General features: G+C 64.8%; 44 protein-coding genes and 1 pseudogene (1 of these 45 running past the window's edge). 23 read left to right on the top strand and 22 right to left on the bottom strand.

Going from position 1 to position 57,671, the window contains the following annotated elements; all coding sequences use genetic code 11:
• On the top strand, positions 1-654 hold the 3' portion of the coding sequence (locus AB0I34_RS32625) for an alpha/beta hydrolase (RefSeq protein ID WP_360452549.1). Its footprint begins 168 nt before the window's first position; the window shows 654 of its 822 coding nt (coding positions 169-822); the start codon falls outside the window, past its left edge; it ends in the stop codon at positions 652-654.
• A gap of 5 nt (positions 655-659) precedes the next feature.
• On the opposite strand, the gene AB0I34_RS32620 is transcribed toward AB0I34_RS32625, so the two are convergent.
• Positions 660-1,076, bottom strand: coding sequence for a hypothetical protein (locus AB0I34_RS32620; RefSeq protein WP_360452547.1), 417 nt, complete (start codon positions 1,074-1,076; stop codon positions 660-662).
• A gap of 108 nt (positions 1,077-1,184) precedes the next feature.
• On the opposite strand from AB0I34_RS32620, the gene AB0I34_RS32615 reads away from it, so the two are divergent.
• On the top strand, positions 1,185-2,072 hold the full coding sequence (locus AB0I34_RS32615) for a LysR family transcriptional regulator (RefSeq protein ID WP_360452545.1): 888 nt from the start codon (positions 1,185-1,187) through the stop codon (positions 2,070-2,072).
• 346 nt (positions 2,073-2,418) lie between these two features.
• Here the strand turns inward: AB0I34_RS32615 and AB0I34_RS32610 are convergent, their stop codons facing one another.
• The 7 genes from AB0I34_RS32610 to AB0I34_RS32580 form a co-directional block, all read right to left on the bottom strand.
• The gene (locus tag AB0I34_RS32610) at positions 2,419-3,393 is read right to left on the bottom strand and encodes an aldo/keto reductase (protein ID WP_360452543.1); all 975 of its coding nucleotides are present in this window, start codon (positions 3,391-3,393) and stop codon (positions 2,419-2,421) included.
• A gap of 75 nt (positions 3,394-3,468) precedes the next feature.
• A complete protein-coding gene (locus tag AB0I34_RS32605) occupies positions 3,469-4,437 on the bottom strand; it encodes a hypothetical protein (RefSeq protein ID WP_360452541.1) in 969 nt (322 codons plus the stop codon).
• Positions 4,434-5,735, bottom strand: coding sequence for a glycoside hydrolase (locus tag AB0I34_RS32600; RefSeq protein ID WP_360452539.1), 1,302 nt, complete (start codon positions 5,733-5,735; stop codon positions 4,434-4,436). Before AB0I34_RS32600 ends, AB0I34_RS32605 begins: the two co-directional genes overlap by 4 nt.
• A gap of 3 nt (positions 5,736-5,738) precedes the next feature.
• A complete protein-coding gene (locus AB0I34_RS32595; protein ID WP_360452537.1) occupies positions 5,739-6,518 on the bottom strand; it encodes a 6-phosphogluconolactonase in 780 nt (259 codons plus the stop codon).
• Position 6,519: 1 nt separating this feature from the next.
• A complete protein-coding gene (locus AB0I34_RS32590; protein ID WP_360452536.1) occupies positions 6,520-7,332 on the bottom strand; it encodes a carbohydrate ABC transporter permease in 813 nt (270 codons plus the stop codon).
• Positions 7,329-8,264, bottom strand: coding sequence for a sugar ABC transporter permease (locus tag AB0I34_RS32585; RefSeq protein ID WP_360452534.1), 936 nt, complete (start codon positions 8,262-8,264; stop codon positions 7,329-7,331). The genes AB0I34_RS32590 and AB0I34_RS32585 overlap by 4 nt, the downstream gene beginning before the upstream one ends.
• Positions 8,261-9,601, bottom strand: coding sequence for an extracellular solute-binding protein (locus AB0I34_RS32580; protein ID WP_360452532.1), 1,341 nt, complete (start codon positions 9,599-9,601; stop codon positions 8,261-8,263). Before AB0I34_RS32580 ends, AB0I34_RS32585 begins: the two co-directional genes overlap by 4 nt.
• 123 nt (positions 9,602-9,724) lie before the next feature.
• Here AB0I34_RS32580 and AB0I34_RS32575 point away from each other — a divergent pair, with 123 nt between their 5' ends.
• Positions 9,725-10,441: a GntR family transcriptional regulator gene (locus tag AB0I34_RS32575; RefSeq protein WP_360452530.1), complete on the top strand. Its 717-nt coding sequence runs from the start codon at positions 9,725-9,727 to the stop codon at positions 10,439-10,441.
• A 1,317-nt stretch (positions 10,442-11,758) separates the two neighbouring features.
• Here AB0I34_RS32575 and AB0I34_RS32570 read toward each other — a convergent pair.
• Positions 11,759-12,217, bottom strand: a complete 459-nt coding sequence (locus tag AB0I34_RS32570; protein ID WP_360452528.1) for a very short patch repair endonuclease — start codon at positions 12,215-12,217, stop codon at positions 11,759-11,761.
• A gap of 89 nt (positions 12,218-12,306) precedes the next feature.
• On the opposite strand from AB0I34_RS32570, the gene AB0I34_RS32565 reads away from it, so the two are divergent.
• Positions 12,307-13,593 carry an ATP-binding protein gene (locus tag AB0I34_RS32565; protein ID WP_360452526.1) on the top strand — a complete coding sequence of 429 codons (1,287 nt, stop codon included), beginning with the start codon at positions 12,307-12,309 and terminating at the stop codon, positions 13,591-13,593.
• On the opposite strand, the gene dcm is transcribed toward AB0I34_RS32565, so the two are convergent.
• Complete coding sequence (gene dcm / locus AB0I34_RS32560; RefSeq protein WP_360452623.1) at positions 13,582-15,321, bottom strand: DNA (cytosine-5-)-methyltransferase; 1,740 nt, start codon at positions 15,319-15,321, stop codon at positions 13,582-13,584. The genes AB0I34_RS32565 and dcm overlap by 12 nt on opposite strands.
• Here dcm and AB0I34_RS32555 point away from each other — a divergent pair.
• From AB0I34_RS32555 to AB0I34_RS32525, 7 genes are all read left to right on the top strand, one after another.
• On the top strand, positions 15,271-15,426 hold the full coding sequence (locus AB0I34_RS32555; RefSeq protein WP_360452628.1) for a hypothetical protein: 156 nt from the start codon (positions 15,271-15,273) through the stop codon (positions 15,424-15,426). The genes dcm and AB0I34_RS32555 overlap by 51 nt on opposite strands.
• A 480-nt stretch (positions 15,427-15,906) precedes the next feature.
• Positions 15,907-18,576 (top strand): Z1 domain-containing protein, encoded by a 2,670-nt coding sequence (locus AB0I34_RS32550; protein WP_360452524.1) that lies wholly within the window; start codon positions 15,907-15,909, stop codon positions 18,574-18,576.
• Positions 18,573-19,568, top strand: coding sequence for a PD-(D/E)XK motif protein (locus tag AB0I34_RS32545; RefSeq protein WP_360452522.1), 996 nt, complete (start codon positions 18,573-18,575; stop codon positions 19,566-19,568). Before AB0I34_RS32550 ends, AB0I34_RS32545 begins: the two co-directional genes overlap by 4 nt.
• Positions 19,561-21,558, top strand: a complete 1,998-nt coding sequence (locus tag AB0I34_RS32540; RefSeq protein WP_360452520.1) for a hypothetical protein — start codon at positions 19,561-19,563, stop codon at positions 21,556-21,558. Before AB0I34_RS32545 ends, AB0I34_RS32540 begins: the two co-directional genes overlap by 8 nt.
• Entirely contained in the window at positions 21,555-22,445 is an 891-nt protein-coding gene (locus AB0I34_RS32535) for a hypothetical protein (RefSeq protein ID WP_360452518.1), read from the top strand. Before AB0I34_RS32540 ends, AB0I34_RS32535 begins: the two co-directional genes overlap by 4 nt.
• The gene (locus tag AB0I34_RS32530; RefSeq protein WP_360452516.1) at positions 22,442-23,650 is read left to right on the top strand and encodes a DUF6339 family protein; all 1,209 of its coding nucleotides are present in this window, start codon (positions 22,442-22,444) and stop codon (positions 23,648-23,650) included. The genes AB0I34_RS32535 and AB0I34_RS32530 overlap by 4 nt, the downstream gene beginning before the upstream one ends.
• Positions 23,647-24,147, top strand: coding sequence for a hypothetical protein (locus AB0I34_RS32525; protein WP_360452626.1), 501 nt, complete (start codon positions 23,647-23,649; stop codon positions 24,145-24,147). The genes AB0I34_RS32530 and AB0I34_RS32525 overlap by 4 nt, the downstream gene beginning before the upstream one ends.
• 240 nt (positions 24,148-24,387) lie before the next feature.
• Here the strand turns inward: AB0I34_RS32525 and AB0I34_RS32520 are convergent.
• Positions 24,388-24,525 (bottom strand): annotated as a pseudogene (locus tag AB0I34_RS32520) (hypothetical protein); the annotation flags it as partial.
• Positions 24,526-24,750: 225 nt separating this feature from the next.
• Positions 24,751-24,969 (bottom strand): hypothetical protein, encoded by a 219-nt coding sequence (locus AB0I34_RS32515; RefSeq protein WP_360452515.1) that lies wholly within the window; start codon positions 24,967-24,969, stop codon positions 24,751-24,753.
• Between the two features lie 145 nt (positions 24,970-25,114).
• Here AB0I34_RS32515 and AB0I34_RS32510 point away from each other — a divergent pair, with 145 nt between their 5' ends.
• From AB0I34_RS32510 to AB0I34_RS32495, 4 genes are all read left to right on the top strand, one after another.
• Complete coding sequence (locus AB0I34_RS32510; protein WP_360452513.1) at positions 25,115-25,462, top strand: nucleotide pyrophosphohydrolase; 348 nt, start codon at positions 25,115-25,117, stop codon at positions 25,460-25,462.
• Between the two features lie 40 nt (positions 25,463-25,502).
• A complete protein-coding gene (locus tag AB0I34_RS32505; protein ID WP_360452511.1) occupies positions 25,503-26,039 on the top strand; it encodes a CYTH domain-containing protein in 537 nt (178 codons plus the stop codon).
• Between the two features lie 244 nt (positions 26,040-26,283).
• A complete protein-coding gene (locus AB0I34_RS32500) occupies positions 26,284-28,455 on the top strand; it encodes an ATP-binding domain-containing protein (RefSeq protein WP_360452509.1) in 2,172 nt (723 codons plus the stop codon).
• Positions 28,452-33,962 carry a DUF3320 domain-containing protein gene (locus AB0I34_RS32495; RefSeq protein ID WP_360452507.1) on the top strand — a complete coding sequence of 1,837 codons (5,511 nt, stop codon included), beginning with the start codon at positions 28,452-28,454 and terminating at the stop codon, positions 33,960-33,962. The genes AB0I34_RS32500 and AB0I34_RS32495 overlap by 4 nt, the downstream gene beginning before the upstream one ends.
• Before the next feature lie 347 nt (positions 33,963-34,309).
• On the opposite strand, the gene AB0I34_RS32490 is transcribed toward AB0I34_RS32495, so the two are convergent.
• The 4 genes from AB0I34_RS32490 to AB0I34_RS32475 form a co-directional block, all read right to left on the bottom strand.
• Positions 34,310-36,781: an AAA family ATPase gene (locus tag AB0I34_RS32490; protein ID WP_360452505.1), complete on the bottom strand. Its 2,472-nt coding sequence runs from the start codon at positions 36,779-36,781 to the stop codon at positions 34,310-34,312.
• A complete protein-coding gene (locus AB0I34_RS32485; RefSeq protein WP_360452503.1) occupies positions 36,778-39,891 on the bottom strand; it encodes a helicase-related protein in 3,114 nt (1,037 codons plus the stop codon). The genes AB0I34_RS32490 and AB0I34_RS32485 overlap by 4 nt, the downstream gene beginning before the upstream one ends.
• A gap of 35 nt (positions 39,892-39,926) precedes the next feature.
• Complete coding sequence (locus AB0I34_RS32480; protein WP_360452502.1) at positions 39,927-41,714, bottom strand: phospholipase D family protein; 1,788 nt, start codon at positions 41,712-41,714, stop codon at positions 39,927-39,929.
• A gap of 62 nt (positions 41,715-41,776) precedes the next feature.
• Entirely contained in the window at positions 41,777-42,967 is a 1,191-nt protein-coding gene (locus AB0I34_RS32475) for a DUF6361 family protein (protein WP_360452500.1), read from the bottom strand.
• 268 nt (positions 42,968-43,235) lie between these two features.
• Here AB0I34_RS32475 and AB0I34_RS32470 point away from each other — a divergent pair, with 268 nt between their 5' ends.
• Positions 43,236-44,567, top strand: a complete 1,332-nt coding sequence (locus tag AB0I34_RS32470) for a DUF6884 domain-containing protein (RefSeq protein ID WP_360452498.1) — start codon at positions 43,236-43,238, stop codon at positions 44,565-44,567.
• Positions 44,568-44,634: 67 nt separating this feature from the next.
• Entirely contained in the window at positions 44,635-45,645 is a 1,011-nt protein-coding gene (locus AB0I34_RS32465; protein ID WP_360452496.1) for a YafY family protein, read from the top strand.
• 4 nt (positions 45,646-45,649) lie between these two features.
• Here the strand turns inward: AB0I34_RS32465 and AB0I34_RS32460 are convergent, their stop codons facing one another.
• The gene (locus tag AB0I34_RS32460) at positions 45,650-45,916 is read right to left on the bottom strand and encodes a hypothetical protein (protein WP_360452494.1); all 267 of its coding nucleotides are present in this window, start codon (positions 45,914-45,916) and stop codon (positions 45,650-45,652) included.
• A gap of 116 nt (positions 45,917-46,032) precedes the next feature.
• Here AB0I34_RS32460 and AB0I34_RS32455 point away from each other — a divergent pair, with 116 nt between their 5' ends.
• Entirely contained in the window at positions 46,033-46,374 is a 342-nt protein-coding gene (locus tag AB0I34_RS32455; RefSeq protein ID WP_360452492.1) for a hypothetical protein, read from the top strand.
• 243 nt (positions 46,375-46,617) lie between these two features.
• On the opposite strand, the gene AB0I34_RS32450 is transcribed toward AB0I34_RS32455, so the two are convergent.
• Positions 46,618-47,748 (bottom strand): epoxide hydrolase family protein, encoded by a 1,131-nt coding sequence (locus tag AB0I34_RS32450; protein ID WP_360452490.1) that lies wholly within the window; start codon positions 47,746-47,748, stop codon positions 46,618-46,620.
• A 60-nt stretch (positions 47,749-47,808) separates the two neighbouring features.
• Between AB0I34_RS32450 and AB0I34_RS32445 the strand changes: the two genes are divergently transcribed.
• A complete protein-coding gene (locus AB0I34_RS32445) occupies positions 47,809-48,804 on the top strand; it encodes a WYL domain-containing protein (protein WP_360452488.1) in 996 nt (331 codons plus the stop codon).
• Between the two features lie 4 nt (positions 48,805-48,808).
• On the opposite strand, the gene AB0I34_RS32440 is transcribed toward AB0I34_RS32445, so the two are convergent.
• Positions 48,809-49,492 carry a response regulator transcription factor gene (locus AB0I34_RS32440; protein ID WP_360452486.1) on the bottom strand — a complete coding sequence of 228 codons (684 nt, stop codon included), beginning with the start codon at positions 49,490-49,492 and terminating at the stop codon, positions 48,809-48,811.
• Positions 49,489-51,585, bottom strand: coding sequence for a histidine kinase (locus AB0I34_RS32435; protein WP_360452484.1), 2,097 nt, complete (start codon positions 51,583-51,585; stop codon positions 49,489-49,491). The genes AB0I34_RS32440 and AB0I34_RS32435 overlap by 4 nt, the downstream gene beginning before the upstream one ends.
• 156 nt (positions 51,586-51,741) lie before the next feature.
• Here AB0I34_RS32435 and AB0I34_RS32430 point away from each other — a divergent pair, with 156 nt between their 5' ends.
• From AB0I34_RS32430 to AB0I34_RS32420, 3 genes are all read left to right on the top strand, one after another.
• Positions 51,742-52,095 (top strand): hypothetical protein, encoded by a 354-nt coding sequence (locus tag AB0I34_RS32430; RefSeq protein WP_360452482.1) that lies wholly within the window; start codon positions 51,742-51,744, stop codon positions 52,093-52,095.
• Positions 52,096-52,103: 8 nt separating this feature from the next.
• On the top strand, positions 52,104-52,778 hold the full coding sequence (locus tag AB0I34_RS32425) for a hypothetical protein (protein ID WP_360452480.1): 675 nt from the start codon (positions 52,104-52,106) through the stop codon (positions 52,776-52,778).
• A gap of 89 nt (positions 52,779-52,867) precedes the next feature.
• Positions 52,868-53,731, top strand: a complete 864-nt coding sequence (locus AB0I34_RS32420; protein WP_360452478.1) for a methyltransferase domain-containing protein — start codon at positions 52,868-52,870, stop codon at positions 53,729-53,731.
• Here the strand turns inward: AB0I34_RS32420 and AB0I34_RS32415 are convergent.
• Positions 53,712-54,764, bottom strand: a complete 1,053-nt coding sequence (locus tag AB0I34_RS32415; RefSeq protein WP_360452476.1) for an alpha/beta fold hydrolase — start codon at positions 54,762-54,764, stop codon at positions 53,712-53,714. The genes AB0I34_RS32420 and AB0I34_RS32415 overlap by 20 nt on opposite strands.
• 813 nt (positions 54,765-55,577) lie before the next feature.
• A complete protein-coding gene (locus tag AB0I34_RS32410; RefSeq protein ID WP_360452474.1) occupies positions 55,578-56,594 on the bottom strand; it encodes a DMT family transporter in 1,017 nt (338 codons plus the stop codon).
• Positions 56,595-56,672: 78 nt separating this feature from the next.
• Here AB0I34_RS32410 and AB0I34_RS32405 point away from each other — a divergent pair, with 78 nt between their 5' ends.
• Positions 56,673-57,581, top strand: coding sequence for a LysR family transcriptional regulator (locus AB0I34_RS32405; RefSeq protein ID WP_360452472.1), 909 nt, complete (start codon positions 56,673-56,675; stop codon positions 57,579-57,581).
• Positions 57,582-57,671: the final 90 nt, after the last annotated feature.

Here is a 57,671-nt window from a genome sequence, read left to right as displayed (position 1 = left end):
GACCGGCCGGGGTACGGGCGGTCGACACGGGTGCCGGGCCGACGGGCCGCGCACGTGGCGGACGACATCCGTGCGATCGCCGACGCCTACGAGCTCGATCGCTTCGGGGTCGCTGGGGTTTCCGGTGGCGGTCCGGGTGCGTTGGCTGCGGCGGCGCTGCTGCCGGGGCGGGTGGTTCGGTGTGCCGTCGTTTGCGGGCTTGCGCCGTTCGCGGCGGACGGGCTCGACTTCTCGGCCGGGATGGCGGAAGGCGAGCGGCAGGAGTGGCGGTTGGCTGTGCAGGGTGCGGCGGCGCTTCAGCCGTGCTGGCGCGAGTTCGTCGAATGGGTGGACGTGGGCATGCCTGGTATCGCGGCCGGCGATCGCGCGATGTGGATCGAAGCGGCGTACGAGGCCGGCCGGCAAGGATCGTCGGGCTACATCGACGACTTGCTGAGCCTGGTCGGCGAATGGGGGTTCGCGCTCTCGGCCGTTGAGGTCCCGACGCGGATCATGGTGGCGCGCGACGACACGTCAGTGCCCGCCGCACACGGTCAGTGGCTGGTACGGCGGTTGCCCGCCGCCGAACTGATCACGGTCGACGGCGGCCACCTCGGTCCTCGTGACGAGCCGGAAATGCGACTACTCGCCTGGCTCGGGCACGGCACCGCGTAGCGCGTCTACAGGCCGAGGTCGCGGAGGAACTCCGGCTTGTAGGCCTGCATCACGACGTACCGGGGATCCGGCACCTCCATGCCCTTGTTCTTCGCGGCGTCAGTGGTCGCGTCGTGCTCGCCGACCGGGACGCTCGGGTCGGTCCAGTCCTGCTCGGCCGGATTCCACCGGGTCACCGTGTACTCGGCGATGAGGTTGTCGTGGGCAACGACATCCTTGGCGGTCCGCTCCGCCTCCTGGGCGTCCTCGAGCGTGTGCGTGTACAGCAGCATCCGGTTCCCGTCGCGAGTCACCGTCACCTGACTCCCGAGCCGCTTCCGCGCGTCGTCGTCCAGATCGTGCGCCCGGAACCGCTCCCACATCGTCAACCCGTGCTCCTCGCTACCGAGCACGACCTCAACCCGAAACTCCTCATCCGCCATAGCCACACCCTATCGACCCCGGTCTGTGCGCTTCGATCCCACCCGCTCGCTGTCCTGAGAGTTGGGACAGGTGAATCGCGTTGGTTCGATCGACTAGACTTCTGAGTCATGGAGCTGAGGCACTTGGAACACTTCGTGGCGGTGGCCGAGCAGAAGCACTTCACCCGCGCGGCCGAGGCGATGTCGATCTCGCAGTCCGGCCTGTCCGCCTCCATCCGTGCGCTCGAGCGGGAGCTTCGCGCTCCGCTCTTCCTCCGCAACACCCGCAGCGTCGAGCTCACCGAGGCCGGGCGTGCCCTCCTGTGCGAAGGCCGCCGGACGCTCGCTGCCGCCGAGGCCGCCAAGGACGCGGTCGCCGCGGTCCAGGGGCTGCTCCGCGGTCACCTGACTGTTGGGCTCGAGCAGTGCCTCGGGGTGGTCGACGTACCGGCCCTGCTGGCCAAGTTCCGCTCCGCGTACCCGGGCGTCGAGATCGAGGTCCGCCAGGCCGGCTCCACCCCGATGCTCGACGAACTCGCCTCCGGCCGGCTCGACATCGCGTTCGTCGCCACCGCCGGCGACCCGGTCGACGGCCTCGACCTCCGCCCGCTGTCGACCGAGTCGATGGTCCTCGTCTGCGCCCCCGACCACCGCCTGGCTCCGGCGACCGCGGTGTCCCTGGACGATCTGGTGGGGGAGTCGTTCGTCGACTTCGACCCGACCTGGGGAGCCCGCGCCATCTCCGATCGCGCCTTCGCCGGCGCCGGCGTCGCGCACCCCGTGACCATCGAGGTGAACGACGTACACACCCTCCTCGCCCTGGTCGCCCACAACCTCGGGGTAGCCCTGGTCCCCGAACGCATCGCCGCCAAACGAGGCGACCACATCACCGTCCCCCTCACCCCCGGCAGCGCCTCCGATTGGCAAGTCTCAGTAGCCATGCCCACCAGCCCCGCCGCCTCCCTGGCCGCCGACGCCCTCATAGGCATGCTCCCCACCACAGCCGTCCACCACTAACCACCCACCGCCGTACCGCCCGCCCCGTCTCCGCGCCACCCCGGCTCCCCGCTGGTGGGCTGACCCACGAGACGGCTCCCCGGCTGGTGGGCTGACCCACGAGACGGCTCCCGGCTGGTGGGCTGACCCGCGAGACGGCTCCCCACTGGTGGGCTGACCTACGAGGCTGTGGGTTGGCCAGTCGCCTGCCGTGGGTGAACCCACAATCTGCTGGGTCAACCCATCAGACGCCGTCCGCGGACGGCCGCCGCACCCTGGGGTACGGCGGCCGACTGGTTCGTGGGTCTGCCCACGAGATCACCTCGCCGCAGCGCCGCCGCACCCGTGGCAGGCCGGGTGCGAGGTGTTACCAGGCGTAGTCTTCGGGGGCGGTTTTGTAGCCCGGGAAGATTTCGTCGAGGCGGGCCAGCGCCTTCTCGTCGAGTTTGACGTCGACGGCGCGTACGGCGGACTCGAGCTGCTCCATCGTGCGCGGTCCGACGATCGGGCCGGTCACGGCGGGCTGGTGCAGCAGCCAGGCGAGTGCGACCTCGCCCGGCGCGTGGCCGAGCTCGTCAGCGAAGGCCTCGTACTGCTCGATCTGCGGCCGCAGCCTCTCCAGGGTCTCCTTGGCGCGACCCTCGAGACGACGTACGCCCTCGTTCTCCTTGCGGATGACGCCGCCGAGCAGACCGCCCTGCAGCGGCGACCACGGGATCACGCCGAGGCCGTACTCCTGCGCCGCCGGCAGCACCTCGCGCTCGACGTCACGCACGAGCAGGTTGTAGATCGACTGCTCGCTGACCAGGCCGATGTAGTTGCGCCGCGCCGCCGCTTCCTGAGCCTGCGCGATGTGCCATCCCGCGAAGTTGGAGGATCCGGCGTACAGGATCTTGCCCTGCTGGATAGCGACCTCGATCGCCTGCCAGATCTCGTCCCACGGCGTGTTCCGGTCCACGTGGTGGAACTGGTACAGATCCACGTAGTCGGTCTGCAGCCGCTTCAGCGACGCGTCCAGCGCACGCCGGATGTTCAGCGCCGACAGCTTCCCCTCGTTGGGCCACCCGTCGCCCATGTCTCCGTAGACCTTGGTCGCCAGCACCGTCTTGTGCCGGTTCCCCGGGTCCTTGGCGAACCACTCACCGATGATCTCTTCGGTCCGCCCCGGGTAGATCGCCCGCCCGTACCCGTTGGCGGTGTCGAAGAAGTTGATCCCCTTCTCATGCGCCGCGTCCATGATCGCGTGCGCATCCGCCACCTCGGTGTGAGGCCCGAAGTTCATGGTCCCCAACACGATTCGACTGACGTTCAGTCCCGTACGTCCAAGCTGAGTAAAGTCCATACCTCCACCCTCCCGCGCGCCCGCTAAGACTTCCAACAAGAGAATCAGCTCAGTCCCATCACCAGGGCTTCTGAGTCACTCGTGGGCGCGCGCCGCCTCCGACAACCTGCTCCTCACCGCGTCGGTCGGCTGCGCCCCGCCTTCAGCCAACGCGTCCAGAAGTGCGCCCACGAGCGCGGGGTCCTGGGTGTGCTGAAGGTCGAGGTTGAGCTCGCGATCTTCGCAGGTACGACGGAGCGCCGCGAAGACGGGCGCACCCGGCTCCCGGAGGAGGCCGCCGCCGGCAACGACAGTCACGGGCTCAGTGAGTCCACAGTTGCGGGCCAGACTGTCGATGTAGTCGGCGAGGCGCGACGCCTGCGTATCCACCAGCCCAGCCACCACAGGGTCGTCGTCGATCAGCGCCAAGACCGACGGAGCATGCGCCGCCAACGTCGCGAAGTTGAAGGTGTTCTCCCGCTTGGTGGTCAGCTCGAGCATCTCCTCCGGCGTCGACACACCGAACAACGCAGGCAGTACGGCGGTGAGCTTCGTCGACTCGCCCAGCCCGAGCTCCGACAGATACACAGCGCGCAACGCCTCGCCGACCAGGCCTGCCCCGCCGAGCGGATGCTGCAGCCACCACGACAGGGCCCACTCCTTCACCGGACCTCTGCCCGCCAGCGCGGCCCCAGTACCCAGTACGACGGAGATCCCCTGCCCATCGAGCCGCCCACACCGGATGAGGGCGAACCCGTCGTTCTTGATGCTCAGGTCGCTAAAGCGTGGCTCTAGAGTCGCACTCCAGAATCGTGCGTCACCCGGCCAATCGACACCTGCCAAGCGAAACGCCGCGTGCTTGATGTCGGATGCCCGGAGTCCCGCCGACTCGAGGACGTCGCCGACCAGGCCGAGGACGACAGCCTTCGCCGCCTCAGCCCCGGCCGGCGCGTAGATGTCGCCGACGCCGCCACGGGCCAGGCCGACGAGGTCACCATCGGCCGTCGTCAACCCCGCCCAGGTCTTGGTGTTCCCGGCGTCGACCGCGAGAAAGACGTCCTTCACTGAAGAAGTCTTTCCGGCAGGTACGCCGCATGCGCCGCGGCCATCTCGTCGTACAGGTTCTCGGCGATGGCCAGGTCGGGAACCAGCGGGTTCGCGACCAGCGCACGGATCGCATCGGCCCGGGTGCCTTCCCAGGCAGCCTTGGCCGCCAGCATCTGGTAGTCGGCGAGTTGACGCGTGATGCCGCGGACGGCGAGTGGCAGCGGCTGCTGCGGCTCGATGTGGCAACCCTTCCGATCCACAGTGCAGTAGACCTCGACCACGGTCTCCGCGTCGAAGCCCGGCAGTGCATTGTCGACATTCGGAAGGTTGACGGGCAGACGCGCGCCCGTGTCGTTGTAGTAGGCACTCATCACGTCGATGGCCAGTTCGAGTTCGTGGATCCCGCCTCGCGACCGGGCCGGGTCGAGGTGGGGATGGCTGGCCTCAGCCTGTTCGCGGTAGTGATCCCAGTACCCGGGAACCGCATCCATGATCACCTCCGACCGAGTCCGCGGCGCGGCCTGCTGATCCCTGAACACCTCGTTCCGGAAGTAGTAGTAGTTGAAGTAGTCCGACGGAATGGACCGCATGACCACGGCCAGGTGCAGTGCCCGCTTGGAGTTCGCATCGAGGGCCGGGTCGTCCTTGCGCCGTTCCCACGCCGCGTCGAGCAGTGGCATGACGTCTTCCCCGTCGTACAGGTGTTCGTAGCTCCAGCAGTTGTGGTTCACGCCGGCCATGGTGACCTTGGCTCGCTCGGGGTCGAGTCCGGCGGCCCTGAGGACGACGGGCGGGAACACGATCGGCCCCTCGCACATCGAGTAGATAGGTACGGGCGTGTGGTCGGCGACTGCCTGGGAAACGATGTTGACCGGGTTGGTGTAGTTGAAGATCACCGCGTCCGGGGCAACTGCCTGCAGGTCATCGGTGATGGTGCGCATGTCGTTGATGGAGCGCAGCGCCATGAAGAATCCACCAGGGCCCTGCGTCTCCTGACCGATGACGCCGTGCTTGATCGGGATGCGTTCGTCGAGCGCGCGGGCGGCGAAGTTCCCGGGCCGGTAGCTGGTCAGCACCGCGTCGACATCGGCCAGTCCAGCGCGCTGGTCAGTGGTCGCCGTGACGGTGATCCCGTCACCGCCTTCCGCCGCGAGTTTCTCGGCAATCCTGAGGACGGTCTCCAGGCGCTCCGGGTCCTTGTCGATCAGCACGACCTCGGATCCCGCGAACTCCGGCCCGTGCCACAAGAACGAGGCCATAGTGCCGGCCGCTCTGGAGGATCCTCCGCCGATGTAGGCCATCTTGATTCGAGCCATGTCCTATGAGACCCCTTCTCGTTCTGACTGTGCGGCTTGTTCATCTGCGTAGATGCGGGCGTTGTGGCAGTCGTGCACGATGGTCGCCGGCCACTCCGGGTCGTAGCTGTCGGCCCGGCGGATCCGGTCGAAGGCGTACGCCTTGTTCGGTCCCCACAGGAGCATCACCACCGACCGCGAGAGCGCCGCGAGTTCCGCCGTACCGATCGTGACGCCGTACGCCGGTACGTCGTCGAGCGACCGCAGACTCGGGAAGGTGGACACGTTGTCCCTGCGGGTCGACTCCGGCAACTCGACAACGCGGGTGGGTGCGTTCCGCGGCGTACCCGGCCCGTTCAGAGCGACGTGACCGTCACCCTGGCCGCTGGCCAGCAGGAACAGGTCGATGCCGCCTCCATCGATGAGTTCCTTCTCGAAGGCAGCGGGCTCGTTGGGGTCGGGGGCGATGAGGCTGGTCGATCGTAGGCCAAGGTCGCCGAGAGGATCCAGGAGATTCCGCCGGGCCCATCCGATGCAACTGTGCGGTGTGAGCGGAGAGAGGAGCTTCCACTCTCCGGATTGTCCCGTGACGTACTCGTCCATCATCACGATCCGCAGATTGTCGACACGGACTCCGCTCTGATGTGCGAGCCGATCCAAGGCAGCAGCCACCGGAGTCGCACTACGACCGGCAGGAAAGCCGACGACGTACCGATCCGTCGCAGCGAGGCCGTCGAGAATCTGCTGCGCGACGACCTCGCCGATCTCGGCGGCCGAGGGCATCACGGTGATAGGTGTCGCCACGTCACTCCTTGACCGCGCCGGCCATGACGCCGCTGATGAACTCACGCTGGAAGAACAGGTACAGAGCCACGACCGGCAACGAGACGATCAGCGAGCCGGCCGCCATCAGGTTCACCTGCAGGACATGCCGTCCCTGAAAGGCGCCCAGGGCAACGGTCGCGGTCTGCTTCTCGGGGTCGCCGAGGAAGATCAGCGACAGGAAGAAGTCGTTCCACGTCCACATGAACGACAAGATCACCAGGGTCAGGACCGCGGGCCGAGCCATCGGGACGAGGATCCGCCACAAGGTGCTCCACACGCCCGCGCCGTCGACGGCCGCCGAGTCCATCACCGAGCGAGGCAGCGCCCTGAAGGTGGCCCGCATCCAGTAGGTCCCGAACGGAACACCCATCCCGAGCTGGATGATGACCAGTCCCAGCCAGGAGTTGGTCAGACCGACGCGCTGGAACTCGTAGTACAGCGGGATCACGATCACTTCGGTCGAGACCATCATCCCCAGCAGAATGACCGGGAACAGGAACCGCTCGCCGACCACCCCGAGGACGCCGAACGCATAGCCGGAAAGGATTGCGAGCAGGGCCTGTCCGATGACAGCCGACACCGTGATGACGAGAGACGCGTACATCGAGTGCGCGAGGTTCCCGTCCCGCCAGGCCGCGCTGAAGTTGCTCAACGAGATCCTGGACAGGTCAAGTGCACCGGAGGTGTTGGGGCTGACGGAGGTCAGCACGAACCAGGCGACCGGGAAGAGCACCGCGACTGTCAGCACGATGACAATCACGTAGTTCGAGAGACGTTCGTACCTGGAGATCATCGGTCCTTGTTCTCCATCATCCGCGTGATGCCGACCGCGATCCCGAGGCACAGAAGGGCGAGTACGACGCCAGTGGCCGACGCCTTGCCCACATCAGGATTGACGAACGCCAACTGGTACAGGAGCAGCGCCGGAGTGGTCGTCGCGTCCCCGGGGCCGCCCTGTGTCGTGATGTAGACCATGTCGAAGGTCCGCAGCGCACCCGTGATGGTCAGGGTCAGTGCGATGGCCATTTGTCCGCGGAGGCTGGGGAGCGTGATGAGCCAGAACTCCTGCCACCGTGTCGATCCGTCCAACCGTGCGGCCTCGTAGAGCTCGTCCGGAATGGCGAGAATGCCGGCCAGGAACAGCACCATGGTGAATCCGAAGCCGCCCCAGACCCCGATCATGCCGAGCGACGGAAGGGCCCAGGTGAAATCGCCCAGCCAGTTGCGGGTGAGCTGCCCCAGGCCGACCCAGCGCAACACCGTGTTCAGCGGGCCATCCGGCGCGTAGATGCGCTTCCAGATGATCGCCACGACGACACTCGTCAACACCTGCGGGAGAAAGAGGAACCAGCGGTAGATGCCCTCGCCGCGGATCTTCGCCCGGCTGAGCAGGGCGGCACTGATCAGCCCGAGGCCGAGCGGGATCAGACCGAACATGACGATGAGCACCAGCACGTGCCCGAAGGCGGCGTACATCCGCGGGTCGCGTCCGAACTCCAGGTAGTTCTGCAGTCCCATCCAGGTCGGCTCGCTGACTCCGTCCCATTTGTAGAAGGAGTAGTTCACCGTCTGGATCAACGGCACGAGGACGATCGCGCCGTACAGCAGGAGGGCGGGAGACAGGAAGAGCAGCCCGATCCAGCGCCGCTTGCGGGTCTGTCTCGAGACGGTGGTTCGCGTCCTTGGCCTGGCCCGGACGCTCAGACGCGAAGTCTGAACAGTCATCGGGCGTTCTGGAACTTGTCGTAGTCGGCCTGAACCGCCTTCACCAGTGCGTCGGGTGTACTCCGGCCGGCCAGCAACTGCTGGACCTGTCCACCGAGGGTGTCGAGCATCGAGGGTGTGGACCAGTCGAAGTACGGGACGTACCCGTTGTCCTTGTCCAGCGACCGCTGACCGGTGATCTCCGTACCGAACTCGGGGTTGTCCGCCGGTGCCTTGACGTCGTTCAGGAGCGGCAGGAAACCGTTCTCGACGACGTACTGCGCGGCCTGCGGGCCGGCGAGGAAGTCGAGGAACGAGGCGGCGACATCCGGGTTCTTGCACTTCGAGCCGAGCGCGACAGCGGTGGACGCGCCCGTACCGACGACCTTCCCGCCCGTGACCTGCGGGAGTTGCACGTAGCCGTACTCCTGCTTCTGGGCGCCCTGGAAGGCCAAGGTCCCGGTGTACTCGAAGCGGAACGCGGACTTCCCCTTGAGGAAGGCGTCGCCGGCGTCGGCGAACTGGATGCCGGCATGGTTCGGCGTGAGCCAGCCCTTGTCCTGGTACGACTTCAGCCGCTCAGCCGCGTCCTTCAGGCCGATCTCGTCGGCCTTCACCGACCCGGTCGAGTAGACGAAGTCGTTGATCTTCTTCTGATCGCCGAACAAGTCCTGCAGGGCCAGCAGGATCGCCGTTGAGGACCCCTTGTCCTGGGACCCGTAGCCGATCGGCACAACGCCCGCGGCCTTGGCCTTCGTACAGGCGTCCTCGAACGACGCGAGGTCGGTGGGCACCGTGGCTCCCACGCGCTCCAGGACTGCCTTGTTGTAGTAGAGGCCGATCAGCGACGAGCTGGCGACCGGCGTGGCGAACAGCGATCCAGAGCCCATCTCAGTGCCGTCAGCCGTGAACTGGGTCTGACGCAGGATCGTGCTCGGAAATCTGTCCCAACCGAACGACTTCGAGTAGCCGTCCAGGTTGAGGACGAGCCCGGCCTTGGACAGCGTGCCCAGGGACTGCCACCCGTTGTTGACCGTGATGATGTCCGGCGGGTTCTTCTCCTTCAACCGCAGGTTGGCCGTCTGGGTCAGCTGACCCCAGTCGACGGACGTGCGCTTGATCGTCACGTTCGGGTACTTCTGCTGGTACGCCTTCACCGCGTTGCCCACCCACTTGGCGGAATCACCGCCCCAGAAGTCCAGCATCGACAGCGTCACCGTGCCGGCCTTGGCGACATCGATCGACTTGGCAGGCGTGGACGGCGCGCTGCTCGCCTTGGTGCCCTGCGGCGCGCAACCAGCCAGCGTGAACAGGCCGAGTGCGGCTCCCGACTTCAACACGGTCCGCCTGGTGACCATCGTGACTCCTTCGTCCGTTCCCGTGACTTCCGGCCACCCTACGACTCTGAAACCAGTTATGCCAGTCCCAACCAGTTGCTGATTGTGAGCGGATAGAGGCCTGAAACTGGTATAGTGACGGCCGTGACAGCAGCAGAGCCCGCGGTCGAACGGGTCAAGAAACGGATCCAAGACGGAATAGTGCGCGGGCGCTACCCGAGCGGCAGCCGACTGCCGAGCGAACGGCAGTTCGCGATCGAGACCGGCCTCAGCCGCATGACCGTCCGGGCCGGCTTCCAAGCCGCCTCCGACGACGGCCTGATCGTCCCGTCACCCCAACGAGGTTGGTACGTACGCGACCTCGTACTCCGTGAGCCCCCGAGCCGGCTCCAATCCTTCACGGAGATGGCTCACGAGCTGGGCTTCCGCCCCAGCTCGGAAATCCTCGACCACCGCGAACGCCCAGCCACCCTCGACGAGGCCCACCGCCTCCACCTGGCCCCCACCGCCCCCGTCGTATCCATCCGCCGCCTCCGTGGCATGGACGGCCGCCCCGTCACCGTTGAGGACCTCGTCATCCCCGTAGCCATCACCCCCTGGCTACCCACCGCCGACCTGACCAACGCATCCCTGTACGAACTCTTCTCCACCCACGGCATCGAGTTCTCCTACTCCCGCTACACCGTCCAGGCCCAAAGCGCCGACGCCACCCTCGCCGCCCTCCTCAACCTCCCCACCGGCGGAGCCATCCTCGTAGCCACCGAAATAGCCTTCGCCCAAGACACCACCACCCCCCTCCTCTCAGGCACCAACCACTACAGAGGCGACGCCTACCAATTCACCGCCGACCTAACCCGCTGACCCAACGCGGCCGGGCATCCGGACGGTTACAAAGCGCCACGCCCGCGGCGCGCGACAGCCAGGGAGCGTAACCACAGCACGCCGCCTCGCAGTCCGACTCGATCGGGCGGGCTTTAGTCCGCATCGCCTGGCCGGTGCACTCCGCGTCGATCGGCGCGCCGGCCAAATCGGCGACTTCGGCGATGCCTGGCGCTCCGGGCGAGTATGTTGCGACTGCCTCGGGCGATCGCTGGATTCGGCACGTCGACGCAAACACGAAAATCGATGTGCCAGCTCAGGATCGAGCTCGCAGACCACGGGCTGATAGACATCGCGCACGCGCCCCTGCGTCCACCGTTGATGTAACGACCAGGCATGAGATGTCGATACTCATGCGACAGTGCGTGAGGGGGAATCATCAGCATCTCGATTGTTGCCGACATCGTCACAACTCTGGTCGGCGGTGTGGGCGTTCCGATCGCCCTATACCAACTGATTCAGGCGCGTCGAGCTCGTCAGCGTGAACTTGCCAATATGTACGTGCAGAGATTCTGGGACATTGACGACAGGAGGCTGCGCGCTGAGCAGGTCGGAGACAAAGACGAGCTCCTGCTCCAGGACAGGCGCTACGTCCGACTGTGTGAGGACGAATTCGAGCTCGTTCGCCTAGGATGGATCGATGCCGAGATCTGGGCGGTTTGGCACGCATCCATCCGGGTTGCGCTAGAGCACTCACGAGCGCTGGTCGATGCCGAGCCAATTGACCTGTTGCTGGCTCGACGATGTCGGGGCGCGTTTGAGCACGAGCCGACCGCCTGCCCCGCAGTCATCGGCCCGCTTGAGTCGACGCGCGCCTCGAAACATCGATACCGGCTAAGGAGGAACCGCCGCCGTGTGGCTCCCCAACTCCGCTCGAACTAACCGCTTATCGGATGGTCGGCTGCAGCGCGAGCGGGCTCGGTTCCAGAGGTGGAGGCAAGGCTGGCTTGTTGGGTATGCCCGATCTAGGTACAAACCCAGCGGTCAGACATCAATTCGGCCCGCATGGCCATGAGCGACTAGGGGCTCGTCGCTTGCAAACCTCATCGTTACCCGAAGTCCGACCTGGCACGGTGCGAGATCCCGAAGGGCTCGGTGCGACATGATCGCGAGATTTTGCACGATAGGAGGGCCTGCTGCACGGAAAGATGACACTTTCGGTCACGCAGCCCGATTGCCTGGCGTGGTCAGGATCGCTTCGTACTCGATCGGGTCAACCGGTCGCGAGCGTTGATTGAGCTCGGCACGGCACGCAAGCCAACGCGCGCAGAGCGAGATGTCGAACTGCTGTAGGGATTACTACGCTCCATTCTGGTCGCGTAGCCCTCGGACGATCGTGGCAATCCGATCCGCGACGTACTCAGGCTTCTCGTGCTCCCAGAAGCGCAGAACGGTCCACCCGGCGGCTCGGAGTGTGTTATCGGTGTTCCTGTCGCGTGCCTGGTTAGCGTCTATCTTGTCCAACCAGAACCGCCGGTTCGTCTTCGGAGTCTGGAAGTGCTCGGCGCAGCCGTGCCAGTAGCAGCCGTCGATGAAGACGGCCAGTCGCAAGCGCGGAAACGTTATATCCGCGCGGCGTCGACGGTCGAAGTGGAGTTTGGCATTCACGCGGTAGCGAAGACCGCGCGAGTGTAGCAGGGATCGCACCGCGAGCTCGGGGGACGTGTCCCGCCCACGGTTCGCCTGCATGTTGCGTCGGACCGCAGGCGATGAGGCCCAGGAGTCGGATCCTGGGCGGTGGGGATGGACTGTCGGCACGATGACCTAGTCTTCCGTTCGACACACGAGAGATCTACCAGCCACGCTCTCGATCTCGTGTCATCGTAGGTTCTGATCATGGAGGTGGCATGACCCGCACTTTGCCGAAGTCTCTCGAGGTGACACCGTCGGCGGCCCGCTTGACAGGTTCCCTCCGGGACATCGGTTATGACTTCCACACAGCGATCGCTGACCTGGTCGACAACTCAGTAGCAGCGAACGCGACAAGAGTGGATGTTGAGATCGCGTTCGATCCGGGCGAGTCATACGTCACTATCAGCGACGACGGTGATGGCATGTCGGCCAACGGTCTGGTGGAGGCGCTTCGATACGGAACACGACGCGGCTACGTGAGGGGTGACCTGGGTCGTTTCGGACTCGGATTGAAGACAGCATCATTGTCGCAGTGCCGCAGATTGACGGTTGCATCCCGGCGCTCGCCGTCGGTTGCCCGTATCAGCACTAGAACGCTGGACCTCGATCTGATCGAGGAGTGGGACGAGTGGCTGATCGTCGATGATGAGCCGACAGACCTACTGCTGCGCGCGACCAGCGCTCTCGGCGAGGGACCTGGCACGGTCGTCATCTGGCAGAAGCTGGACAGGGTCCTGGCGGGGAAGGTGGCGGAGACCGGGTGGGGCCGTCGGCGGATGGCCGCTCTATCACAGAAGACTGCCCAGCACCTACGAATGGTTTTCCATCGATTCATCTCAGGCTTGCCCGATGGCCGGCAGTTGGTGCTGTCCGTGAATGGCGAGAAGCTGAAACCATGGGACCCCTTCGCTGTAGAAGAGCCTGCGACAGTGTCCTTCCCTACGCAGTTGTTCGAGCTGGAGATCGGGGCGACGACCGGGGAAGTCGCCCTACGAGGGTTCGTGCTGCCCCCCAAGAACAAGTTCTCATCCCCAGCCGAGTTCGAGGAGCTCTCGGGTCCACTGAAGTGGAACCGTCAGCAGGGCCTGTATATCTACCGTGCGAACCGCATGGTCCAGTTCGGAGGCTGGAGCGGGCTGCGTGCGGTAGATGAGCACACTAAGCTCGCACGTGCTTCTCTCGATTTCGATACAGACCTCGATGAGGCTTTCCAGATCAACGTCGCCAAGATGCGGGTCAACATCCCACCGGCACTCAAGCAGATGCTGGAGCGCCCTGTTCATGAGCTCTGTGTGACTGCAGACGACACCTATCGGAAGACCAGCCGTACGAAGACTGTCGCCAGCGCGCCCGATAGGCGCCAGATCGATCTTGGCGATGTCGGCATCTCACTGCGAGCTGCCGCGATGGAAGCTGGACAACTAGGCCCGCTCACGCAGGCCTTCGAGGTTCTCCAACGCCGCAACCCGGATCTATGGCGGGCGCTCGGACTAGGGCGATGATATGGACGCCACCGACGACGACATGCAGGCGTGGTTGAGCGGACATCTAGCGCAGGCAGGCTCAGCCGGGCCGCAGATATCCGAGGCAAGCTCGATAAGCGCTAGGTGTGCGTGGCGACTCGCGAATCCGTAGCCGATCATTCGTGCCACCGCGAGTCGCCCGTCCGTTTTCCTGTTTCGACGGTCGATCGTCTCGCCCACGAACCTCGCGGCGACTCGGAGAACTCCCTTGGTGACGAGTACCGGTTCTTCGCTGTCGTCGTCGGCAGCGCCCTCCGGCACGACCAGACCTGCTAGGTCAGCTTCGGCTTCCGTCACCAGCCGCTCCGTTGCAAGCTGCCGGATGGCCGCATCGTCCAGTGCCGGATCGGGGCGCTCGGTCAGGACCTCAGCTGTAGCGACAACGGCGGAAGCTCTTGTGTCGCGGCCTATCCAGCCTGCCAACATCATCAGCTCCTCGCGATGACCGACAACCTCGCTCGGCGACTTCCAACGCTGCAGCAACGGCCATAGCGAGGTGATGGTGGATGTTGAGGCACGGTCCAGGAGGCGCTCAGCCATGAGAACCTGCCAACGTGTTTCTGCCTTAAGCCACGGGAGTGAGAGGGCCTCGGCGTTTCGGAACCACACGGCCAAGCGCTCAGCGAGCTCCTCAGATGTCGAGGCAGCGCTCGGTCCTCGCCTGAGAGCATCTTGGATGCCGTTACCGATCGCCGCACCTAGATGTGGAGGTACGGCGTTGCCGATCTGTCGGAATGCCGCGGACGGTGGCCCGGCGAAGCGGAAATGATCCGGGAACGTCTGGAGCCGAGCGGCTTCGCGTATGGTCAGCGTGCGGTTCTGAATCGGATGGATGTACCAGTAACCGTCCTTGGCTATGTGCGCCGTGATCGTACGTGATAGATCGTCGCCGTCCAGTCGCTTGTACTTGTCGTCGAAGATGTCATCCCTGTATCGCTTCAGCTCGTCTGGAAGCTCTGAGTAGCGCATGTTCGAGCCGAGCAGTTCGAAGGCGACGGCGTCGTCCTCGCGCACAGGACGTGTGATGTGGTCGTACACCCTATTGACGTCGTCACTGTCGACCTCGCTACGCATCGCCTTCTGGAACTCGGTGATCGGGCGGTCGTAGTCAGCCCATCCCTCCGCACCGCCTTCTGGTCTCCAGCCTCCCACGACGGCGGGCAGATCTGAGATCGCGTTGCTGACGGTGACCTTCTTCGGGGCCTCCGAGGGCCACGCGAACAAATGCCGGTCTCGCATAGCCACGAGTATCAGCCTCTGCCTGAACTGCGGAACTCCGTAGCGCCACGTGTCGACGATCCGTTCCTCGACGGCGTAGCCCATCTGCTCCAACTCGAGCACCATGGTTCGCAAGATGAAGATCTCGCGGTCAAGGGCCATGTCGGGCACGTTCTCCATGACAACGGCCGCGGGACCCGCGAGACGGACGACCTCCAAGAAGGAACGCCAGAGGTCGCGACGCTGGTCAATCGGATCGCGAAGTCCCTGTCGGACGCGGTGGCGTATGCCTGAGCGGCCGGCTTTGGAGAACGGCTGGCAGGGTGGACCTCCCGCTAATACGTCGACTCCGGCCCTCTTGATCAATCGAGCGATCTTCTCGACAACGCGAGCATCGCCGAGGTCCCAGTCGACCATCAGGCCTCCGAAGTGATGACTATGAGTCTCCAGCGCCTCTGGGTCGTGGTCCGCAGCCAGGACGACGCGCATTCCGGATTGCTCCAAGCCATAGCTCAGGCCACCGGCGCCGGCGAAAAGATCTGCGGCGAGGAGTTGCGCGGGTTGCTCGCCGCGCAATCGGTCACAGAACGCTAGGAACGCGTCCTCGGTCGTGCAATGTTCCGAGTGCGGCTCCAGTCGTACGAAGGGGCCCCGTACGAGCTTGACCCCCATCTTGCGTTGCCCAGCAGACGTCATCATCAACTCCCTCGGCGCAGTCTAAAGGTCCTCGGTGAGCTCGGATCCAGCGACACGGGTGCCACCTGCACCTGGTGTAACGGACGCGAACCTCGCAGCACCGCCCTGCACGACTGAGTAACGTCAGAGACTCCTTACCGATAGAGGCGCTAGGAGGTCTTTGGCCGCCGCGAGGGGGTACAGGCGCGCGGGTGCTTCCCGCACAGCTGTCTGGTGGAGCTGATCGCTCGGCGGTAACGTCGCACTACGGAGTGCGACGATCGAATCAGCATGGAACGAGGGGTGGCGTGGCGAGGAACCAGCTGAAATCTGTCAGACACGACCGGAGTCTCGAGGCCGGCAATGCGGGGGCGACAGGGCCGTCTGTCGGTGATCGGAATGGCTGAAGGGCAATTCAGTGATCTGGACGCTCTGAGCGCCGAAGATCCGGTGATCAGGAACCTCGCGAGGGCAATGCGTGACGGCCGGGGCGTCAGTCTCGAGCAGGCTGTCACAGAGGCCCGGGAGTACATAGATCACGCTCGGGTGGATGCTGCCGCAGCACGGATCCGGGTTCTGGCCGAACAGATACAAACGGCGCAGGACCCCCGGGCAGTGGTTGCAGGGAACATCGAATCCTGGTACGCCGGCCCGCGAGCCGAGGATCGTAACTGGACATCCTTGGTCGAGATCCTCGAGTCGGAAGGCTGGGGAGAGAAGGCGATTGAAGATCTGAATGATGCTTCGACGAAGGTAGTTGCTCAACTGCCTAACCCGCACGGGCAGGACGATTATCAATGTCGTGGCTTGGTTCTGGGATATGTGCAGAGCGGCAAGACCACAAACTTCACCGCGGTCATCGCGAAGGCGGCAGATGCCGGCTACCGGTTCTTCATAGTTCTGTCTGGTATCCACGATGCGTTGCGTCAACAGACGCAGGATCGGCTGAATGAGCAGCTGTGGGAGCGCAACCCCGTGCTGTGGAACCGCCTTACAGACGAGGGCGATTTCAGGCCCACCGCGAATGTCGACGCGCTGTTGGCTTCCCAGAACCAGCGGGTGCTGGCGATCGTCAAGAAGAACGGACCCAGACTGCGTGCGCTGAGTAAATGGTTGTTCGAGGCGCGCACGGACGTGCTTGCGGACTGTCCGGTCCTCATCATCGATGATGAGGCTGACCAGGCGACGGTCAACACTTCTAAGCCAGATCGTCAGCCGAGCACCATCAATAAGTTGATACGGGGCATTGTCAATAGGCTCCCGAAGTCGGCGTACGTGGGATATACGGCCACGCCGTTCGCGAACGTCTTGATTGATCCTAAGAACTACGAAGACTTGTATCCGAGAGATTTCATCGTCGACCTTCCCCGTCCATCGGTGTATATCGGCCCGGAGGCGATCTTCGGTCGCGAACCGGTCGACTTCGACGCAGAGGACGTAGGAGATGACGGGCACGATTTCGTGCGTAGCGTCGCTATCGAAGAGATCGATGGTCTCCGACCCCGCGGTGCTGCCACGCGGCATGAGTTCGCGCCTGAGATCACCCCCAGTCTGGATAGCGCGCTCAAGTACTTCTTGCTCAGCACGGCTGCGCGGAGAGTACGTGCGAAGGGAAACCGCCATGCGACTGCCTTGGTTCACACATCTCAACACATCGACGTACACGAGCGTACGGCGCACGCCATCCGGTCCCATTTGGACGAGCTGGGGAAGGCGCTAGCTCAACGTGCCCCTGAACTCGTGGCTGCGTTGCGAGTCATGTGGGTTGACGAATGCAAGAGAGTGCCGGCTGCCGATTTCGGGCAGACCGAGATCGACTGGGATGACGTCCTCGCGCTTCTCCCAGCAGTTGCAGAGGATGCTGTCGTCATCACTGACAACTCGCGGAGCACCGAACGGCTGAACTTCGATGATGGTGACCCTCGAGTGATCGTCGCGGTCGGGGGCAACACGCTGTCGAGAGGGTTGACGCTCGAAGGGCTCGCAGTCTCCTTCTTCGTTCGAACAGCGTCTGCCTACGACACTTTGCTGCAGATGGGAAGGTGGTTCGGGTACAGGAATGGTTACGCCGACCTGACGCGAATCTGGATGACGGACGAGATGCGGGAGTGGTTCCACCACCTGGCCACTGTCGAACAGGAGATCAGGTACGACATAGAGCGATATGAACGCGACCACGTCAAGCCAGAAGTCCTCGGCGTAAACATTCGTACACATCCGAAACTAGCCATCACGGCCGCATCGAAGATGCAGGGCGCACGCCAGGCGGATGTGTCGTATTCGGGTAGAAGAATCCAGACGATTCTATTCAATCACCGCAATAACGAATGGCTCGAGGGCAATACCCTGGCTGCGAGGACGCTGATCAATGCGGCCGGTGATGCTGTGGTCAGGCGTATCAGGCCCGGCGTCCACGTCACGGGGCCTGTTTCATCGAAGCTCATTCTTGACTTCTTGAGGGGATACAGGTTCCACGAGAACAGCCGCGACCTTGACAGTGAGCTACTGACCCGATATATAGAGGCACGCCGAGACGAGGGTGAGCTCATGCATTTCAAGGTCGCCGTCATGGCCAGGGCTGCTAAGTCGACATACCTCGGCGAGGTCGATCTCGGCTTGCCGGAGCTGTCCGGATGCATAAATCGCGCCAGAATGAGCGTGGTCGGCGGGGCAACGTACGCCGATATCAAAACCCTGATGAGCCGGAATGATCGCGTTGTAGATCTGGAGATCCCGGCGTCAGAGCTGTCACAGGACATCACCAACGCCGACATGGCACGGATGCGGAATCTGCCGTCGAAGGGCGGTCGCGGAGACGGCTCCGGTTTGCTCCTCGTCTACCCCGTCTCGAAAGACAGTCGTCCCGTTCGCGGCACGGCGCATACACGGATGAACCTCGAAGCAGTCAACCATGTGATCGGGGTCGGCCTCGTGTTCCCGGAGAGCAGCTCGAGGGCGGCGAAGCTCGAGTATCTCACCGCGGACGTGGCCGCCATGAGAGTGGATGTGGATGCACCGGACGAAGCAGACGAGCCGGATGAGTCCGACGTGGAGCGAGGCGTGTCGTGATCGACGACATCCGACTGACGTACCTGGCTCTGAGCGAAGCCCCGTCACCGGGTGGTGACAGCTTGGTGATCCGCGAGCTGGGAGACTCGGGTGGGCTCTTCCTGGGACTAGATGCGGATCGTCACCAGCACCTGTTGTTGGTTCACGATGGCGACCTGCCAGAGCTTGGTCTGATGACCCTGACAGCGACGTTACGGATCCTCGATGTCGCGGGGAGACCAGTTCGTTTCATTGATATCGAATCCCGGCTGGAGGCGCTCGCGGAGGTATTCGAGCACTTCATACTTGCCGTATCGCGCCAGCTTGAGGCTGAGCGGTCCTCGCCTGCACAGGTGGTTGAGAGCGTCTTGGAACGATGGCACCTCTTCCTGTCCAGCGATGGGCCGCCGCCCAGTCGCGACAAGCTCGCTGCGCTGTTCGGCGAGTTGCTGGTTCTCCTCGATGTTGTACGGGCGGATCCGCACCGACGGGTGGATGTCTGGGGCGGTCCCTCGGGGTCGCGACACGACTTCCGTCGCGGATCGATCGCGGTGGAGGTCAAGGCGACGCGGTCACACACCTCGCGCATCGTCACGATTCACGGAGACGATCAACTTGAGGAGCCGACGGGCGGCACCTTGTTCCTCCATTTCATCAGACTGGAGGAGGCCGCAGGGTCGGGCAGGTCCGTGCCGTCCATCGTGGATGAGCTGCTGGCCCTGGGAGCCTCCGCCGAGGATCTGTTCACCGCCCTCGCACGGGTCGGCGTCCCGGTCGCGCAGTTGGCGCAGGTCTCTGACGTCATGTTCGAAGTTCGCGAGCGGCTCACCTTCCCCGTCGATGAGAGAGCTCCGCGGATCGTTCCGTCGTCGTTCAAGCGCGATGAGCGTCCGCTCGGCGTAGTCGACGTGCGTTATCAGATCGATCTGGACCACGTCCTTGAGAACGCCTTGGATCTGAGGGAATACGTGGATGTCGTGAACAGCTTGGCGGCGGGTGGATCGCATGACTGAGGTCGCCAGGTACTCAGAGCCCTACAACGCGACCGGGGGATTGGCGGCGGAAGGCGTTCTCAACCAGCTTGGTAGACCGGATATCGAGGCGCTTGAGGTCTTGGTCCGGGAAGCTGTGCAGAACTGTTGGGATGCGAAGCGCCCTGATGTCGGCAGCATTCGTGTGGAGATCGGCCGGCGGATCATGGACGCCGATCAGTTGACGACACTCCGGGAAAGGTTCTTGGTGGATCCTCCGCTCGGGCTTCCCCTCGCGGACGAGCTCGAGCGTGGTCTGGAGATACTCTATTTCGCTGACTTCGGCACGGACGGACTAGGCGGGCCGACCCGTGCGGACCGGCCAGGAAAGAAGCGTGATTTCGTAGACTTCGTCCGAAATATCGGGCAACCGCCCGACAAGGACCTGGGTGGTGGTTCGTTCGGCTACGGTAAGGCAGCGTTCTACATCGCTAGTCGTGCGCGAACGATTGTCGTTGATACTCTCTGTATTAACGGCGATGGCCACTTGGAGCGTCGACTCCTCGCATGCGGTCTGGGTGAGAATTTCGACGAGGGCGGTCGGCCGTACACCGGTCGCCACTGGTGGGGCGTGATCGCGGACGGTGTTCCTGAACCGCTCAAGGACGGCAGGGCAGCCGAGATTGCCATGCTTCTCGGGCTTCCGGACCGATCTGATCCCTCGGATCTCGGGACGACTATCGTAGTTTTGGCTCCCGGTGTGGCTCCAGAGTCTGAGGACGGGAAGGACCGGACGCTGGAGTTCATCGCCGACGCATTGGTGTGGAACTTCTGGCCGCGAATTATGTCGACGCGCGGAGGAGTGTCGCGCACCATGGAGTTCCGACTCTTTGACGACGGCCGTCCGGTCCGGCTGCCGGACCCGCGAACACACGAGCGGCTTCGAGGCTTCGTCGAGGCGATGGACCGTCTTCGTGAGGAGCCGAGCGATGGTGACGAGCTCGTGTTGGATCGACAGATCGACTGTCGCCGTCCGGTCAGATCTCTCGGTCGGCTCGTGATACAGAGAGGACCGGTCGCGCCAACCACTCCCATCGGACGGGCGGTGCCGCAAGGTGCCAGAATCACCGCGGACTCGGTTCACCACGTGGCTCTGATGCGCAATGCGGAGCTTGTGGTCAAGTACCTTCCCGGACCGTTGCCCGTAGTTGGCCGTCTTGGGTATTCCGGGGTCTTCCGGTGCAGTGTGGACGTTGACGAGGCCTTCCGCCGTGCCGAGCCGCCAACGCATGACGACTGGATCTACCGATCCGTGACGCGTACGGATCATCAACGTACCTTCGTGAAGGTCGCGCTGGAACGGATCGCCTCTGTCTGCAGGGAGGCAGCCGGCTATGACGGGTCTTCCGGGACCGTGATAGACGGCGATTCTGTGCCGCTAGGTGAGTTCGCGGATGCGTTAGCCCTCCTCATGCCGGGAGCGGATGGCCCGGGAGCACGCAGGGCCGCAGCCTCGACGGCCAAGCATGCGAAGAAGCGGCGGAATGTTCCGGGCCGGGCTGGTGTCAATACCCCGTCAGACGGCGTCTGGGTCTCCAACGGCCCTGGCGAGACCTCCGCGCCGAACACAGCAGATCGCTCGATCGGCGCGTCCGGGACGAACGGAGCCAACCAGCCCACCCCGCAAAGGCGCTATCCGGAGCTGAGGTCCATCGGAGAGCCGACGCTGGCTATTGCGAGCGACGGTGCCGCGGTTGTGCGGTATGCGTTCGAACTGCGCGGCCAGGGACACAGGCTAGCGCTGGAGGCGCAGGTCGAAGTCATGACCAATGACGGATCGCAGGTCGAGGCGGATGCACCCCGCGGATACTCTCCGCCAGCCGTGCGGAGCTGGTCTGATCCGGCCGCCACCGAGTATCGCGAGCAGAGACCGGTCGTCGGGCCCACCGACATTGATGGTCGGTGGTATGTGGAGATCCCGCTCCTTGACGACGCGATGATGCGGGTGGATATCAAGGCGGTGATCGCTTGAAGACCCTTCCTGCAACTCCGTACCTGCTCCCGCCGGAGGACGCCGTCTCCGCTTACGCCTGGACCTGGCTCGATGGGTCCGACATCGCTGACCGGGTCGAGCACTGGGATCCGTATACGGATCTTGAGATCGTCCGAGATATCGATATTGATCTGGACCTCATTCGTGAGTCCTGCGGATTGGGAAGCGATTCGTCTCTTCTCGTAGTCGCATCGTGGTACTCGAACAGGACAAGATTGGCTGATCGAGCCGTCGTCGCTCTGGGCACCCTCGACGGCCTTGTACGAGCTCCAGTGACTCTCCGGATCCCGAGTCGTTTGTCGGGCGGCAGGCTGGATCTGCACACCAGGATCGTCATCGAATACCCAGGTACAGAAGTCAGCCGAATTTCGCCGAATCGTGCCGGCGCCACTCTGTGGCATGAGAAATCAAGCCTGCAACTTGAAGGGGGCGCCGCCAGATTCCCCATCACCCCTGTTGCCTTCTCATCCGTTCCTCGGCTCCCCGATCGTGGATCATGGGCACTCGAATGGGATCGGGAGGAGTTGGAGGCACCTGTGCTGGGTGGTCTTCGCCTGCTGGTCAACGTAGAGGACGTCAAGTTGATGGACGCGTTGCGATCGGGAAGCAAGGATCCGACTTCGGGACTCGTCCGCAGATTCGTGATGTTCGACGTGTCCAGATCCCTAGTTCATGGGGCGCTGGAGAGCGACAGATTCGTGGAGGATGCGGAGACGTTCGACGAGGGGACGATCGGGCGGATGCTCTTTGATCTCTTATCGATGTATTGGCCGGAGCTTCCAGTCAAGGCTCTCGCCGCTCGTCGCCGGGAGGATCCGTCGAGACTCGACGCTGAACTCCAGTCTCGTTCGGGGGTTTTCGGATGACAGCTGTTATGCCGAGGTTGGCCAAGGAAGATGCGAGAGGGATCTTGGAGCGCTACTCGGACAGCAGCGTCCAAGTGATCAGCGAGTCGATGCCTCAGTTGGCTGAGCCCGTCACCTACTCCACGGTCGGTGGGCCGCGGATGGCCGACGCGCAGCTGCGCGAGCTGAGGTCTGAGCTGCTTGCCCTTGCGCGAGAGTACGGGATGCCGAATCAGTTGAGTCGGACAGATGTGCCGGCGTTTGAAGGACAGGCGGCCTCGATCGTCCACCGCGCGCTGCCGATCGCCCCTCACGAGGCATCGCACGAAGAGGTGTGGAGTTATCTCACCTGCTGTTGGCTCCTAGATATAGCGGTCTGGAGGTTCGGCACAGGCGCTGACGAACGCCGGTTCATCGGGAACGTCAATCGCAACACGTTCCGCCGGCTGTGGTGGCGGGTGGAAGTACTTGGCGCAGATACTGACCTGACCAGGCTCGGTGAGGACGAGCTGGTCAACATCATGGAGCGTCCCACGATCGCGTCCGACCGTAGGTTGGCGAGGCTCATCGCATCGGAGTTCCTGGCCCGGGTAGAACGCGACGAGGCCAACGAGCGCATGCAGCTGATGCGTGAGGCCATGAAAAGGTTCCTGCGGCTTACGCCGTTCGTCTCGTTCTCTGCGCTGGATGACTGGACATTGGAATGTACGGTCCGCGGAACGTTCGATGATTCGGCGGCATCGCTGGATGGAGAGCGTTCGACCAGTGCTTCCCGACCTGTGCCGGTTGCCACTGGTCCCTCGCTCGACGTCTACCGCATCGAGCGGGTGACGATAGGAGATCTTGCAGCCGAGGAGCTGTCGCCAACCTCCTCGGACGGTGAGGAGAGTGCGTTCGCAGTGGTCGCTCAAGCGGCGCTTGCGATTGCCCGTCGCACTGGCCGGGTCACGAACGCGTCCTTGCGGGAGGCAGTTCCAGTGACATCGGAGGACGCGAGAAGGGTACTGAAAACGCTCACGAGCCAAGGCCTGCTGGAGAATCGTGGTGCACGTCGAGGAAGCCACTACGTAGTAGCAGAGAGTGCTACTGCAACTGCCGTCGATGATGGCCGCTCAGCTTCAGTGACGGAGGAATCCGACCACCGGCCCAAGCCCGATGGTGTTCCCGACACCGGTCGCGCTCCTGTTGACGACGCGTTGCGACGACTCTTGAGACGGAGGAGATGACGTTGGCGTCCAGCGGCCCTCTCCGGATGCTGCGTGCGGATTCCTCGCAAGTCGATGCAACCTTCGAGATAAGTCCGGTCGTCATATTCGAGGTGGTGTATCACCACAAGGCCGGCGGGCACGGCAGTCCCCGTTCTGTGAACGCGGACTACCACGAAGGCTTGGAGCTACTCCTTGGGCGACTCGGTGATCTGGGTGTGACCATCCTCAGCGTGGCGGTCGACTCAAGTGTGGCGAGAGCGCTTCCGGTCGAGGAGCGCGAACTCCGGTTGGACTTCCCGATCAGTCCTCGCGACTGGCCTCCGAATCTCCTGCGGAAGGAGATAACGCGAGCGCAGAAGAGTGTCGCGAGACGCGCCGACGCCAAGCCCGGCGGTGGCAACGACCAGAAGCGGATCGCGATAACTGTCACCGACCCTCGAGGGCGCCTGACGATCGATGACGTTCGGTCTGTATTGGTGACTGGCGGTACGGCTGGGTCGACAACCGACCGATAACCGGTTGCCGGTCGCCCAGCTCGGACCGATGGCGAGAATGGCGCTGCAGGCCATGTCCGGCGCGGTCGCCCCGAGCCGAGCTTCTAGCTGGTCTGAGAGCGGAGCAACATCTGGACGGCTGGCTCGGAGCGGGAGGCTTGGGGGTCCCGCAGGATGAACGCGGTTGACTGTGGAGAAGCGGCCGTTGCGCCAGACCAGGTCTGGGCCGAGGATGACGTCACAGCAGTCGTATTCGAAGCCTTGGGTCGTGTAGACGCAGCCGACCTGGCCGCCGCCGTTGGGATGGCTGGCCCAGAGCGTCCTGTGGGTAGTCGTAGAGATCGCTGACGTCTTTCTCAGAGGTGGCGTTGTGCAGATAGGCGGCACCGGCCAAGGCATCCGTTTGCCCGTCGAGGAACTTCGCGAAGTCTGCGAGATACTCGCAACGCTCGGATCTGTGCGACAGGATGCAGCCTCGGTGCGTTCGGGTAGCCGTCGATCAGGACGAGTTCGCGGTCGTCCTCCCAGGCTGCGGCGCGACTCCATCGCTTGAGTTCGATGACGACGTACGACGGGCTGCCGGTCCGGGGATTGCGACCTGCCAAACGACATCGGCGACAGAGGTCAGCGGTGGATGTGCTCGATCAGGACCTCGACCTTGTTCAGGCCAGCGTCTGCAGGATCCTGAGCGAGGATCGGCGGGCTCCGCTCCCACGACCTGAGTTCGGCCGGCGCGGCACGTCGTCCGGTGTGGTAGAGCATTTGCTCAGCAATTCTCAAGGCGAAGGCGTCCTCAAGCGTCAGCTTGACGAAGCCCGCCCCGGGTTGGCGGAACAGCGTCACAGGTGGATCCCCAGGCAGCACGAATCTAGGTCGTGCGGGTGGGGGCATGTCCTGTGAGCTGTGACGTTCGGCGGAAGCTCGTCTGACCGCGCTGACGATTCGATCCACTGCGCGGGCGGCGGGAGATCCGTGGCATGCTCGCGGCGTGTCTGATCTGATTGAGTTGCGAGATCGTATGCGGGCCTTCACCGAGGAGCGGGACTGGGCTCAGTTCCATGATCCGAAGTCGCTGATTCTTGCACTGGTCGGTGAGGTGGGTGAGCTTGCTGAGCTGTTTCAGTGGTTGCCGGCGGATTCGGCGGCTGCGCGCGTGCGGGTCGAGCCGCTTCGGGGCCGTGTTGGTGAGGAGATGGCCGACGTACTCCTGTACTTGGTGCGATTGGCCGACGTACTCGAGATCGACCTGGGGGACGCCGCCCTGCGGAAGTTGAGCGGATCGGCGACGAGGTTTCCACCCGACGACGTCCGTGGGCAGGCGCCCGAGAAGGCATGACCTTACTAAGCCACTCCACCGGTAGAGAGAGATAGGCCGCATGCCCATCGAATTCGAGGCCAAGGTGCTGGATGTTGAGCCGGATGCGCTCGCGGAGAGGATTCTTCGGCTGGGCGGGCGGCGGGTGGGGGATCGGCTGATGCGGCGGTATGTCTATGACATCGCGGCGGGGGACGAGTCGCGGTGGATTCGGTTGCGGGACAGCGGTACGGCGGTGACGTTGACCGTGAAGGAGATCGCCCACGACGGGATCGACGGGACGATGGAGACCGAGGTCGAGGTTGGTGACTTCGAGGCGGCCAACGAGTTGTTGGGGCGGATCGGGTTCGAGGCGAAGTCGTACCAGGAGAATCGGCGGATGAGCTTCGAGTTCGAGGGTGCCCAGTTGGAGATCGACTGGTGGCCGCGGATCCCGCCGTACCTCGAGATCGAAGGGCAGTCTCGGGAGCATGTCGTCCGGGTCGGCGCGGCGTTGGGCATCTCTGCGGACGAGCTCACCGGCGAGAACACGATGAAGGTCTATACCCGGTATGGGATCGATCTCGCGGAGATCTCCGAGCTCAGACTCCCTGAGTGAGATCAGCGGTAGCTCGGCCGGTTCGGTTCACGATGTAACGGATGGCGGCCGGCGAACGATCTTGATAGTTGTGGCCGTCGCCTGGGGAGGGTGGCGGTACTCCTGCGCGGGCGTGCGGGAGGCGTTGGGGAGGGTGGGGGAGTTGCGGCTTGTTGTGCCTGGGGTCGACGCTCTGCGTCAGATTGTCGGTGCTGGCTCCTAGCCTCGGTTTCACGCTGATCACGTCGATGACCGAGGGGGGCTCGTGACAATTCAGCATCCGGAGTTCGAGCAGGAACAGAAGTACGTCGAGCATGCCTATGATCTGCTCGATCGAGGGCTCGCCGAAGCAGAGCAGAACATCGTGAATTTCGATGCACTGCACCGGTCGACGGCGCACGCGCTGAATCGGGCGCTCGCGATCCTTCGAAACTCGCGTGGCTCGGGACAGCTGGTGTTCGGGCGGATGGACCGCGAGGGGGAGAAGCTCTATATCGGGCGCCGGCGAGTGTACGACGAGGAGCGCGATCTGGTCGTCGTCGGATGGCATGCGCCGGCGGCCGCAGCCTTCTACGATGCGACCCCTCAGGATCCTGGTGACCTGACTCTGAAGCGGGTCTTCATCGAGGAGGACCGTCGCCTCCAACGCATCGTCGACGAGGTCATCCGCGCCTCGGCCGAGTCAATAGCGACCAGCGAGGGCGATGCGACCATCAGCGATGCACTGCTGCAGGAGCTTGATCGGTCCCGCGATGGAGCGATGCGTGAGGTCGTCGCGACAATCCAGGCCGAGCAGTATCGTGTCATCCGTCACGAGAGCGATGGCGTTGTGGTCGTGCAGGGTGGTCCCGGCACCGGCAAGACCGTGGTCGGACTGCATCGTGCCGCCTGGCTGGCGTTCAACCGCCCTGATATCCGTCAGCAAGGCATGCTCGTGGTCGCACCGAGCTCAGCATTGCTGACCTACTTCAGCGGTGTTCTGCCGTCGCTCGATGTTTCGGATATCGATCAGATGGACCTCGAGTCTCTGTACGGCGGCGAGGCGCGGGCTACCGCTATAGAGTCCGCTGAAGCTGCGCGGGTCAAGGGCAGCTCCGAGATGAGCGTGGTGCTCCAACGAGCCTTGCAGCAACGCATCGGTTGGGATGAGGACGAACTTCTGCTTCCACTCGGCGCCGACCGAATCCGGATTCCGGGCGACGACATTCGCCGAGTGGTGGATGACGTTCGGGCCCGGACCCTGCCACACACCGAGGCTAGGGACGTCCTTCGTCAGGCGATGTCAGCGCTTGCGTCCAGACGGCATGCCGAGGATCAGCACGTGCAGAACCGTCCCGTCCGCGCAACCGAGGCGACGATCCGCAGGTTGTCGGCGTTTAACAACGCCCTTGATCGGATGTGGCCGACGTTCACTCCTGAGGAGTTCCTTCGAAGCCTGTACTCGACGCAGAGCTGGCTGACGGCGGCCACCGACGGCATCTTGACGAGTGATGAACGGGCGCGGCTGTTCCGATCCACGCTGGATGGCGAGGCCTGGACTCGAGCCGACCTCTTCTGCCTCGACGAAGCGTCTTACCTCCTGAACGGCGACGTCATGACGTATGGGCACATCGTCCTTGACGAGGCTCAGGACCTCTCACCGATGGAGGCGCGTGCGTTGGCGCGTCGCTGCCCATCGGGCTCGTTCACTGTCCTCGGCGACCTCGCTCAGGCGACCGGCGTGTGGGTTCGGGACAGCTGGGAGGAGCTGACGAGTCACCTGGCGGACTCCCGCGCTTCGATCAACACGCTCTCCGTCGGCTATCGGGTGCCGGCACCCGCCTTGGAGCTCGCCGCTCGCCAGCTTCGGTTGGTCTCGACAGAGCTGACCCCGCCGCAGTCGATCAGGGCCGGGCGAGGTGAGCCACAGATGTGGCAGAGCTCGGATGATGGGCTGTTCGACGACGTCCTGGACCTAGCGGGACGCTATCGAGCAGAGGGCCTGACGTCGGCCGTCATAGTCGCCGACTCGCTGTACGACCAGTTCTTGGACGCTGCGGCCGACCGCGGTGACAAGCTCGGTGACGGACGCGATGGCGATTTCGCCTTGGAAGCAACGCTGGTGCCGGTGAGCCTGTCCAAGGGCCTCGAGTTCGATATCGTGATTCTCGCCGAGCCGGCCCTCGTTGCCGCGGAGAGCGTCCAAGCGGCCCGCCAGCTGTACGTCGCGATGACCCGCTGCACGCAGCAGCTCGACATCGTGCACAGCGAGCCGCTCCCGGCGGGATTCGCGGAGTTCGCCGCCGATCGGCCGGTTGGGGCTATCGAGACGCCCAGTCTCACTGAGTTGTTCAGTCTGCTGACCGAGCAGGATCAAGCACTCGTGGAAGCACTCGTACGACGTTTGGTTGTGCGCGGCGAGAATGCGGCGGAGATGGATGAGGAGCCAGCTCGATGACGACCACAGAAGCCGAAACGGGCCTGAGCGACAGTCAACGACAGCAGCTGCTCAAGCAGATCACCCGGTGGCGGGAGGACCTTCTCAACCTCGACCGTCGCCAGAGACTCGTCTACTTCAGCCACACCCGCACTGCATCGCTCGAGATCATCGACTCTGAGCTCGACGACGCACTCGAGCGACTCGACGCTGGAACGCGCCTGTACGCGGCGGAGAGCGAATCGTCTGACGACGAGGTGGGCGACCACATCTCGCTACCGTTGGCGTCTGGCGGTCTGGTGGTCAAAGACAAGACGCCAAGCAAGCTGCGGGCGGCGTGCCGCCGACTGGATCAGGTGTCGAACCAGGTCTACGCGGACCGCGGATTCTGGACGCTGTACGCCGGTATCGGCATGCTGCAGTGGATTGATCCTGACACCGGCTCAGCGGTTGATAGTCCCCTTCTGCTCTGTCCGGTCAGGCTTCAGCGGAGCGGCAGCCAGGCGCCGTATACAGTCGAGCGGACCGAAGACGAGATCGTCGTCAACCCGGCGCTGCGGCTGAAGCTGGAGAAGGATTTCGGCATTCATCTGAGCGAGCTCGATCCAGACTGGTTCGATGTCTTCGAGGTGATGGAAGACGTGCGCACGAAGATCGCGGCCAAAGACGGATGGTCCGTGCACCATCGGGTCGTCCTGACCACGTTCAGCTTCCACAAGGAGGCCATCTATCGCGATCTGATGGACCACCAAGAGGTCCTGCTCGCCCATCCGATGGTGCAGATGGTCGCGCTTGGCGACTCGGCACCGAGCGCAGGAGACTACTCATTCGAGGTCATCGAGGACGACGAGCTGGATCGTGTCGTCGAACCCGAGAAGCTGATGAGCATCCTCGATGCTGACAGCACGCAGCGGCGATGCATCATCGCCGCCCGAGACGGCCGGAGCTTTGTCGTGGATGGCCCTCCCGGCACTGGGAAGAGCCAGACGATCGCCAACATCATCTGCGAACTGATCGCGACCGGGAAGACTGTGTTGTTCGTCAGCGAGAAGGCTGCAGCCCTTGATGTCGTCCGCAACCGATTGACGAATGTCGGTCTTGGCGACTTTCTCCTGGAGCTGCACAGCCACGCCGCTACTCGGAAAGAGGTCGTCAGTCAGCTCGGTCGGGCTCTGACACAGCGGGCGAAGGTCAAGGGCCAGATGCCCGAGGCTGATCGGCAGTCGTTGAGGTCTGTCCGGCAGCGACTCACGGATTTCGCGTCCGCGATGAGCGAGGAGCGCGACGTGCTCCACCAAAGCGTCTATGAAGCTCTGGGTCGCTTGATGGAGGTCAGAGAAGACCAGGTCGGGTCACTGACAAGGTCAGAGGACTGGGCAGGCCTGACCGCGGTGCAGCTCGATCACCTCCTCGAGCGCGCCGGCCGCCTCGCACGGGCCTGGCGGCCGGTCGCGGAGCGGGACAACTTCCTGTGGCGGGAGCTGGTGGTCGATGCGCCGACCCCGGCGCAGACCGAGTCGATGCGCCGAGCGGCGGACGACGCGAGTACGGCGGCTCGTGCACTGTCGGATCGGATGCGCGCCGTCGACGAGAGCCTTGCCTTGTCGATGCCGCCGACAGTCGCCGCGGCGACCGAGCGCGTCGAGCTACTCGAGCTTCTCGGGGCGAATCCGTCGGCTCCCTCGTCCTGGCTCCACCTGCCGGATCTGGCATCGCTTCGAGATCGAATCGGCGAACGACAGCGAGTCTCGGATGAGTACAAGTTGGCCAAGGATGCGTTGACAGCGATCGTCGGCGCTGCCTGGCAGGACGTGGATCCGGATTCGCTGGTGAGTGCGAGCAGCCTGCTGGATGGCCAGCTGGCGCCACTCGACGCGTGGTGGCCCGACGGGTCGACCACGGTGGAACAGCTTCGGGAGCTACGGCGGCTGCAGTCGGCAACTCCGGAGATCCTCGAGACCATTGCCAACGATGCTCGTCAGCTCGGTGCCCTGCTCGGCGTACGAGCTGATGACGTCGCTTTCCACCGGGCGATGGAGCTGGCAGAGCTCGCGGCGCTCGGCGGTAGGCCTGCACGTCCGGAGCGAGAGTGGTTGAACCCGGCCGTGCAGGCCGCTCTGGATGAGTCCAGTCGCGTCCTCGCCGAATTGGTCGAGCTTGTGAATCAGCGGCGCGCGGCAATCGAGAAGGTGTTTCGTCCCAGCGCGCTGGAGCTCGATCTGGCGGGACTCAACGTGCGTTTCTCCGGCGTGCACACCGGGCTGCGGAAGTTCAGCAAGGCGGCCCGTGCGGATCGCAAGCTCCTGCGCCGTGTTGTCGTCACTGGCAAGGTCGACAAGGGCGTTCTGGCGCGCCTGGATGAGGCCGTCGATTGGCAGCAGGCGGAGCTGCGCCTCGCGCAGAGTGAAGAGACGTACGCATCTCGGCTGGGTAGCTACTATCGGCGTACGGAGACGGACTTCAACCGTTTGGCCGACGCGATTGCGACCGCGCATCGAGCGGTTCAGTTGGCAGCGGGCGATCTCAACAACGACGCGATGGCGCGACAGCTCACTGCGGATGGAACGCCTGATCCCCAGCTCCTGGTCGTAGCAGAACGACTGACGCGTGCCGGGACTGACTGGATCCAGCAGGTGCGCAGCTGTCGAGGAGACGTCGCCGCAGCTCAGCTCGGGCAGCTACCGCTACACGTCATCGCTGAAGCGGCTGTGGCAGCCGCGAGCAGCACCGCCGCGAGCTACGCCGCGGCTGCGGAAGTGACACGACACGCTGGTCGCGACCTCTCGCTGAGGCAGGTGGTTACGGCGCTCGAGCAGGCGAGCATTGTCGCCGATCGTGATGCCACCCTGCTCGATACGTTCGAGCAGGACCGCGTCGACGTCGGTGCGCTGTACGACGGTGCCGAAACGGACTGGGTCGAGTTGGCAAGCGCGCTGGACTGGGCCGATCGAGTCCGCGACCTCGTGGGCGGTGCCGTCAGTCAGGTCTCAGCGGAGCGGATGAGCAGCCCGACGATCGAAGCCGTTGAACTCGCGGAGCCGATCGAGCGCTGGACGGAAGCCAGCCCCATTTTGATCTCATTGTTCAGTAACGGCTATGGCAAGGAGCTGCAGCGAGAGTTCGAGGAGGATCCCGCCGCCGCAGCAGACCTGCTGTCCGAGATGACCCGGTCCGCGCTGACCGACATCGGTGAATGGACTGCCTACACCACCGAGGTCCGAGCGCTCGAGGACGCAGGGCTCGGTGAGATCGTCGGTGCGCTCCATGTGCGGCGAGCATCGGCCTCAACGATCGTGACGAGCATTGAGTACGCCGTACTGCAGGCATGGGTCGAATCGGTCATGTCGTCGGATGAGCGACTCACCGAGTTCCGGTCCACCGATCGGGATGCTCTGGTGAGACGCTTCAAGGATCTAGATCAGCAGCTGGTCCGGTCGACCCATGTGGCGGTGGCCGAGGCGTGCAATCGCAGGCGTCCGAAGACCATCGGTGGTGCGGCCGCAAGTGTGATTCAGCGAGAGGCGCAGAAGAAGACCCGACACCTGCCGATTCGCGAGCTGCTGTCGAAGGCCGAGGACCTCGTTCAGGAGCTGAAGCCGTGCTTCATGATGAGTCCGCTGTCCGTCTCCCAGTTCCTGCCAGGATCGTTCAGCTTCGATGTCGTCATCTTCGACGAGGCATCACAGGTCCTACCGTCGGACGCGGTGAACTGCATCTACCGTGCTCGGCAGCTGATCGTTGCCGGCGACGAGAAGCAACTTCCGCCGACCGCCTTCTTCACCCAGGCAATCGATGAGTCCGAGGACGACGAAGGACTCGACGACTTCGAGTCCGTTCTCAAGCTCTGCAAGACGAGTTTCGCGTCATTGCCGCTGAGCTGGCACTACCGCAGCCAGCACGAGAACCTCATCGCCTATTCGAACTACCGCTTCTATTCGACGGATGGGTCTGACCTTCGGCAAGGTGCTCTGCAGACCTTCCCTGGTGCTCGTTTCGAGGCGCCCGACCTCGGCGTCGAATCGTTTGTCGTGAATGGTGTGTATCGACGTGGATCGTCGAGGGACAACCCGGTCGAAGCCGAGGCTGTGGTCGACAGAATCCTGCATCACCGACGGCTGCACCCCGAGCTGTCGATCGGCGTCGTGACGTTCAGCAGCGCGCAGGAGGAGACGATCACGGCGGCGATCGATCGGCGCTCCGCGGACGAACCGCTGCTCCAAGGCCTCCTCGAGAGCCACGATCGGCTGACCGGATTCTTCGTCAAGAACCTCGAGAACGTCCAAGGTGACGAGCGCGACATCATCATCTTCAGCATCGGCTATGGCCCGGATGAGAACGGCAAGTTCACGATGTCCTTCGGGCCGCTCAACACGAACGGCGGCTGGCGCAGACTGAACGTCGCCATCACCCGTGCCCGGATGCGGGTCGAGGTGGTCAGTTCATTCCGGGCGGGCGAGATGCACGAAACCTCCAGCGAGGGGGTTCGCCATCTGCGCGGCTACCTCGACTTCGCGCAGCGTGGACTGCCGGCGCTTGCCCTGGAGCTGGCCCCGGATGAGTTGGATGTCGAGAGCGCGTTCGAGGCGGACGTGCAGAAGGTAATTCAGTCGTGGGGGTATGACGTCGTTCCCCAGGTGGGGACAGCTGGCTACCGCATCGATCTCGGAGTCCGTCATCCCGACCGGCCTGGGGAGTACCTCCTGGGCGTTGAGTGCGACGGTGCGGCGTACCACTCCGCGAAGGCGGCACGTGACAGAGATCGGTTGCGAGCCGCGGTGTTGGAAGGCCTCGGCTGGCAGCTACACAGGATCTGGGGTCTCAGCTGGTACCGGGACCGCGAGGGGCAGATTGCCCGATTGCGGAGGGCGATCACCGAGGCTCTCGCGGGCGTTCAGCGACAGGAGATGGTCTCCCTCGGCGCCCAACCGGTCGAGATGGAGGAGATCGACCTCGATCAGGCTCCCGAGTGGACCGTGACCTATGACGCCTACTCCGAGGCCGCGCCGTACACGTACTACGAGCTCTCGAGTGTGGAGTCGCGTGAACCGTTGCGGACCTACCTCATCGGCCTACTGAGGCATGAAGCGCCGATCCACCGCGATCTGGTCAACAAGAGAATCAGAGCAGCCTTCAACGTCGGCCGGATCGGTTCGGCGATCCGCGACAACATCGACTTCGTCGCTCGCCGATCCCATGTGGACGGGAATCGCATCTCGCTGGACGCGCACGGCTTCTACCGGCTCGAGCAGCTGTCCGCCGTGTCCGTTCGAGTGCCTCGCAGCGCGGAGGACATCCGGCCTGTTCAGCATGTGCCGGCTGACGAGCTGGACCTGGCGGTGGTCGGCACGGTCGCGGACGCCATCAGCGTCGACGAGGCCGAGGTGATCAACGCCGTCCGCTGCATGTTCGGTTGGCGCCGCAGCGGTACCGACATCGTCGCCGCCGTCCAGGCATCAATCGCCCGATGCCTTGAGCACCGGACCATCGAACACGCACCATCAGGCTCGCTCCGCATGGCGGCCTCCTGAGTTCCTCTGAGCAAGGTCGGAGACGACAGCCACCAAGTGCCGCACCTCGCTTGGCGTGGGCGCCAACTCGAACGCATGGTGGTGGCAAGCCCTGCTCAGCGCAGACCACGCGAACTGGGCCACCTCGGCCAGCTCCGGATCCGCCAATTCGAGGCATGTCAGGCGGCTGCGCATGCTCGCGGTGCCCGGCTCGAGGTTCTGCAATCGAAGAACGTCGGCTACCAGGTCCTCAAGCGCAGACCTGGCTAACCAGGATGCACTGCGGATCAACGATGGCTTGTGGCCGCCTCCCTCCTCTGAAAGGACTGCGGACGCCTGGTCCAACAGGGTCTCCGCGGTTGGCCGTGTCATGTGTCGCTAGCCCGCATGTCACCGACGAGCTTCTTCACGTCCTCATACGCATCACGTGGATCAGAGCTGAGTCCGTTGTGAGCGGCCGCTCCGCAGATATCAAGAGCACGACGCCGGCGAGCGTGCTGAGAGAGCCACTGGCCTAGGTTGCCGTCAGCGCTGCCCAGCACAGCTAGTGCGACGCGTCGGCGGGTCGTGAGAGCGGACGCCCAGGTCTTCTCGACGGTTATCGCAGCGGTGCCGGCACTGAACTCGGTACTGAAGTATCTGTCCCTGGCCGCAGACTCCGCCGCCAGCCTGAGGATCCCCGGCAGGGCACGGCGCAAGGTCGTGTCCGGCAACCGGTCGTCCTTGATCAACGCATAGGCATCGCTCAGATACCTCGTGGCTGGATCCCTGACGTTGTTGATTGCGATGGCCGAGTTGGAGCTTCTCGATACCTCCAAGATGCGAGCAGGCACCGACGACCTGCGCACCGCCTCGGGCAGGCGATCGTCGTGGGAGAGCACAACGACCTGACGTTCTTGCGCGATCTCTGACAGCACCGTCACGAGGCCGTCGATCTTCGCCGGATCCATGGCCTGCACCGGATCGTCGAGGATCACGAAGCGGAAGGGACTCGCCGGCATAGTCGCCCGTGGAAGAAACAAGGCAAGCGCCATGGCGTGCAACTCGCCCTGGCTCATCACCGAGATCGCGCCGGATTCCGACCCATCGACCGTGGCGTCGATTGCGACGCGCCGCCTGGTGGTGCTGCCCTCCAGGCGCAGACCGCTGATGTCGACGTTGCTCTCTTGGCGGAGAGCAGCCCAGATGTGCCTTGCCTTGTCGCTGATGGGCCGCAGGCGCTCGTTCTTGAGTCTGGTGTCGTTTTCTTTCAACCACCGTTGAGCTTTGGTCAGCAGGTCGACCCTAGGCCGGTCCCGCTCGACCAGACGTGCACGCTGAACCCATGAGGTGAGTTGTGCCGCGATCGGCGCCCAGGCCTCGTCGAGCGATTGGAGTTCGACCACAGCTTGGCGGCGCAGCTCGTCGAGTGTCGCCTGCAGCTGTTGGTGATTGGTGGTCAGATGGACGGCAAGCGCCAGATCATCCTCCGGTGTGGTCAGCCATTCGGTCCAGGCGTTACGAGCGGCCACAAGACCCGGTAGATCGCTCTCGGGGATCCGAGCTAGAACTTCGGGCATGGGTTGTATCAGGCGTAGCGCCTCAGTGCGGCTCGCTTGATGGGCGCGTCGTGCACTCCTGAGCTCCGCCAACTGTGTGTCGGAGTCCGCCAGAGTTGCTCGGGCACGGACGACCCAAGCCTCGTCGAGTTGGCCCTGCCCACAGAGGGGGCAGATCTGGTCCCCTTCATGGTCGTGCAGTGCAAGGGCTTGCTTCAGGAGCTCCTCGCGGAGTACGACGCCATGCCCGATGCCACTAGCGATCTGGGCCAGGCGTGCTACCGCCGCGGTCAGAGACTCTGCTGCCGCGGTAACAGGCTCATCGGCTACAAGCTGGGTTGAGGCAATCTGCTCCAGGTACTGGGCCCTGGATCCCGACCAGGCCACGTCACCAGCGGCGATGGCTGCGAGACCGTCGAGATCCGCAGCTCCCTTCAGAAGATCGGCTGCCTGCGTCGACCTGTCATCGTGGATCGACTCCATTCTTTCTTGCAGCGTGAGACGTTCTATCTGGAGCGCCTTCGCCGGCTCCGACAGCTCCTGCAGGCGTTGAGCGAGCCGCTTGAGGGCGTCCGAGATCTGCTCTAGTCCGAGGACCAAAGCCAGTGCGTCATACAGCTTGCTGGGGCCGGCTGAGAACATGTCGCCGAGCTCGTCGTACGACAACATCGGCCTAAACGAGGCTAGGGGAGCGGACCAGCCGAGCTCTGTCAATCCTTCGGTCTTGGCCTGACTGTGTCGTTGGAACCAGGCTGTGAACTGCTCGACGGTGCCAGTACCAGACCAATCAAGTCCGATCGTGGTCTCGCCGGTGTCCTCTTCTGTGAGCTGCACACGAATGCTCGGCTGACCGCCATGGTGAATGTTGCGCCATGCGTCCCTCCATTGCACGCCTATCTTCCCAGACCAACGGTGGGTTGTGCCGGTCAGCGCAACCTCCAATGCTTCTGCGATGCTCGACTTGCCGGAGCCGTTGCGTCCGCAGATGACGGTCAGCCCTGGGGACGGGTGTAGTGCGACGTGCAACCTGGGGCCGATGCCCCTGAAACCTTCGACCGCGATGCCTTTGAGGAAGATGCCTTGACTCGGTAGCTGCACGGCCTCCTGATGAGCATCGGTAGTGATCGTCGCGGTGGCGACGGCGCTCAGCGCGATGTCCAGTTCCGCGGAGCCCGCGAACGCACTGAGGATGAGCGAGCGCTGCTCATCGGTCAGCGTCTCGTCCGCGATGAGTCGCGCACGCAGCCATTGACCGAGGTCGTCCGCCGCTTCGCGGTCGGTTGGGGTCTGGGTTTGTGTCATGCCGGGCCGCCTGGTGAGAGATCGATCTGAAGATTGGACAGCCCAGCAACGTTGTCTCCGAGATAGCGGAGGAGATCCTCTTGGCGTGGCTGGCCGATAACGAGCCGGTAGGCCGCTACTGTCCGCAGCAGACGTCGCAGCGCGTATGTCTCTTTGCTGAGTGGCATGACCGGCGTGTAACGCTCGATCTGTGCTCCACCGGCTAGTGGAAAGACCCAATAGGGATGGATCTCTGTAGCTCCCTGTGGCCTGTCCTTCGCCGCGAGCTCGAAAAGCAAAGCCCATGGATCGACGGCTTCGGCAACCTCCGGACGGTCCCCGTAGGCCGTGGCAATGTTCCTTCGGACAGCATGACTCTTGTAGCGATGGACGCGACCCTCGCGCTGTTCAAGGTCGACCGGATTGCTCGGCAGATTCCAGTGGACGATCGCATGACTGTACAGATGGAAGTCGAGCCCCTCTTGCCCGACCGACGTCGATGCGAGCACAAAGGGCCAGAAGGGCGAGTTGTACGCCGCCCGTACCTGACTCTCACGCTGAACTGCCTGTTCATCCTCTGCAGTTCCTCGCCCGAAGCGCACCGCTAGATGAGTGCGCAGGCGATGCTGGTCGATCCGGATCGTCTCGTTGTCGGTGTCGAATATGTGGACCGTGTTGGTGGTAGCCCGGAGGGACAACGCCGAGTCCATTGCCTCGGCCAGTCCCATCGCGACCTCCTCGAGCTCCTTGCCGAGCAGGCCTTCGGACTCGAGGAGGACGTGAGCGAACTCATCCAGTACGGCGGACAGGCAGCCATCAACGCAGTGCCGCAGGACATCAAGCCAGTACGCGTCGTCGGAACGAGCAGTATTGCGTACCATCGCCATGATCTCCGGACGATTGAACATCCGTCGTAGCGCCCAAGCGACGCAGGAGGCAGCGGTCCTCACCTTCAGACTCGCAACGGCGTCGTGGTCCCCGCTCATGCGGCCGATTGCTCGCAGTGCCGCAGCACCTGGGCTCGCCACCGCCATGAGCGTTAGAACTTCTGCCAAGTCATGCGGCCGGCGACCAAGCCCGTTCGGATCGAGCGTGGCCGCGCGCTCCACGTGGTCAGAGAAACGGGATTGGCTGGTGTCATCCGGATCGCCGTCGAATCCCCAGCTCAGGTCGCGAGGGCTGACCTCAGGGTAGGCAGCCCGATCGAAGAGGATGGGGGCAGCCCAGTACCAGGACTCGTCGACGGGGCCGTCCGCTTGACCAGCGGGCAGCGTCGAGAGCAGCTCCTCGACGCGCGACTGGACAGCGGCCAACAGCAAAGCGCGATCGAGGGGAAGTGGAGCGCCGGAGGTCCGAGCTAGGTTGAGCGGATCTCCAGCAGTTGCGAGGGTCACGCACGGGTAGAGGATCCCGAGGACGGGCATACCGGTCAACCGTCCAGAGGTTAACTGGAATGTCAGGAGACCTGTGGTCCGAGGACTGTCATAGTCGCGTCCTGGTGACACAGCAGACTGCGTCAGCCGCCGTTCGGCCTCGTAGCTGAGCACGACGCTGATCGCCTTTGGCACAACGTTCCATGCCGAGAAGACAAGTCGTTTGGTGAACTTGGCCAGGTCCGGATCAGCGTAGGCTCCCGCCAGCCTGTAGTAGGGCATCGATGGTGGCAGCCAGGCAAGCCTCCATGCCCCACGGTCAAGCACGTCAGAAACGAGACCACGCATCTTCGCGTTGGCTGGATCGAGTTGCTTGTACGTCTGGATATCAGCCCATGACAGGAGCGAAGTCGAAGCCATGAGGGAGTCGCGCACGGCGGCGTTGCCAGATTCGACAGCACGCTCGAGCAGGACTTTGACCTTGTATTTGTCCATCAGCTCGAGCAGGTACGGCGCACTCCGCCAGTACTCCAGCATGTCCTGACTCCCGAGTGCGGTGTTGACGGCGGTCACGGTCCTGAACGCCCTGACATCTGCCGGCTCGAGTGCTACTCCTGGCAGCGATCGCTCGCCGATCATGCCGTCTCGATCAGGTGTGGAAGCAAGCCGCTCGGTTCGCGTCATCACACGCCGCAGCTCTGACTGTGCGGCGTCCCGGGCGATAGCTGCTCGGTCGAGGTCACCGGTATACAGGGCTGTTCGCATGGTGGCGAGGTCGCGACTGACCGCCGCGGCGCGATCAGGTCCCGCGAGGAACGTCACCGTTCGCTCGAAGTCCTCATAGTGGTCGTCGCCCTCCGGCTCGTCCGGCAGGGTGTACATCTTGTACGGCGTTGCCGACAGCAGCAGCAATCGAGCGTCGTCATAGTTGAACAGCGCGTGGGCGAGATCTGCGCCAGGCGCTTGCTCGTCCATCAGATTCTTGAACCGCTGAAACTCGTCGAGGATGACGAGATCAGGCTCGAGCGCGTGTACGGATGCGGCGGCCACCAGGTGGCGTAGCTTTCCGATGAGCGCGTAGCGTCGGGACGAGAGGTCGGCCGGCGGCCGCCTGTCTCTGCGCAGGTAGTTGAACTCGTCAACACACTCCTCGAGCTCAGCCTTGAGTTGGCCTCCGTGTGGCCCGCGAGCCTTGTCGATCGCTGCCCCAAGGGCGATCGACATGTCCTGCGGGATCTCCGAAGGATCGAACGCCTTCAGTTGCCGCTCGAAGCTCTCCCGGCTCGCGCTACCTTCGAAGAACCGGCGCCAGCGGGCCGGCCTCAGGCTCGCAGTCCCCCACGCGTCAGCGAGCATCCAATAGATCAGCACCCGCTCGGCGGACCAGCCTCCGCTCCCCGAGACATGGAACGACGTGCCGGGTGTGAACGAGATGAAGTTGACTTTCTGCCGCTGCATTTCACCGATCACGCGCGGCAGCATCGTCAGCCGGTCCGCATGCGGGATCGCGTCGGCAGATCCCTCTCGCAGTCTCGCCAAGTTCTGCCGAGCGATCTGCGTGTTCGAGCAGATATAGACGACGTCGATGCGCTCAACCGTCTCCCAGAGATGATCGATCGTCTTCGCCACGACCCCACGCGCGATCATCGTCTTGCCGAGTCCAACCTCGTCAGCCACCAGAAATCGGCGTACTGGATCTTCCTGATGCCAGAACCTGCTGTGGACTCGATCTACTGTCGCCAGCTGAAAGTCCTTCAAGGGCGCCAGCTCTCTCTCCAAGTCGGGTCTCGATGTCACCGCGCAGCTCCCTCGGTCGCGGCCCAGATCACGGACCAGAGTTGCTCGAACTCAGCCGAGACATGAGGAATGGATCCGTGATCGTCGCGGAGCTCAGCGAGGAGCCTGTTGGCCCTGGCGAGTGAGCCGTCGGCTCGCCCTGCCGCCCTGACTAGCGGTTCGAAGATGATCAGGTCGTCGGCGCCGGGGCCGGTTCGCCAGGATGCTGGCTCGTTGTCATCGGTGGCGTGCCCATGGAGGTCCTTGATCAGCGAATCCAGAGCCGGGTCGCCCAGGAGATAGGCAAGGTAGCGGATGATGTCCCGTTCGTTGGTCAGCATTTCTCGCAGGATCATCCGATGCCGGCCTACCGGATCACCGAGGAGTTCCGCCTTCAGGACGGATGCGCGCGTGACGCTGGAACTGCCGGTGACGATGGTGGTCTCGACGGCCAGGAACGGCGTGACGCGGCCGATTCCGATGGGGCCCCAGGAGGTGTCCTCATCGGTCGATCGCGCGTTGACATCGCGCGGCAGACTGACGGGCCATACCGTCGACTGGCCGACACGCTTGACGGTTGGCAAAGCTGCCTCGAGCCGGTAGCGATGTTCGCTGATCTCGATGACTGACAACGTGACGCCGGCAGCTACCAGACTGGCGTGATAGAACTCGATATCTCGCTCGGCCTGATAGACCGCATCACTAGTTGGTTCCATCGACTTCGGTTCGTACCGCTGCAACAGCCTCATGATGCTGGGAGAGTCGCTGCGATCATCGAGAACGGCGTCAACTCCGCAGGACGCTCGAGGACCTGCCAGCAGCACGTTGAACTCCACGTTGCCGTTGAACGCTGGTCTAGTGGCGTTGGCCGAGCCAGTGAAGATCCGGCCGTATGGGCCGTCGTCCCAAATGAACGTCTTCGCATGGAGGCCAGTTCGGAACTCCAGCCTGAGCGATGTCTCGGGAGGCGCATCGGGCATCAGGTCGGTGCTCGAGACGGCGTCGGACTCGTGAGAATCGGCAGAGCTCTGCATGACCAAGGCCTCTGTGCCGGACGGCAGTGCGTTCGCACCGACCCGATCGAACATCTCGCTTCTGGACAACAGTCTTGGGGCGGTGCCACCGGGCAATCGTGACAAGCACCACGCGTCCAGGAACGGCGAGATGACGAAGAGACTGGAAGCCTTCTCGGGCAGAGGCCAGTCCCGGCCGCCCTTGGCGCCCAACGGCCAGAACTCCAGCTCCGTAAACGGCGGGGGGATCTCGAACTGCACTGCTGACAGCGTGGAACGGAGGTCTGCCAGCTGTTCCTGGCGGGCGGAGGAGAGCCGGCCGGCCGCTGCCAGTTCGGGTAGGTCGGCCAGAAAGTCGGTCAGCGGTTCGGTATCCACCCCAGACGGCTCAGCTTGCTCATCAAGTTGCAGTACGGTGTCCCACGATTGATCACCTGTCAGGTTCCGGCTGAGGCAGACCAGACGATGTGAGTACGCTCCATCAGGTGACGCGAACCGCAGCACCCAGATCTTCGGATGGAAGATCCTCCCTGCTGCTCGTGGCTTCACCTCTACGATGCAGTCTTCAGCGAACGCCATGATCCGCCGGTACGACGACGGCACGTGGATGGCGCCGGCTTGACAGAACACGGTCGTCTTCTCGGCGTATCGGCGCACAGCTTCGAGTAGAGCTACGGCATCGACCTTCTCCTCGGATGAGAGGTCGGCTTGCTCGTAGGCCGCCATCGCCAGCGGGGCCAGGACGAGCGAGGTGAGATCGAGCGAGTATGTCGTAGCCACCGCGACGTCCATACGGCATCCATCCGGGGGTCGTAGTGCGTCGGGCAGCAGGTGTCGTGTGTCCGGCTTCAGCATTACGCCACCTTCAGCCCGGCATAGATGTCGTTCAGATATCCGCGCGCCACGCCCCACCGATAGTCGAGCGGCACGAGGCCGGAGCCACCGGTCCAAGCATCGAGCGCCGCCTGGCTGATCAGGCGTGATCGACCGCCCTTGAGCCGAAGCTCTCGCTGCGCGATGAGCTCACGAGCGGGAGCCAGGTCGGCGATATTCGATGTCGTGGTTGCCTGCTGGAGCCAGTCGGTGACGAATGCCTGAGTTGCCACGCGTAGCTGCGGATTGAGCGTTCGGATGAGGTTCCAGAAGTCAGTCAGGCTCCACGCTTCGAGAATGTGGTTCGTCGCTAGAGCGGTCTGCCACGCTGCCAGTTCGTCGCGGTAGTACTCGATGAGGCCTTGACTCTCGCGGCGTTCGGCCAGGAGAAGGTTGTACAGCAGTGCGGCGCCCCGGACGACGCTGTGGAAGCGCCTGGCGTGGTCCAGCAGCTCTCGATACTCGGAGGGAAAGTCCCCGAGCTGCGGGTGGTTCCACACGTAGCCGACCTGCACGTGTCTGCCATGCAGTGCAAGCCAGGCGAACAGCGATCCATGGCAAGAAGCCGCGATCCTGTCTCGCAAGTAGGACGCCTCATCGGGCAAGAGGTCGAATGTGCTGGATTCGAGGAGGTCCGCAGGCATCGCCGGCAGAGCCGCATCCAAGCCGAGTTCGATGCCTGGAGATGCGGCGTCGTCGTCGTCCGAAGTCACCGCCCGACCCCGTCCACGCTGTGAGGCAGCCCGAAGGTGCGCCGTAATGCTGAGATCCCAGGTTCTCATTTCGTAGCGGCCAAGCGCGGCCCAGTACATGGAAGTTGGCATCTGCTTGAGCTTCGCCCTCGCCTGGCTGCCGATGACACCAGTTGACTCACCGCCCTCGAGCAGTGCCGTGATGAGTCGGACCTCGGCAGTGCGCAACTGTCGGATCGCCCGGTCCGTGGGATATCGATGCCGAGCGGTGTCTGCCATCAACCATGCATTGAAGAGCAAGTAGCGGCAGCGGGTATGCAGAATCGAGGTACCAGGGAAGAGTGCGTTCGAGAATGCGTCACGGATCGTACCGATGCCGAGCTCGTCGACTGTTCCTTCCTCTTTGAACAAATCGATGAGGACGCGCATGCGATGTTGCTGCTCGTCATCGGTGTCCAGCCATGCGAAGACTGACGCCATCTCGTCTCCCTAGATCCGTGCACTGTCGAACTCGGCCGCCCGGGCAGGCCAAAGCTGCCCACGACATGCGCGGCCTCTTCTCACAAGTTGCCCCCCAGCTACTCAAATGGGTACATCGTCGGGGGCGTCCGAACGTTTCATGGACCGGGGGAATGAGGAGAAGTCGTGACCTGTGGGCTCTCCGACCTGGCCAACATGCGGGGTCGTAGGGCTGACATTCTGCGTGCGGCGCTGTTACGTTGCCGAGCGAGAGGAGGGCCAGGGATCGATGGCTATCTACGAGCGTCCGGTCTGGGAGCTGCTGCAGGACTTCGCTCGGCAACGCTCGGGAGATTTTCGGCTGGCCGATGTCAGTGCGTGGTTTCAGACTCGCTATCCGGCGATCCAGGAGAGGACACTGCGGGCACACGTGCAGCGGATGACGGTGGGGACTGCGTCGGACGGTCTCCCCAAGCTGTTCGTTCGGGTCGAGCACGGGCTCTATCGGTCGGCGAGTGTTGCTGAGGCGCCCGCACAATCCGTTCGGTCAACGCCTGCGCCTACCGTTGCGGCCCAGGCGGACGTCGTACTCGTGACCTGTGTGAAGAAGAAGGGATCGGTCCCCGCCGCCGCCCAGGATCTCTACATTTCGTCGTTGTTCAAACGGCAACGGCTCTACGCCGAACGGGCAGCTGTGCCCTGGTTCATCCTCTCGGCGGAGTATGGGCTGGTTCGGCCGCACGATTGGATCTCGCCGTACGAGCGTTATCTGCCGGATTGTTCGTCTGACTATCAGCGTGCATGGGCCGCGTGGGTGGCTGTGAGGCTCGAGCTTCTGATGGGTGGTCTTCGGGGAGTCAGCGTTGAGATCCATGCCTCGTCGCTGTACGCCTCCTGCGTCACACCCGAGCTGACGCGACTCGGTGCCTTCGTGAGCGCGCCACTGACCGGACTCTCGCAAGGACGGCGTCTGAGCTGGTACGACGACCGCCTGGCGCACGCGGCGCCGGCGCCGGAACGCACGACCGAGAGCGCTCTCCTCGACGAACGGTCGTTGTCGGCGCTAGCGACCGCGCTCGAGGCCAAGCTGAAGGATGAGGCATCGGCTCGCCGACCAGCTGCCATCCGCGCGGCGGGCCGGACGGAGCTGTCCGCTCCCGGTATGTACAGCTGGTGGGTCGACGATGCCGGCGCCGACGATCTGTCGGATGGGTTGGGGCTGACGGTGCCGCCCGGTCTCATCTACGTGGGCCAAGCCGGCGCCACTCGCTGGCCCAGCGGACGGCGCTCGATGAACACTCTGTGGTCCAGGTTGGTCGGGATGCACCTCGACGGATCCGCGGACTTCTCGACGTTCAGGCTGACTCTCGCTTCGATCTTGCGAGAGCCGCTGCGGCTGAATCACTTGGATGACTCGTCGCTGACGACTTGGATGGAGGATCATCTCCAGGTCGCGACGGCTCCGGTCGACGACGGCGATGGCTTGATGGCCGTTGAGAGAGAGGTTCTCGCTCGTCTGGACCCACCGCTCAATCTCGCTGGCAGACCCCCGTCGCCGCTGCGGCGGCAGCTATCAACGCTGCGGAAGCAGGCGGGAGCCGAGCCTGTCGCCGACGCTTAGATCTAGCGGGGCAGGTACTCGGTCATTGCGGAAGTAGAACTTCCGCGATTGGTGGGATGGTGGGGGGATGTTGGAGACGTCGGCTCGGTTGTTGCGGTTGCTTTCGTTGTTGCAGGTTCGGCGGGACTGGTCGGGGAGCGAGCTTGCGGAGCGGCTGGGGGTGTCGAGCCGGACGCTCCGGACTGATGTCGAGCGACTGCGCGTGCTCGGCTATCCCGTTGAGGGGCGGCCGGGGGTGGCGGGTGGGTATCGGTTGGGGGCTGGTGGGGAGTTGCCGCCGTTGTTGTTGGATGACGAGGAGGCGGTGGCTGTTGCGGTGGGGTTGCGGACTGCGGCGGCTGGGGGTGTGGCGGGGATTGAGGAGACGTCGGTACGGGCGTTGGTGAAGTTGGAGCAGGTTTTGCCATCGCGGTTGCGGCATCGGGTGCGGGCGGTGGCGGGGGCGACGGTTGCTGTGGGTGGGGGCGGGCCGCGGGTTGACGCTGAGGTGTTGACCGCGATTGCGTCGGCGATTCGGGACCGGGAGCGGTTGCGGTTCGACTACACCGGCGGGTCGGGTGGAGGGGTTTGGGGTGACGCGCCGCGGGGTAATGAGGCCGAGCAGGACGACGTACAGCCGCCTCGAGTGGTGGAGCCGCATCGGTTGGTGGCTTGGGGGAGGCGGTGGTACTTGGTTGCTTGGGACAACGGGCGGGACGCGTGGCGGACGTTCCGAGTGGATCGGATGACAGTCCGGACGCCTAATGGCGCGAGGTTTGTGCCGCGGGAGTTGGCCGAGGGGGACGTCGAGCAGTTCGTACGGCGCTCTGTGGGGGAGGCGTCGTGGCATTACCGGGCGCGGATCCGGGTGGAGGCGTCGAGTCTGTATGTGCAGAATCGGATGCCGATCCCGATCGAGCCTGAGGTGGTTGACGACCACACGTGCATCGTCGAGTTGGGGTCGGACGATCCGCATCAGTTGGCGTTGTGGTTGGGGCTGTTGGACGCGGACTTCGAAGTACTGGATGCGCCGGAGTTGGCCGAGGCGGTTCGCGCGGTCGGCGATCGGTTCCACCGGGCGGCGCGGGCGTTCGGCTGACGCCTCAGTGGAGCTCGGGGCGAGCCTGGACGAGAAGGTGGCTGAGGTCGTAGCCGTCTTCGTCGGTGGCTACGGCTACCAGGGCGCGCCAGATGTCGACGGGGATGATGGCTGCCTCAGGCTTGCCATCGTCGCCGAACACGAAGGGCTCGGTGCTGCCGGCGCGGAACAGGCTGAGCAGGTCTGGGAGGTACGTCGACGCCTCGGTGGTGGGCTGTACCCAGACGTGGGCTCCGTCGGGGAGGATGTGCGGCGCTTCGTTGAAAGGCATTGAAATCCTTCCGGTTGGGGGACGTCTTGATCAGGATAGGAGTCGGGAAGCACGCGACGCCGGAGTTATCCACAGGCCGAGGACTGGGGCCGGACGCAACCGTTGGAGGAGCTGGGATGGGCGAAGGGCGCTGGGTTGAGGTGCGGGCGACGGCCGGGCACGGGGTGGATGAGAAGAAGTGTGTGAAGGCCCTCCAGCAGTTGCGGAAGGAGTTCGCGGGGGAGGAGCTCCCCACGCAGGATGTTGTTGAGCCGTCAGACGGAACGGTGGCGATCGCGGTGGCGCTGATGGGCACGGGCGCGGAGCAGACCGTGCTCGCCGTACTGGGGGATTGGATTCGGCGGCGGAAGAATCCCGGAACGGTGACCCTGACGCTGGAAGGCGATTCGATCGAGGTGGACCGCCCGACGTACGACGACCGGGAGCGGGAACTCGCGGCATTTCTCACCACGCACTAGCGAGCGAGCGTTTGAACGTCCCGGCGACAGGGATGAGTCGTTGTCGGGGTGGGTGGTGCGGCGTAGCGTCGAAGACGGGGGTTGGGGATGACGTTGGTGGGGGTGGTGGTTCGGGTTCAGTGGTCCTCGCCGGTTGCGGGCCCGTGAAGGAAGCTCTGCCCGGACCTCCCTCCAGAAGGGTGGAGCCCAAAGGAGCCCGGAGTGCGTGAGCACTCCGGGCTCCCCTTTTGGCACGACGACTGGTTACAGGTTGCGGAAGAAGGTGCGGAGGTCGTTGGTGACGTCGTCGGGGCGCTCGAGGGAGGCGTAGTGGCCGCCTTTGCTGAAGTTGGACCAGTGGACGATGTTGGTGTTGTCGCGCTCGGCCAGCGCACGGATGGTCTTGAAGTCGTCGGTGAAGACCGCGACGCCGGTGGGGGCGTGGTTGAGCTGGGGCTCGGTGCCGGCGTGGGCCTCTTCGTAGTGGTAGCGGCCGGCTGTGGCGGACGTGTTGGTGAACCAGTACAGGGAGACCTCGGTCAGGATCTGGTCGCGGGAGACCAGGCTGGTGCCGTCGCCGAAGTTGTTGAAGAGTTCGTTCCAGGCAAGCTGGCCGACCGGTGAGTCGGAGATGCCGACGGCAACGGTCTGCGGCCGGGTCGCGTTGATCGCGTTGTACCCGCCGACCGACTGGAACCACTTCAGATGCTCGAGCGCCGCGTAGTCCTCCGGCGTGAACTTCTCGAACTCCGCTGGGTCGCCGGACGGGAACGAGAACAGCTGCAGCACGTGCAGCCCCAGGAAGCCTTCCGGGTTCAGTAGGCCGAGCTCGCGGGAGACCATCGCGCCGCCGTCGGAGCCATGGCTGCCGTACGACGAGTAGCCGAGCCGGCGCATCAGGGTGTCGTACGTGCGAGCGACCCTGGCCATCGTCCAGCCCCGGTCGACGAGCGGCGTACTGAAGCCGAAGCCGGGCATCGACGGTACGACGACGGAGAAGGCGTCGTCGGCCGAGCCGCCGTACGCGACCGGATCGGTGAGCGGGCCGATCATGTCGAGGAAGTCGACGAACGACCCCGGGTAGGTGTGCAGCAACAGCAGCGGCGTCGCGCCCTCGACCTTGGACGGCACGTGGATGAAGTGGACGGTCTGGCCGTCGATCTCGGTCAGGTAGTGCGGGAACTCGTTCATCCGCGCTTCCTGCTCGCGCCAGTCGAACCCTTGCTGCCAGTGGTCGACCATCTCGCGAAGGTAGTGGTTCGGGGTGCCGAGGTCCCAGTTGTCGCCGGGGGCCGGCTCGGGCAGCCGCGTCCGCGCGAGGCGGGCGAGCAGATCGTCCAGGTCAGCCTGGGCGATGTCGACGGTGAAGGGCCGGATGCTCTCGTTCGTGGTCATGGCTTCACCGTAGAATCCATATAGGAACATTACGTTCCTGTTTGTGCGATGATTTTCTGCATGCTCGAAACTTCGTCGCGGTTGCTGTCTCTCCTGGCGTTGCTGCAGGCCCGGCCGGCCTGGACCGGCACGGAGTTGGCTGAGCGGTTGGAGGTGACGACGCGGACGATCCGCAACGACATCGACCGGCTTCGCGAGCTCGGGTATCCAGTCGATGCGACGCGTGGTGCGGCCGGGCACTATCAGTTGGGCGTTGGTGCAAAGCTCCCGCCGCTGCTACTGGATGACGAGGAGGCGGTGGCGGTCGCTGTCGGGTTGCGGACGGGGGCTGGTGTTGTCGGAATGGCGGAGAGCAGTGCGCGGGCGTTGACGAAGCTGGAGCAGGTGCTGCCGCATCGGCTCCGGCGGCAGGTGAATGCGATCAGCAGCACGATGGAGAAGGGTCCTGACAACACTGGCTCCAACGTGGCGGATCCGGAGATCGATCCTGGGGTGCTGACGGCTATCGCGGCCTGCATTCGGGATGAGCATTACCTGCGCTTCGACTACGAGATCCCTGTGGATGTGCCGATTCGTGGCCCAGGGTCAGGGGTCGGGAGCGATCTGCCGATTCTCGTTGAGCCGTATCGTCTGGTGAGCTGGCAGCGGTACTGGTACCTCGTCGCGCGGGACGACTCCGACGTATGGCGGACGTACCGGGTCGACTGGATGTCGTTGCGGATGGCAACAGGTCGGCGCTACAACCCCCGGCCGATGCCGGGTGACGACTACACCGAGTTCGTACTGCGGGACGTCGCGTCCACCGGGTGGAAGGTGCACGCCCGGATCACGGTCCTTGCTCCCGCGCAGGAGGTCCTGTCCCGGATCCATGCTGCCGTTGGGATTGTGGAGTCGGTGGACGAGAACACCAGCGTCCTCGTCACCGGCGCTGATTCGTTGGAGATTGTTGCCGTCTACATCGGCATGCTCGGCCTCGACTTCCACGTCGACGGCCCACCTGCCTTGATCGATCACCTCAAGACCATCGGCAACCGCTACCTGAACGCTGTCCGGTAGAGGCTTAGGAGTGGTCTGTGCCTAGGCCGGCGTTGCGGGCTTGGATTATGGCGGTGGAGCGGTCGGCTATGCCTAGTTTGGTGAAGATGGCCGAGACGTTGTTGGCGACGGTTTTGGGGGCGAGGTCCAGGCGGGTGGCGATGGCGGGGTTGGAGAGGCCGGCGGCCAAGAGGTCGAGGATCTCGCGTTCGCGGGTGGTGAGTTCGGGGAACGGATCGGCAGTGGGTGGTGGGGCGGAGAAGAAGCCGAGGACTCGGCGGGCGATGCCGGGGCCGAAGATGGCCTCGCCGGCGGCGACTGCGCGGATCGCGCGGGCGATCTCTTCCTGTTCGGCGCCTTTGACCAAGTAGCCGCGGGCGCCGGCGCGCATCGCGGCGAACACCGAGTCGTCGTCCTCGAACATTGTCAACACGAGTACGGCGACCTCCGGCGCGGACCGGACCAGCTCGCGGGTCGCGGCGAATCCGTCGATGTCCGGCATCTGCAGATCCAGTACGGCGACGTGTGGCCGGGTGGTGATGACCTCACGGATTGCCTCTCGCCCGGACTTGGCAACACCGACCACCTCGATGCCCGGCAAGGACGTCAGCAAGGCAGCGAGTCCTGCCCGAACAACCGGGTGATCGTCGGCAAGCACGACACGGATCGTCTCGTCCCCAGGCGAAAGCCGGTCGGCGGGCGTCGTCATCTGGGCTCCAAGGGGAAGTGGGCTTGGACTTTGCCGCCGGTGGGAGTGGGTCCGGCTTCCACGTGGCCGCCCAGTTCGGTGGCTCGGTCCTGCATGGCTTGGAGGCCTACGCCCGGGCGCCAGGCGCCGTTGGGTGGGCCGTTGTCGGTGACTTCGACTTCCAGGTCGGGGCCGCAGCGCAGAGCGAGTACGGCGGTGGTGGCGTGCGAGTGCTTGATGACGTTGTTCAGCGCTTCGGTGGCGATCCGATAGGCAGCGACCTCCAGAGCCGCGGGCAGCGCCGGCAGTCCGTCGGCCGAAACCTCCACGTGAACGGCTGCGCCGTCTGCACGGAAGGACAGCTGGTCGGCTCGCTGTCGCAGCGCTCCGACCAGGCCGAGTTCGTCCAGCGCGGGTGGTCGCAGATTGTCAACAAGCCTACGTACGTCGGCGATCGCGGTACGCGTGTCCGCGCGCAAGGTGGCCAGGAGGTCACCCGCCCTGACCGGATCAGTCGACACCAGGTTGGCGGCGGCGTCAGCAGTGAACGCGACGCCGGTCAACGTGGGGCCGAGGCCGTCATGCAGATCCCGGCGGATTCGCCGGCGCTCCTCTTCTCGTGCGGAGACCAGTTTCTCTCGGGACGACTGGAGTTCTGTCGACAATCGGGTTGCATGCACGGCAGCGGCGAGTGGTACGGCGACCAGCGCGAGAACGTCGCGGTCCGTCGACGACACCCCGGACTCGCCGGATCGCAGGCCGACCTCGAGCGCTCCGACCACCCGGCCGCCGTACTCGAGTTCCAGTGGTACGACGGTCTGCGGTGGCGTGCCGTCAGTGGCGACAGTCGTGTTGTCGACAATCAGACCGACGTACGGGAAGCGGAGAGCGGCGCGGATGGCGGCGACTACGCCGGGGAGGCCGGCCGTCAGTTGTCGGCCGGCGCCGGCGCCGGCACCGGCGCCGGCACCGGCGCGGGTGGCGGTGCGGGCCGCGGTGCGGGTGCCTGTGCCGGCGCCGGTGCGGGTGCCTGTGCGGTCGGCGGTTCGGGCTCCGGCGGAGAGCTGCTCGCCGACCCGGGACGCGACGCGGGCGGGGTCGCGGCGGTCGCCGTACAGGGCGCGGTCGACGAGCCTTTGGAGACGGGGAAGGATCGGCGCGAGGATCAGCGCGAGAACCACAGTGATCGCGGCGGATCGGCCGACGTGGGACGAGATCAACGTGCCGAGGAGCGCGGCCAGGGCGGAATAGGCGCCGATGGCAACCAAGGACAGCAGCGCCCAGGTCAGTGCGCGGGAGACGACGAGCCGGATGTCGAGCAGTTGGTACCGCACGATCGCGACCGCGACGGCGATCGGGATGAGCGGAATTGTCAACAATACGAAGATCGGCGTGCCGGCGACAAAGGACCACGGGGTGACGAAGAGCAGTGCGATGACGGTGGCCAGAACCAACCACAGGAGCTGTCGGCGACCCATCTCGTCGGCGCGGCGGTAGCGGATCAGCAGGCAGACGACGGCGATCAGGATCGCGACCAGGTCGCGGGCCTCGGTCACTGCCCAGAGGGGCTGGAGGTCGTCGTACGAGGGAATGGTCAGGTAGCCACTGGACGTGCCGGGGGTCAGAGTGTCGCCGCTGCCGACCATCTCGAGAACGAACAGTGGTGCGGTGGCGATGATGCCGATCGCGGCCCAGCGCCACCGTGGTGACAGCAGGTGGCCGGTGGGGAACAGGAGCAGGGCGAGCGGGAGGAACAGGCCGATCGACCATGGCCACGCCGCCAGAGCGACGGTGACGGTCAGGCGTTGAATGGTGCTCCCGTCCGGGAGAGCTACGGCGAGCGGCCCGCCGAATGCGGTGGTGGCGTGGCCGATGCCGTCGGCGATGAAGAGCCAGCCGATCGGGTTCGACGGGCGGTGCCAGGCGATCACTGCACCACAGAGTCCGAAGGTCAGGCCCATCAGGCCGTTCGTCACCACGAACGCGTCCACGAGTTCCGGCCAGCTCAACCCGATCGCGGCGGCGATCGCCAGTCCGGCGACAACCTCGGCGACGGCGAACGCGCCCAGACCGCCCGCGAGCAAGCGCTTCGACGGGGTGCTGGATGCGGTCATACCGGCAGTGTGCGCCCGGACGCGTCCTGGCGTCTCGGGAACGCGATCCCGGATCGGCCGGGGAGATGCCTGGACCGCTGGGAATGCGGCCCCAAGCGAAACCACCGGCCGGCGCGTGACGGTGGAGCGGTCAGAACTTGTTGAGGGGGTAGCGAGATGTCTGGAAGGAACAAGGCCGGGCTGGTTGTGCTCGGGCTGTTGTCGGTGGTGGATCTGTTCACGCCGCTGCTGACCGATGGGGAGCACCCGCCGATGGAGATCGCGGTCGGTGCGGCCGTGGTCGGGCTGGTCAGCCTCGTGCTGGTCGGGTTCGCCTGGCGGGGAAAGCGGTGGGCGTTGGCGCCGCTGATCACCCTGCGGATCGCCTCGGCGCTGTTCGCCGTACCGGCGTTCTTCGCGTCCGATGTCCCGGCGCCGGCAGTCGCCGCCGCGGGGATCGGGGTGGCACTGACGATCTTCGGTGTGATCGCGGTGCTGCTGCCGTCGCGTGAGCTGGTGGGTGCGCGATGAGCCAGACGATGACGCGTACGACGGGCGCCGACGTACGTCCCGTTTCGCGGTGGTTCACGGCTCTGATCCTGCCGATCGGACCGGCCGCGATCGCGCTGCTGCGGTACTTCCTGCCGTACGACACGGTGGACGACGTGTCGACGATCGTCACGAAGATTGTCGACAATCTGGATCGAAGCTCGATGGTGATCTGGCTCGGCTTCATCGGGATCCTCACGCTGGTCCCGGGTGCCTACGCTGTCGGCCGGCTCACCCGCCGGCGGGCTCCCTGGCTGACCGCGATCGCACTGTTCCTCGTCGTACCGGGGTATCTGGCGCTGCCGTGGACTGCGTCCAGCGACCTGTTCACCTGGTCGGCCGGGACGGCGGGGCTGGACGTCGGGACGATCACCAAGGCGGTCGACGTGACGCACGGATCGATGAATCTGGCCGGTGCGATCTTCGTCTTCGGGCACGTGGTCGGGACGGTCGTGCTGGGGATCGCGATGTGGCGGTCGCGGATCGTGGCTCGGTGGGCCGCGGTGGCGGTGATGGTGTCGCAGCCGATCCACTTCGTTGCGGCGATCATCGTGCCGAGCCACGCGCTGGATCTGTTCGGCTGGGGTCTGCAGGCAGCCGGGTTCGCTGCGGTGGGGTGGGCGATCCTCCGGATGACCAACGACGAATGGCAGCCGTTGTCCTGAGGGGCCGTGTCTTCAAGGGCCTTCTGGGAAAGGGCTTCGGGGTCGGGCTCGTCCGGCGCTAGTCTCGGCGTACTGAAGGGGGAGATCAGATGACGGAGACGCAGGTGCCGGACGAGCCCGTGGTTGACGCGACGCGGGGGAGCTTCAAGCTCACGCACGTCGCGGAGCAGAACATCGAGCGGCAGGCGTTCATCCTCGACCAGATGGCGTCGCGGCCGGCCGTGAGGGCGCTGAAGACGTGGGCGCTCCAGCAGTTGGCGCCGGCGCCGGGGGAGACGGCGGTCGACGTCGGTTCGGGCACGGGCGAGGACGTGGTCACCTTCGCGGAGTTGATCGGACCGGACGGCCACGCGATCGGTGTCGATCCGAGTCCCGGTTTCCGCGCCGAGGCAACAAAACGGACAGCAGCAGTGTCCCGGTCGGCCGATGCACGCGTGGAGTACGTCGACGGTCATGCGGAGGCGCTCCCGTTCGCCGACGAGTCCGTGGACGTCCTCCGCTGTGAGCGCGTCCTGCAACACGTCGACAATCCGACCGCGGTGGTGCAGGAGATGACGCGCGTACTCCGTCCCGGCGGGCGGATCGCCCTGATCGACACGGACTGGGCGACAGCCATCATCCATCCGGCCGATCCCGACGTACTGCAGCGAATGGTCGGCTACTTCCTGTCCGAGTCCGCCAACCCGTTCTCCGGAAGGCAACTCCGCGGCCTGCTGGCCCAAGCCGGCTTGGACATCACCGGCGAGACGGCGTCCACCTGGATCGAAGCGCAGGAAGGTGCACGCCAGGGCTTCATCGCGATGATGCATCTGACCGCCGCCCAGGCCGGCGTGATCACCCCGGCCGAGGCGGACGCGTTCTCCCGGTCCCTCAACGAAGCAGCCGACCGAGGCGCCTTCCACATGTCGCTGACGATGTACGCCGTCAGCGCGCTCAAACCCCGTGCTGTTTGAGGAAGGCGACCGTACGGGCCATCGAGGTCGGCCAGGCTGGACCGAAGGCGTGTTCCTCGCCGGGGTAGGTGTACATCGTGGCGTCCTTGCCCGCGGCCTTCAGCGCGGCGAGAGTCTCGCGCGACCAGGAGATCGGGCAGGTCGAGTCGGACGTGCCGTGGTGGATCAGGACCGGTTCGGTGACCCGGTCGAAGAAGTTCGCCGGTGACACGTTGCGCCAGAACGTCGGGTTCCGCGCCGGCTCGCCGTACGCGCGCACGATGGCTGTGGCGACCGGCCGCTCGTCCCGGGTCCAGCGATTGAAGTTGTCGACAGTGTCGGAGCTGACCGGCGCGAAGACGACGCCGGCCTTGACCAGCCCGGGTTGCGCGACCAGCACGTTGTAGGTGATCCCGCCGCCCATCGACCGGCCGAGCAGTCCGATCCGCTCCGGGTCGACGTACTGCGAGGTCCGGAGCGCGAGGACCGCGTTGATCACGTCTTCGGTGTAGCCGAGGCGCAGGTTGAGTTCGGCTCGTGCGTCGTCGGTCGACTGGGCGTGGTTGCGGTAGTCGGTGTGCAGTACGACGTACCCGCGGCGCGCGAGGTAGTCCTGCTCACGCATCAGGCCGCGGCCGTTGGTGTAGACGGCCGGGTCGATGTAGCCGTGGTTCAGGACGAGGGCCGGGTGTGGTCCGGGCGTGGTCGGTACGTTCATGATCCCGGAGATCGTCAGCCGGCCGCTGGAGTACGTCACGTGGTAGCGCGTGTAGGCGGCATTGCGCGCCAGTACGCGGACGAGGCGCAGGTTGCGGCCGTCGTACTTCTTCGCGATGAGTGCCTGCAGCGAGACGGGATGGGGCGCGGCCGTCGGGGTGGGCGTTGGCGCTGCGGAGGAGCGAGTGGGCGAGGGAACAGCGGATGGCGTGGCCGGGGTCGAGGTGGCCACACTCGGAGTGGACGCAGGGGGTGCCGCATCGTCGTCGCTGGTACACGCGACCGCGGCCGTCGTCGCGAGTGCGGCGACTCCCGCCCACGCCATCCGCCGGTTCATTCGTCCAGTCTGCCGCCGTACGCCGCGAATCCGGCGAAAGATCCGGCAACGATTGTCGGCACGGTGTGTCCGGCCCGATCCGGACTGTGATTTCGCCACAATTCCAGCCGGAGTACAGAATGCACGATTACTGCCGCGTACCGTGAACTGTTCGCGCTTTTCCGCGCGCCGTGGCAGCATTTTGGCCCGGACGGTCGATTGTTCAAGTTGGGGGACTTGAAATATGTCGCGAGCCAGACGGGCAATACACCGGCAACGGCGGCCGATGCTGCTGGTCACCGTGGGGGTGATCGCCGCGGTGGTCGTCGCCGCGGGCGTGGCGATCGCGCAACTCGGGGCGGGTGACAGGCCGACGGTTCAGCCTCCACCCACTGCGGATCACGCTGCACACAATGCGAGCCATCCGGCACCGACAGCGAGCGTGTCCGAGTCGGCGCGGAATGTCACCAGCCGAGCGCCCGCCGATGCGTGTACTGCGGAGATCCGGACGACTGAGGCCGTCGTTGCCGCGGCTCGGACGGCGGCCGGGCATTGGCGCGAACACGTTCAGGCCAGGACCGATTTACTGAGCGGCAAGAATTCCGAAGAGGTCACGAAAGCGATCTGGAAGAGGACGCGCCTGGCCGGACCGGCAGATATCGTCGCGCTGAATACCGCCGTGACAGCGCAGGCCAGGTCCGCGGGTGGCTGCGCGAAACTTACCGGGAGTACGGCCGCGGCCTGCAAACAGCGAATGGCCGTCCTCGGCCGGGTAGCGACCGCCGACCGCGCGGCCGCCGCCGATTGGGCCCGCCACCTGTCGATGATGGCCGCTCACGCGGCAGGCGACTTCGGCTCGGAACACGCGCAGGCGCTGTGGGTCTCCGCCTGGTCCTCGGCTCCGAAGAACCTCAACGCGGCGACCCGAGCCAACGCCGACCTCGCCACCGCCCCGGTCTGCCGCCCGGCCTGAGCTGAGGACCGGCGCCCGGCCTGAGCTGAGGACCGGCTGGGCCACTGGACAATCAGTACGGCGGACAGCACGAGCGCACCACCGAGCCACTGGATCGGCGTGAGCACCTCGCCGAACACCACAGCCGCCGCGATCACGGTCACGACCGGCTCGAGGATCGACAGGATCGACGCGACCGACGGGCCGACCCGGGCCATCCCGGCGAAGAACAACAGGATCGCCGCGACCGTGCTGACGAGGGCCAGTGCGCCCAGCCACAACCACCCGGCCGATGCAAAGCCAAGATCGGTGCCGCCTCGCACGAGCCCCGTCAGCAGGAACGTGCCGAACGCGCCGGTGCAGACAAGCGCCGCAAGCGCGAGCGGGGAGATGTCGACCCGATCACCAACCAGGATGTAGCCGGTGTAGACAATCGCCGCGCCCAGCGCCAGCAGTGCGCCGACCATGTCGAACCGGCCGGTCGCCGCGCCACTGAGCACCAGCCCGATTCCGGCCAGCGCCAAGCCAAGTGCCCACACCCGCCGCCGCGATGCGCGCTCTCGTCTGAGTACGACGGCGCCGGCCATGACCAGCACGGGATAGACGTACAGGATCAGCGCCACCAGCGACGCGTCGATCCGGGCCAGCGCGGAGAAGTACAGACCGGCCTGTGCCGCATAGCCGAAGACGCCCATCCCCAGACCGGCAAGCACGGCCCGGCGGGGGAGGTTGCGCAGCGCGCCGCGGGCCAGCGCGATCGCCAGCAGCACCACACCCGCGAGACCGAAGCGGACCAATAACAGCGCGTCGACCGACACGCCGGCGTCGTACGACAGCTTGCCGAACACGGCCATCGCCCCGAACCCGGCGGCGGAGAGAAGACAGAAGAGAGCACCCACGGCATCGATGGTCAGGCCAACCGATTGTTCACGTCCATCGCGGCTTCATGGACAGCATCGTGTAGCTATCCTGAACAGATGCTGGACCTGCATCGCCTCCGACTCCTGCGGGAAGTCCACGGCCGCGGCACCGTGCACGGAGCGGCCCGCGCCCTCGGTTACACGCCCAGTGCCATCTCGCAGCAGCTGTCCGTGCTCGAGCGGGAAGCCGGGACTCCGCTGCTCGAGCGCATCGGGCGCAACGTCCGGTTGACCGCGGCCGGTCAGGTTCTGGTCCGGCATGCGTCGACGCTGCTCGAGGGCGTGGAGGCCGCGGAGGCGGAGTTGGCCGCGGTGGCGGCGGGCCGGGTGGCCGGGGTTGTTCGGGTCGCATCCTTCCAGTCCGCGTTCCTGCGCATTGTGGCTCCGGCGGTGCGGGCCTTGGCCGCTAGCCACCCTGAGATCCGCATCGAGGCGGCCGAGGCCGAGGTAGAGCAGGCCGCGCCGGCTCTCAGGCTGCAGCAACTGGACGTGGTGGTCGGCGACGAGTACGACGGTCAGCCGCGCGCCGTGCATGCCGACTTGGTTCGCGAGCGTTTGCTGCGCGAACAGATCCGCGTCGTGCTGCCCGAAGATCATCCCGAGGCTGCCGCCGACCGGGTGTCGATCGCGCGGCTGGCCGACGTTCCGTGGGCGTCTTGCCAACCCGGCACGGGCCATCGTGAGATGCAGGTGCGGGTCTGCCGGGAGCTCGGTGGGTTCGAGCCGGATCTGCGCTACAGCTCGGACGACTTCCTGATCCTCCTCGAGTTGGTTCGTACGACGGGTGCCGGCGCGCTCCTCCCGGACCTGGTCCTCGGCCACGGCGCGCCGTCAGGAGTCGCGGTGAATCTTCCGGCTGAGGGCTCAGTCGGCCGTGAGGTCTTCCTGCTGACGCGGCGTACGCAGATCCCGGCGGTCGCCGCTGTCGCGGACGCACTCCGCGCAGCGGCCGGCGAAAGCCTCTAGTTGTACCCGGTCATGAGGTTGGTTGCAGTCTGGTGATGGGTGGTCGGCCGCCGAGTGCGGTGTGTGGGCGTTGAGTGTTGTAGTGGTTGA

The sequence above is a fragment of the Kribbella sp. NPDC050281 genome (assembly GCF_040655855.1).
Taxonomy (GTDB): Bacteria; Actinomycetota; Actinomycetes; order Propionibacteriales; family Kribbellaceae; genus Kribbella.
Note: the sequence above shows the minus strand (reverse complement) of the source record. Positions and strands in the feature narration are given on the sequence as shown.

Bases quoted from the DNA above. Each gene is read 5' to 3' on its own strand.
- AB0I34_RS32505 (WP_360452511.1), top strand. From the start codon at position 25,503: ATGCCCATCGAATTCGAGGCCAAGGTGCTGGATGTTGAGCCGGATGCG.
- AB0I34_RS32580 (WP_360452532.1), bottom strand. From the start codon at position 9,601: ATGGTCACCAGGCGGACCGTGTTGAAGTCGGGAGCCGCACTCGGCCTG.
- AB0I34_RS32450 (WP_360452490.1), bottom strand. From the start codon at position 47,748: ATGACCACGAACGAGAGCATCCGGCCCTTCACCGTCGACATCGCCCAG.
- AB0I34_RS32455 (WP_360452492.1), top strand. From the start codon at position 46,033: ATGGGCGAAGGGCGCTGGGTTGAGGTGCGGGCGACGGCCGGGCACGGG.
- AB0I34_RS32475 (WP_360452500.1), bottom strand. From the start codon at position 42,967: ATGGCGTCAGTCTTCGCATGGCTGGACACCGATGACGAGCAGCAACAT.
- AB0I34_RS32615 (WP_360452545.1), top strand. From the start codon at position 1,185: ATGGAGCTGAGGCACTTGGAACACTTCGTGGCGGTGGCCGAGCAGAAG.
- AB0I34_RS32425 (WP_360452480.1), top strand. From the start codon at position 52,104: ATGACGCGTACGACGGGCGCCGACGTACGTCCCGTTTCGCGGTGGTTC.
- AB0I34_RS32445 (WP_360452488.1), top strand. From the start codon at position 47,809: ATGCTCGAAACTTCGTCGCGGTTGCTGTCTCTCCTGGCGTTGCTGCAG.
- AB0I34_RS32565 (WP_360452526.1), top strand. From the start codon at position 12,307: ATGACCCGCACTTTGCCGAAGTCTCTCGAGGTGACACCGTCGGCGGCC.
- AB0I34_RS32550 (WP_360452524.1), top strand. From the start codon at position 15,907: ATGGCTGAAGGGCAATTCAGTGATCTGGACGCTCTGAGCGCCGAAGAT.
- AB0I34_RS32470 (WP_360452498.1), top strand. From the start codon at position 43,236: ATGGCTATCTACGAGCGTCCGGTCTGGGAGCTGCTGCAGGACTTCGCT.
- AB0I34_RS32495 (WP_360452507.1), top strand. From the start codon at position 28,452: ATGACGACCACAGAAGCCGAAACGGGCCTGAGCGACAGTCAACGACAG.
- AB0I34_RS32525 (WP_360452626.1), top strand. From the start codon at position 23,647: ATGACGTTGGCGTCCAGCGGCCCTCTCCGGATGCTGCGTGCGGATTCC.
- AB0I34_RS32465 (WP_360452496.1), top strand. From the start codon at position 44,635: ATGTTGGAGACGTCGGCTCGGTTGTTGCGGTTGCTTTCGTTGTTGCAG.
- AB0I34_RS32540 (WP_360452520.1), top strand. From the start codon at position 19,561: ATGACTGAGGTCGCCAGGTACTCAGAGCCCTACAACGCGACCGGGGGA.
- AB0I34_RS32440 (WP_360452486.1), bottom strand. From the start codon at position 49,492: ATGACGACGCCCGCCGACCGGCTTTCGCCTGGGGACGAGACGATCCGT.
- AB0I34_RS32590 (WP_360452536.1), bottom strand. From the start codon at position 7,332: ATGATCTCCAGGTACGAACGTCTCTCGAACTACGTGATTGTCATCGTG.
- AB0I34_RS32555 (WP_360452628.1), top strand. From the start codon at position 15,271: ATGAGTCTCCAGCGCCTCTGGGTCGTGGTCCGCAGCCAGGACGACGCG.
- AB0I34_RS32415 (WP_360452476.1), bottom strand. From the start codon at position 54,764: ATGAACCGGCGGATGGCGTGGGCGGGAGTCGCCGCACTCGCGACGACG.
- AB0I34_RS32430 (WP_360452482.1), top strand. From the start codon at position 51,742: ATGTCTGGAAGGAACAAGGCCGGGCTGGTTGTGCTCGGGCTGTTGTCG.
- AB0I34_RS32480 (WP_360452502.1), bottom strand. From the start codon at position 41,714: ATGGACGTCGCGGTGGCTACGACATACTCGCTCGATCTCACCTCGCTC.
- AB0I34_RS32435 (WP_360452484.1), bottom strand. From the start codon at position 51,585: ATGACCGCATCCAGCACCCCGTCGAAGCGCTTGCTCGCGGGCGGTCTG.
- AB0I34_RS32610 (WP_360452543.1), bottom strand. From the start codon at position 3,393: ATGGACTTTACTCAGCTTGGACGTACGGGACTGAACGTCAGTCGAATC.
- AB0I34_RS32530 (WP_360452516.1), top strand. From the start codon at position 22,442: ATGACAGCTGTTATGCCGAGGTTGGCCAAGGAAGATGCGAGAGGGATC.
- AB0I34_RS32405 (WP_360452472.1), top strand. From the start codon at position 56,673: ATGCTGGACCTGCATCGCCTCCGACTCCTGCGGGAAGTCCACGGCCGC.
- AB0I34_RS32585 (WP_360452534.1), bottom strand. From the start codon at position 8,264: ATGACTGTTCAGACTTCGCGTCTGAGCGTCCGGGCCAGGCCAAGGACG.
- AB0I34_RS32460 (WP_360452494.1), bottom strand. From the start codon at position 45,916: ATGCCTTTCAACGAAGCGCCGCACATCCTCCCCGACGGAGCCCACGTC.
- dcm (WP_360452623.1), bottom strand. From the start codon at position 15,321: ATGCGCGTCGTCCTGGCTGCGGACCACGACCCAGAGGCGCTGGAGACT.
- AB0I34_RS32620 (WP_360452547.1), bottom strand. From the start codon at position 1,076: ATGGCGGATGAGGAGTTTCGGGTTGAGGTCGTGCTCGGTAGCGAGGAG.
- AB0I34_RS32600 (WP_360452539.1), bottom strand. From the start codon at position 5,735: ATGGCTCGAATCAAGATGGCCTACATCGGCGGAGGATCCTCCAGAGCG.
- AB0I34_RS32490 (WP_360452505.1), bottom strand. From the start codon at position 36,781: ATGACACAAACCCAGACCCCAACCGACCGCGAAGCGGCGGACGACCTC.
- AB0I34_RS32420 (WP_360452478.1), top strand. From the start codon at position 52,868: ATGACGGAGACGCAGGTGCCGGACGAGCCCGTGGTTGACGCGACGCGG.